47 protein-coding genes (2 of these 47 running past the window's edge) are annotated in these 57,671 nt (G+C 61.0%); 16 read left to right on the forward strand and 31 right to left on the reverse strand.

Features of this window, described 5'->3' with window-relative positions; genetic code table 11:
* The 8 genes from mnxG to IE038_RS03245 form a co-directional block, all read right to left on the reverse strand.
* Window positions 1-2,312, reverse strand: partial view of a manganese-oxidizing multicopper oxidase MnxG gene (gene mnxG, locus IE038_RS03210; protein ID WP_189395113.1) — the beginning only. The gene continues 3,487 nt to the left of window position 1, outside the view; only the first 2,312 of its 5,799 coding nucleotides appear in the window; it begins with the start codon at window positions 2,310-2,312; its stop codon lies off the left edge, out of view.
* Window positions 2,313-2,492: 180 nt separating this feature from the next.
* The gene (locus IE038_RS03215; RefSeq protein WP_163939629.1) at window positions 2,493-2,759 is read right to left on the reverse strand and encodes a DUF1652 domain-containing protein; all 267 of its coding nucleotides are present in this window, start codon (window positions 2,757-2,759) and stop codon (window positions 2,493-2,495) included.
* 218 nt (window positions 2,760-2,977) lie between these two features.
* On the reverse strand, window positions 2,978-3,604 hold the full coding sequence (gene ycaC / locus IE038_RS03220; protein ID WP_163939627.1) for an isochorismate family cysteine hydrolase YcaC: 627 nt from the start codon (window positions 3,602-3,604) through the stop codon (window positions 2,978-2,980).
* Between the two features lie 58 nt (window positions 3,605-3,662).
* Window positions 3,663-4,556 carry a pirin family protein gene (locus tag IE038_RS03225; protein WP_189395114.1) on the reverse strand — a complete coding sequence of 298 codons (894 nt, stop codon included), beginning with the start codon at window positions 4,554-4,556 and terminating at the stop codon, window positions 3,663-3,665.
* A gap of 86 nt (window positions 4,557-4,642) precedes the next feature.
* Window positions 4,643-5,536 carry an alpha/beta fold hydrolase gene (locus IE038_RS03230; protein WP_189395115.1) on the reverse strand — a complete coding sequence of 298 codons (894 nt, stop codon included), beginning with the start codon at window positions 5,534-5,536 and terminating at the stop codon, window positions 4,643-4,645.
* Between the two features lie 131 nt (window positions 5,537-5,667).
* Window positions 5,668-6,288 carry a LysE family translocator gene (locus IE038_RS03235; protein WP_163939350.1) on the reverse strand — a complete coding sequence of 207 codons (621 nt, stop codon included), beginning with the start codon at window positions 6,286-6,288 and terminating at the stop codon, window positions 5,668-5,670.
* Between the two features lie 129 nt (window positions 6,289-6,417).
* Window positions 6,418-7,716 carry an ATP-binding protein gene (locus IE038_RS03240; protein WP_163939348.1) on the reverse strand — a complete coding sequence of 433 codons (1,299 nt, stop codon included), beginning with the start codon at window positions 7,714-7,716 and terminating at the stop codon, window positions 6,418-6,420.
* A gap of 16 nt (window positions 7,717-7,732) precedes the next feature.
* Window positions 7,733-8,434 carry a response regulator gene (locus IE038_RS03245; RefSeq protein WP_163939346.1) on the reverse strand — a complete coding sequence of 234 codons (702 nt, stop codon included), beginning with the start codon at window positions 8,432-8,434 and terminating at the stop codon, window positions 7,733-7,735.
* 156 nt (window positions 8,435-8,590) lie between these two features.
* Between IE038_RS03245 and IE038_RS03250 the strand changes: the two genes are divergently transcribed.
* The 3 genes from IE038_RS03250 to mobA are packed head-to-tail and all read left to right on the forward strand — an operon-like array spanning window position 8,591 to window position 13,535.
* On the forward strand, window positions 8,591-9,769 hold the full coding sequence (locus IE038_RS03250) for an efflux RND transporter periplasmic adaptor subunit (RefSeq protein WP_163939344.1): 1,179 nt from the start codon (window positions 8,591-8,593) through the stop codon (window positions 9,767-9,769).
* A gap of 11 nt (window positions 9,770-9,780) precedes the next feature.
* Window positions 9,781-12,900, forward strand: coding sequence for a multidrug efflux RND transporter permease subunit (locus IE038_RS03255; protein WP_189395116.1), 3,120 nt, complete (start codon window positions 9,781-9,783; stop codon window positions 12,898-12,900).
* Window positions 12,901-12,959: 59 nt separating this feature from the next.
* Window positions 12,960-13,535 (forward strand): molybdenum cofactor guanylyltransferase MobA, encoded by a 576-nt coding sequence (gene mobA, locus IE038_RS03260; protein ID WP_163939342.1) that lies wholly within the window; start codon window positions 12,960-12,962, stop codon window positions 13,533-13,535.
* A gap of 3 nt (window positions 13,536-13,538) precedes the next feature.
* Here mobA and IE038_RS03265 read toward each other — a convergent pair whose 3' ends face one another.
* The 5 genes from IE038_RS03265 to lysA form a co-directional block, all read right to left on the reverse strand.
* The gene (locus IE038_RS03265; RefSeq protein ID WP_163939340.1) at window positions 13,539-13,967 is read right to left on the reverse strand and encodes a MarR family winged helix-turn-helix transcriptional regulator; all 429 of its coding nucleotides are present in this window, start codon (window positions 13,965-13,967) and stop codon (window positions 13,539-13,541) included.
* Window positions 13,968-14,090: 123 nt separating this feature from the next.
* Window positions 14,091-14,777, reverse strand: a complete 687-nt coding sequence (gene rpe, locus IE038_RS03270) for a ribulose-phosphate 3-epimerase (RefSeq protein WP_163939338.1) — start codon at window positions 14,775-14,777, stop codon at window positions 14,091-14,093.
* Between the two features lie 12 nt (window positions 14,778-14,789).
* Entirely contained in the window at window positions 14,790-15,716 is a 927-nt protein-coding gene (locus IE038_RS03275) for an alpha/beta hydrolase (RefSeq protein ID WP_163939336.1), read from the reverse strand.
* 55 nt (window positions 15,717-15,771) lie between these two features.
* Entirely contained in the window at window positions 15,772-17,349 is a 1,578-nt protein-coding gene (locus tag IE038_RS03280) for a class I adenylate-forming enzyme family protein (RefSeq protein ID WP_189395117.1), read from the reverse strand.
* Window positions 17,336-18,934, reverse strand: coding sequence for a diaminopimelate decarboxylase (gene lysA / locus IE038_RS03285; protein ID WP_163932377.1), 1,599 nt, complete (start codon window positions 18,932-18,934; stop codon window positions 17,336-17,338). Before lysA ends, IE038_RS03280 begins: the two co-directional genes overlap by 14 nt.
* A 404-nt stretch (window positions 18,935-19,338) precedes the next feature.
* Here lysA and ccoN point away from each other — a divergent pair, with 404 nt between their 5' ends.
* Window positions 19,339-20,766, forward strand: a complete 1,428-nt coding sequence (gene ccoN, locus IE038_RS03290) for a cytochrome-c oxidase, cbb3-type subunit I (protein ID WP_189395118.1) — start codon at window positions 19,339-19,341, stop codon at window positions 20,764-20,766.
* An 11-nt stretch (window positions 20,767-20,777) separates the two neighbouring features.
* Window positions 20,778-20,990 (forward strand): cbb3-type cytochrome c oxidase subunit 3, encoded by a 213-nt coding sequence (locus IE038_RS03295; protein ID WP_229775599.1) that lies wholly within the window; start codon window positions 20,778-20,780, stop codon window positions 20,988-20,990.
* Here IE038_RS03295 and IE038_RS03300 read toward each other — a convergent pair.
* Window positions 20,980-23,478: a UvrD-helicase domain-containing protein gene (locus IE038_RS03300; RefSeq protein ID WP_163939151.1), complete on the reverse strand. Its 2,499-nt coding sequence runs from the start codon at window positions 23,476-23,478 to the stop codon at window positions 20,980-20,982. The two genes, IE038_RS03295 and IE038_RS03300, sit on opposite strands and share 11 nt — an antisense overlap.
* Window positions 23,479-23,664: 186 nt before the next feature.
* Here IE038_RS03300 and IE038_RS03305 point away from each other — a divergent pair, with 186 nt between their 5' ends.
* On the forward strand, window positions 23,665-24,363 hold the full coding sequence (locus tag IE038_RS03305) for a pirin family protein (RefSeq protein WP_163939149.1): 699 nt from the start codon (window positions 23,665-23,667) through the stop codon (window positions 24,361-24,363).
* A gap of 42 nt (window positions 24,364-24,405) precedes the next feature.
* Here IE038_RS03305 and pgm read toward each other — a convergent pair whose 3' ends face one another.
* The 10 genes from pgm to ssuD all read right to left on the reverse strand — a co-directional run bounded on the left by pgm (window position 24,406) and on the right by ssuD (window position 38,862).
* Complete coding sequence (pgm, locus tag IE038_RS03310) at window positions 24,406-26,043, reverse strand: phosphoglucomutase (alpha-D-glucose-1,6-bisphosphate-dependent) (protein ID WP_163939147.1); 1,638 nt, start codon at window positions 26,041-26,043, stop codon at window positions 24,406-24,408.
* 95 nt (window positions 26,044-26,138) lie between these two features.
* A complete protein-coding gene (locus IE038_RS03315) occupies window positions 26,139-28,400 on the reverse strand; it encodes an ATP-dependent DNA helicase (RefSeq protein ID WP_163939145.1) in 2,262 nt (753 codons plus the stop codon).
* Window positions 28,397-30,049: a VRR-NUC domain-containing protein gene (locus IE038_RS03320; RefSeq protein WP_189395156.1), complete on the reverse strand. Its 1,653-nt coding sequence runs from the start codon at window positions 30,047-30,049 to the stop codon at window positions 28,397-28,399. The genes IE038_RS03315 and IE038_RS03320 overlap by 4 nt, the downstream gene beginning before the upstream one ends.
* Window positions 30,050-30,121: 72 nt before the next feature.
* Window positions 30,122-31,552, reverse strand: coding sequence for a hypothetical protein (locus IE038_RS03325; RefSeq protein ID WP_189395119.1), 1,431 nt, complete (start codon window positions 31,550-31,552; stop codon window positions 30,122-30,124).
* A 467-nt stretch (window positions 31,553-32,019) separates the two neighbouring features.
* Window positions 32,020-32,592 (reverse strand): histidine phosphatase family protein, encoded by a 573-nt coding sequence (locus IE038_RS03330; protein WP_163939850.1) that lies wholly within the window; start codon window positions 32,590-32,592, stop codon window positions 32,020-32,022.
* 37 nt (window positions 32,593-32,629) lie between these two features.
* Entirely contained in the window at window positions 32,630-33,583 is a 954-nt protein-coding gene (locus tag IE038_RS03335; RefSeq protein ID WP_229775601.1) for an FAD:protein FMN transferase, read from the reverse strand.
* On the reverse strand, window positions 33,567-35,786 hold the full coding sequence (locus IE038_RS03340) for a PepSY domain-containing protein (protein WP_189395120.1): 2,220 nt from the start codon (window positions 35,784-35,786) through the stop codon (window positions 33,567-33,569). The genes IE038_RS03335 and IE038_RS03340 overlap by 17 nt, the downstream gene beginning before the upstream one ends.
* Before the next feature lie 20 nt (window positions 35,787-35,806).
* Entirely contained in the window at window positions 35,807-36,277 is a 471-nt protein-coding gene (locus IE038_RS03345; protein ID WP_189395121.1) for a DUF2271 domain-containing protein, read from the reverse strand.
* Window positions 36,278-36,399: 122 nt separating this feature from the next.
* On the reverse strand, window positions 36,400-37,590 hold the full coding sequence (locus IE038_RS03350; protein ID WP_163939737.1) for an MFS transporter: 1,191 nt from the start codon (window positions 37,588-37,590) through the stop codon (window positions 36,400-36,402).
* Window positions 37,591-37,707: 117 nt separating this feature from the next.
* Window positions 37,708-38,862: an FMNH2-dependent alkanesulfonate monooxygenase gene (ssuD, locus tag IE038_RS03355; RefSeq protein WP_163939711.1), complete on the reverse strand. Its 1,155-nt coding sequence runs from the start codon at window positions 38,860-38,862 to the stop codon at window positions 37,708-37,710.
* 553 nt (window positions 38,863-39,415) lie between these two features.
* On the opposite strand from ssuD, the gene IE038_RS03360 reads away from it, so the two are divergent.
* On the forward strand, window positions 39,416-40,513 hold the full coding sequence (locus IE038_RS03360) for a sigma-54 interaction domain-containing protein (protein WP_163939713.1): 1,098 nt from the start codon (window positions 39,416-39,418) through the stop codon (window positions 40,511-40,513).
* An 80-nt stretch (window positions 40,514-40,593) separates the two neighbouring features.
* Here the strand turns inward: IE038_RS03360 and IE038_RS03365 are convergent, their stop codons facing one another.
* The 4 genes from IE038_RS03365 to IE038_RS03380 form a co-directional block, all read right to left on the reverse strand.
* Window positions 40,594-41,721 (reverse strand): methionine ABC transporter ATP-binding protein, encoded by a 1,128-nt coding sequence (locus tag IE038_RS03365; protein ID WP_163939715.1) that lies wholly within the window; start codon window positions 41,719-41,721, stop codon window positions 40,594-40,596.
* A gap of 38 nt (window positions 41,722-41,759) precedes the next feature.
* Window positions 41,760-42,530, reverse strand: a complete 771-nt coding sequence (locus tag IE038_RS03370) for a MetQ/NlpA family ABC transporter substrate-binding protein (protein ID WP_163939717.1) — start codon at window positions 42,528-42,530, stop codon at window positions 41,760-41,762.
* Between the two features lie 98 nt (window positions 42,531-42,628).
* Window positions 42,629-43,294 (reverse strand): methionine ABC transporter permease, encoded by a 666-nt coding sequence (locus IE038_RS03375; RefSeq protein ID WP_163939719.1) that lies wholly within the window; start codon window positions 43,292-43,294, stop codon window positions 42,629-42,631.
* Between the two features lie 26 nt (window positions 43,295-43,320).
* Window positions 43,321-44,544 (reverse strand): SfnB family sulfur acquisition oxidoreductase, encoded by a 1,224-nt coding sequence (locus IE038_RS03380; protein WP_189395122.1) that lies wholly within the window; start codon window positions 44,542-44,544, stop codon window positions 43,321-43,323.
* A 385-nt stretch (window positions 44,545-44,929) separates the two neighbouring features.
* Here IE038_RS03380 and IE038_RS03385 point away from each other — a divergent pair, with 385 nt between their 5' ends.
* From IE038_RS03385 to IE038_RS03395, 3 genes are all read left to right on the forward strand, one after another.
* Window positions 44,930-46,267, forward strand: a complete 1,338-nt coding sequence (locus IE038_RS03385; protein ID WP_163939721.1) for an MFS transporter — start codon at window positions 44,930-44,932, stop codon at window positions 46,265-46,267.
* A gap of 25 nt (window positions 46,268-46,292) precedes the next feature.
* Complete coding sequence (locus IE038_RS03390) at window positions 46,293-47,555, forward strand: gallate dioxygenase (RefSeq protein ID WP_163939723.1); 1,263 nt, start codon at window positions 46,293-46,295, stop codon at window positions 47,553-47,555.
* A 174-nt stretch (window positions 47,556-47,729) separates the two neighbouring features.
* The gene (locus IE038_RS03395) at window positions 47,730-48,977 is read left to right on the forward strand and encodes an OprD family porin (protein WP_163939726.1); all 1,248 of its coding nucleotides are present in this window, start codon (window positions 47,730-47,732) and stop codon (window positions 48,975-48,977) included.
* A 39-nt stretch (window positions 48,978-49,016) separates the two neighbouring features.
* On the opposite strand, the gene IE038_RS03400 is transcribed toward IE038_RS03395, so the two are convergent.
* On the reverse strand, window positions 49,017-50,225 hold the full coding sequence (locus tag IE038_RS03400; protein ID WP_163939727.1) for a LysR family transcriptional regulator: 1,209 nt from the start codon (window positions 50,223-50,225) through the stop codon (window positions 49,017-49,019).
* A 157-nt stretch (window positions 50,226-50,382) separates the two neighbouring features.
* Here IE038_RS03400 and galB point away from each other — a divergent pair, with 157 nt between their 5' ends.
* Genes galB through IE038_RS03415 form a run of 3 tightly spaced genes read left to right on the forward strand, consistent with a single transcriptional unit; the run spans window position 50,383 to window position 52,909 of the window.
* Window positions 50,383-51,117, forward strand: a complete 735-nt coding sequence (gene galB, locus IE038_RS03405; protein WP_163939729.1) for a 4-oxalmesaconate hydratase — start codon at window positions 50,383-50,385, stop codon at window positions 51,115-51,117.
* On the forward strand, window positions 51,114-51,830 hold the full coding sequence (locus IE038_RS03410; RefSeq protein WP_189395123.1) for a 4-carboxy-4-hydroxy-2-oxoadipate aldolase/oxaloacetate decarboxylase: 717 nt from the start codon (window positions 51,114-51,116) through the stop codon (window positions 51,828-51,830). The genes galB and IE038_RS03410 overlap by 4 nt, the downstream gene beginning before the upstream one ends.
* Before the next feature lie 2 nt (window positions 51,831-51,832).
* Window positions 51,833-52,909: a 4-oxalomesaconate tautomerase gene (locus IE038_RS03415; RefSeq protein ID WP_189395124.1), complete on the forward strand. Its 1,077-nt coding sequence runs from the start codon at window positions 51,833-51,835 to the stop codon at window positions 52,907-52,909.
* Between the two features lie 105 nt (window positions 52,910-53,014).
* Here the strand turns inward: IE038_RS03415 and IE038_RS03420 are convergent, their stop codons facing one another.
* Together IE038_RS03420 and IE038_RS03425 are read right to left on the reverse strand one after the other, a co-directional pair.
* Window positions 53,015-53,293 (reverse strand): DUF3303 domain-containing protein, encoded by a 279-nt coding sequence (locus tag IE038_RS03420; protein WP_163939731.1) that lies wholly within the window; start codon window positions 53,291-53,293, stop codon window positions 53,015-53,017.
* A gap of 213 nt (window positions 53,294-53,506) precedes the next feature.
* Window positions 53,507-53,962: a hypothetical protein gene (locus IE038_RS03425; protein ID WP_163939733.1), complete on the reverse strand. Its 456-nt coding sequence runs from the start codon at window positions 53,960-53,962 to the stop codon at window positions 53,507-53,509.
* 246 nt (window positions 53,963-54,208) lie between these two features.
* Here IE038_RS03425 and IE038_RS03430 point away from each other — a divergent pair, with 246 nt between their 5' ends.
* From IE038_RS03430 to IE038_RS03440, 3 genes are all read left to right on the forward strand, one after another.
* Window positions 54,209-54,715 carry a sigma-70 family RNA polymerase sigma factor gene (locus tag IE038_RS03430; RefSeq protein ID WP_189395125.1) on the forward strand — a complete coding sequence of 169 codons (507 nt, stop codon included), beginning with the start codon at window positions 54,209-54,211 and terminating at the stop codon, window positions 54,713-54,715.
* 65 nt (window positions 54,716-54,780) lie between these two features.
* On the forward strand, window positions 54,781-55,782 hold the full coding sequence (locus tag IE038_RS03435) for a FecR family protein (RefSeq protein WP_229775602.1): 1,002 nt from the start codon (window positions 54,781-54,783) through the stop codon (window positions 55,780-55,782).
* Window positions 55,783-55,976: 194 nt separating this feature from the next.
* On the forward strand, window positions 55,977-57,671 hold the 5' portion of the coding sequence (locus tag IE038_RS03440; RefSeq protein ID WP_189395126.1) for a TonB-dependent receptor plug domain-containing protein. 1,110 nt of this gene lie beyond the right edge of the window; 1,695 of the gene's 2,805 nt are visible here — the first part of the coding sequence; its start codon is at window positions 55,977-55,979; the stop codon falls past the right edge of the window.

Raw genomic sequence — 57,671 nt, forward strand, 5'->3', positions numbered from 1 at the left:
GCATGGTAGGCCATGGCCGCCTGCTCGACATCGGTCCCCTCTTCCGGCAGAAACACCGCCTTGGCACGGGTGACCTGCTTGGAGAAGTCCAGGGCCGTCGTCGTCGTCAGTGCTTGGCCGCCCGCGGCTACACCGTCCAGGGCATGCCGCGGCAAACCACCATCCCAACCACCGACCTGATCCGGGTCAAGGTTGCGCCACAGTGCATTGCCACTGTCGCGCAACTCGCGGGCCTTGGCGGGGTCAAGCATGTCCAGGGGCGGTGTCGGCGGGCGTTGCCCCACCGTGCTTTCCAGGCCTCCGATCCAGAAAGGATACCCAGGGTTTTTCAACGTGCCATCGGCGTTGCGGTTGGCTTCGCTGCGGTCAACCCATGCCAGCGATCCAATCGCACGCGGCCCCGCGTCCTGAGCATGACTGTCGTCACCCGCTTCATCGCCTTCATCGTCGTCCTGTGCCGCCACCAGGCTTTCGGCCAGTTTCGGAACGACCGCAACCCTGCCCGGCATCGGCGCCATCGCCTTGCCAGGCAGTGGCACCACGGCGGGAATCGGGGTACCCGCGACAATTTCGCCATCGGGCAATGCGCGCGCGCCAGTCGCTGGCTTGCCGCTACGCAATGCCCAAGGCTGATCATGGAAACCGGCCTGCCCCTGCTCGGAAACCGCCAGTCGCGTACCTTCCTCAAATACATCGTGTACCCGCCACATGCTCCACATGCCTTGGGCAAAGTGCGGGTAGAAGTGGCAATGGTAAATGGCATCGCCTGCAACGCGGTTGCGGTTGCCCGAGCCGCCATTGGCAATTTCATAGGTATAGCCGGCGCCGGGGCCGATGCCCTGGGCATCGACATAGTCGGAGTTGTCATCATTGGGGTTAAACAGCCACTGATGGCCATGCAGGTGGAAAATGTGCTGCTCATGCCCGTTGTGGGTATTGCGGAACTTGACGAAGTCACCGATGTAGCTGTGGTTGACGTTCGAGGGCTCGGCAGGATAAAGCGCCATGCTGGCCTTGACCCCGACATCCTTCGCATCCGGGATCTCACCGGGGCGGATGTTCTCCAGGCCGACGTTCGCCGGCACATCCACCAGCATCGCCACGTCACCCACGGTGTGGGCGCTCAGGAAAAACTCTTCATAGGCACACGACAGGCAGTCATGCATGGGCCCGACACCCAGCCGGTTGGCAATAACCTCAGCTCCCATGCCGCCTGAGCCGTAGTTGATCATGAACGAATCGCGTGTTGGCTCGAGCACATGGCCCATGACCGGGTCAGCCCAGTAACCTGGAAATGCCTGGGTGCCTGCCACCTCATCAGTGAACATCGAGGCAAAGTCACGGAACGGTTCAAGGCGATTGGGCAACGCCGGGTTGCGCTTGCCTATGCTCTCCAGCGGATAGGTCGAGGGTGGGAACGAGCCGTCGGGGTTAGACCCCATGACAATCGCATCGGTTTCGCTGGAAATGATCTCGTTACCGTCGACCATGGCAATGATCGGCATACCGGCCTTGCCTTCACTGAGCCAAGGCTCGCGCTGCGGGTAGCGGGCCTCATAGTCGACAATCGGCTGCCCGGTCGGGGCACGACCGGTAGTGCTCAGGCGCATTTCCTCTTCAGTCAGGGTATTGCGGTAGGTGCGCCCATTTTTGGGTACAACCACGACCTGGCCAAACAGACCATTGGACACGTTGCCCGCAGCGCCCTCACCGCCAAAGGTCGCGCCCTTGCTGGTGGCGGCAAACGCCCCTTCGCGCTCCGCATAAAGGGTGTAGGTGCGAGAGGCTCCGGGCGCCACAAGGAAGTTGGCGTTGCGTCCGGTGTTGGCGGCGATATCGCCAATACTGTTGACCGGTTGCAGGCCATTGACCTGAAACCCGACATGACGGTCAGTGACCTGATCATCCACCATCGGGTCATGCTGATCGTCCACCCGGTCCTTGTTCGGGTTGGCTTGATACGCCAGCAGGTTTTGCAGGTTGACCGTCAGGCAATCGCCCGCGGCTACCCGCAGTACGATGGGCCGTGGACGCTTGTCCGGACGCAGTGAAACCTTGCCCGGGACTGCCGCACCGCCTCGTGCCAGCGACACCTGATGATCATCGACCACATCGCCACGCAGGGCGAACATCATGCCATTGGCATTCTGCGCCCCAAGACGGTTGAACATCATGGGCTGGTCGAACGCGACGACATTGGCCACCCACGTCCGCTGACAACTGACGGCCGCTTGCGCGTGGCCGTGCATGCCCAGCATGGCAACGACAAGCAGTAACAGGGGGCTCAGGACATTGCCTTTGATCGTGATCATCGGGGCTTGCCTCGGGTTGCGTGTAAACGTCAAACCCTATTCAGCAAGCCCCATGCCACAAGATTTTCCCCATCCAATTCAATGCATTACCTTGGTCCAATGCAAAAAAGTGGGTGTGAAGGCCCTACATTCCCCACTTTTCCCGGGGAAGGTGGGTACTGGGCCTGGCCCCTGCGTGCATCAGGGACGAAGGGGCGGTACCTCTACCTGCGTGGTCGGATGTTGCCGCTCTGCCTGGACATGGGCGACCAGATCAGCCAAGGCCCGGCTGCTGGACAATTCATCGGCGCGAATACCGGCAACGGTCAACGCCGGACCGTAGCTGTCCTGCTCCAGGTGGATCGTCAGCGAGCCGTCATCCAAACAGGACACCACGCAGTGAGAGGGCAAAAAGGCCTGCTCGATGACCTGACGTAATTCCAGGCTGCAAATGCCGTGTAGTGACATGATCAACTCCTGCGAACAAGGTGGTTGAAAAGGCAGTAATCCCCCTGTTTTCCGCGCATTTCAAATTGATAAATACGATATCTCGCCGCGGCATCATGCACCGCCATTATTCTTGTACAGAACCCGCGTCGACTCGGTGTTTTGTATAGCCTTGTACAACCTGAACCCAGCCATACAACAGCGCTCGGGCGAACCCTGAGGCTCGCCCGGAGCGGAACTTACTTACCTGAGGTCAAGGTGGTGTAACTGGTGATCAGGTTGCGGTAGTCCGGGATATGGTTGGAGAACAAGGTGCCCAACCCTTCAATATCGTTGCGCCAGTCGCGGTGCAGCTCACAGGCGACACCGAACCAGGTCATCAGCTGCGCACCGGCAGCCGACATACGGTCCCAGGCCGACTGCCGGGTGATCTCGTTGAACGTACCGGACGCATCGGTCACCACGAACACCTCGAAACCTTCGGCAATCGCCGACAGTGCCGGGAACGCCACACACACCTCGGTCACGACACCGGCAATGATCAGTTGCTTCCTGCCGGTGGCCTTGACCGCCTTGACGAAGTCTTCGTTATCCCAGGCATTGATCTGCCCTGGCCGGGCGATGTAAGGCGCCTCGGGAAACTGGGCCTTGAGCTCCGGCACCAACGGGCCGTTGGGGCCGCTTTCAAAACTGGTGGTGAGGATGGTCGGCAGGTTGAAGTACTGTGCCAGGTCACCCAACGCCAACACATTGTTCTTGAACTTGTCCGGTTCGATGTCACGTACCAGCGACAGCAGCCCGGCCTGATGATCGACCAACAGGACCGCTGCATTGTTCTTGTCCAGACGGGTGTAAGGGACGCTCATGGTCCTGCTCCTTGTCGTTGAGGCGCCGCGTACGGGATTGCAACACGGATACTCCAGACTAGTCGGCGTTGTGACCGCTAGCCTTGCCTTTGGTCATATGACCAAAACGACCCGCATGAAAGTCGTCAAACGCCTCGGCAATCTCCGCCTCGCTGTTCATCACGAAGGGACCGTAGCCGACGATCGGCTCGTCAATCGGCTCGCCACTGAGCAGCAATACACTGGCATCCTGAGTCGCCTCCAACTGCACCTCATCGCCGTCACGCTCAAACAGCACCAGCTGCGCCGCGCCAACACGCGGTTCGCCGTTCACCCTGACCTCGCCGCGCAACACAACCAGTGCCGCGCTATGGCCCACAGTTAACGGCAGCGATAACGACGCCCCGGCTTTCAGACCGATGTCCCAGACGTTCATTGGCGTGAAGGTCCGGGCCGGGCCTTTATGGCCACGATACGCTCCGGCGATCACCCGCACGCTTCCCCCATCGTTCGCCAATGGCACACGCGGAATATCGTCATTGAGCAGGGTCTGGTAACCCGGTGGCGCGAGCTTGTCGCGTGCCGGCAGATTGACCCAAAGCTGCACCATTTCCAGGGTGCCGCCCGCAGCCGCAAACGCCGCAGCGTGAAACTCTTCGTGGAGAATGCCTTGGGCCGCTGTCATCCACTGCACATCTCCCGGGCCAATCAAGCCGCCCGCCCCCGTGGAATCGCGGTGCTCCAGCTCGCCCTGATAAACAATGGTCACCGTTTCAAACCCCCGGTGGGGATGCTGCCCCACCCCTCGCCGAGCATGGGTCGGGGTAAAGGTGTGCGGGCCGGCGTAGTCCAACAGCAAAAACGGGCTGATGTGCCGCGCCAGGTTGTCGTAGGTGAACAGGCTGCGAACCGGGAAGCCGTCACCCACCCAATGTGGCTGGGGGCTGCGATAGATGCCTTGAATCGTTTTCATGAGATGCCTCCTCTCGTGCATGCCGATCACAATACGTATGCAACGACAGTGGCGGTAGCCCTGCTAAAACGCCTTCAGCGTTCCATCTACAGAACAGTGCGAGTAGCGTCGTGCAAGAGAAAGGACTCGACGCGCCTGGCACTGTCAGCGGGGTGTTCCTGCATGAAGCAATGCCCACCGGGTACCACCGCCGAGGTAATGCTGCGGTTGATGCTCACCCAGCGTGCGACCGAGGGTGGCACGAAGGGATAGGTCTGCTCACCGTGCAACACGAGGCTTGGCGTCCTGACCTGCGCCAGCGACGCCCATAGCTGTCTCGGGAAGGAACTGAACAGTTCCATCTCGCGGCTGGGCCGACACTTCAACGCTACGCCCTCGCCACACTCCGTCAAGGCATGCTCCACATAGGCCTGCAACGCTGCATCGGTCCAGCCCTTGAAGGCTCCCCGCCCCTGCAGCCCTGCGCGGGCGGCGGCGCGGTCCGGCCAGTGACTGCGGCGCGTGGCCGCCTTGCGCGCCAGACTATGACGACGGTGCATGCCCACCATCGCCGCCACCCCAAACACAGCAATCATGGCGCGGCTGAACAGCACCGGATCAAGCAGCACCGCCCGTTGAAACAGCGCAGGTTCACGGGCAAGAATCAGACTGGTCAACACCCCGCCGAAACTGTGCCCCAAGGCAAAACAGGGTACGTTTGCATACGCCCCGCGCCCAGCCTCAAAGGCCTCCAGCGCCAACTCGGCAGTACGGTTCCAACCCAGAAATGCACCACCATGATCACTGTCGCCATGGCCCTGGACATCGCTGAGCCACAGATCGAAGGATTCACTGAGCACCTCCAGCATTGGCCGGTAGACCAGGCCGCAGAAGCCGGTACCGTGTAGAAAATGCAACAACGGCTTGCCAGTGGGCGGCGAGCACCAGCCACGCAAGGTGAAACCGGCAGAGGATGGGTAAGACCACGGAACGAGGCGCATGCAGGTCACTGAACACAGAGCGGCGAATAGCCAGGGGGACTGATTACAGCGTCGCCCCCCGGCAAGTTCAAGCACCTTGCGATTTAGTCGGTGTGTTTGTCAGAAATCGCCGGTTCAACGCCTCGGCACGCTTACTGAAAACTGTGCGAGGCAAACAACAGCGGGTACAGCGAAATCACCAGCAGTGCGGCCATCAACCAATTGAATGCCATCAACCAACGCGGGTTCTGCAAGACTTGGCGCAACGCACTGCCAAACATCACCCAGACGCAGACGCTGGGCAGGTTGACCAACGCGAACAGCGTGGCAATGACCATGACATTGGTCAGGTAACCCTGCGCCGGGGTGTAGGTAGTGATCGCACCTAGCGCCATGACCCAGGCCTTCGGGTTGACCCATTGGAACGCCGCAGCGCCCCAGAAACCCAGCGGTTTGGGCGTTTCCGAGCGGGCCGCCGAGAGCGGACCGGACGTCGCGATCTTCCAGGCCAGGTACAGCAGGTACGCGGCGCCAACGTAGCGCAACCCGGTGTAGAGGGGAGGAAATGCCTTGAACACCTCACCTAGCCCAAACCCTACCGCCAGCACCATGACCATGAACCCGACACTGATCCCCACCGCATGGGGAATCGAGCGGCGCACGCCAAAATTCACCCCGGAGGCCAGCAGCATGGTGTTGTTCGGCCCCGGCGTAATCGAGGACACAAAGGCAAAGAGCACAAACGCTAAAAGCAGATCGAGGGAGGCAAACATGGCTGCGGCATCCTTGGAGTAGTTGTGTCACGACACTAACGGAGCCCGCGGCTGCACCAGCCATACAGTTACCGGAAAAGATTGCACTACACCTGTTCTGTACCGCACCAGTTTGATGGCGTCTGCCGACTACCCACGAGGCAAGCGAATCCTGAACTGCGCCCCGCCCAGTACCGATTGCTCGACCGTCAGGCTTCCGCCCTGGCTCTCGATCGCCCGACGACTGATTGCCAGACCTAGCCCAAAACCGCCCGTGGCGCGATCGCGGCTGCGGTCCAGGCGGTAGAACGGCTGGAAAATACGTTGACGTTCTTCGGGTGGAATACCAATGCCGTCGTCTTCCACCGTCAGCAGGCAGGCACCCTGCTCGTCCATGTCCACACGCAACAGCAAACTGCGGTGGCAGTAACGCATGGCGTTGCGTATCAGGTTCTGTACCGCCCGCGCCGTAAGCCTCGGGTCAAGCACGAAACGCGGCAAGCCGGCTTCGGCCCGCACCGCCCACTCAATGCCACGGCCATCGAGTTCCTCGGCGAAACTGCCGAGGATACTGTCGACATACTCTGTCAACGACACCTCAACGCGTTCAGCCAGTTGCCCTGGCGTCTGCAAGCGGCTATAGGACAGTAGCTCCAGAACCAGTTCATCCAGCTCCCGCACATGGCCAACCAGTTCGAGCAAGCGCTTGCGACTGGCCGGCGGCACTTCATCGAACAGCAACACCAGCCCGAAGTCGAGCCGGGTCAGCGGCGTGCGCAGTTCATGGGAGACGGCATTGAGCAATTCGCGCTGTTGGGTCAACAGGCGCTCAATGTCCTGGGCCATGGTGTCGAAGACCGTGGCCAGGTCGCCGATGTCCGAGCGCGGCGAAATATGCGTGCGCTCCGACAACTGCCCCTGGCCCAGACGCTGAGCCGTCGCCTGCAAGCGCTTCAGGTCACGCCAATGCGGCCAGACCCAGAGCAACAGGCAACTGAGCAAGGCCGCGCCGATCAATACGGTGATCCCCCAGGACAACAGGTTGATCTCCAGTGGGTCGGGCGGGTTGCGCAACTCAACCAGCCACTGGTCATCCAGTGGGGCAATGGCGGTGCTGTAGTAACCCCATTCACCCACCCGAACGACAAATTGCCCGGCGCCCAGGCGGGCGCGCTCGGCGGGGCTCAGTTCGGTCTCGTCCTGGCGGCGCAATTGGACCTCCAGCGGCGCGAAGTCCGCCGCCAGCGCTTGCGCGACTTCAGGCCACTGGGCAGAAGGCACCTGCCGAAACTGCTTGAGCATCAAGCGTTGCACACCCTGAGCCTGGTCCAGGTTATAGGCTTCATAGCGCTCGTGGAACACGCTCAGGATCAGCTCGGGGATCAGGAATATCGCCCCGGCGTAGCTGACGATGGTGATCAGGTACAGGCGGACAAGGATTTTCAGCATGGTTCGGGCAGCGCCTTCAGCATTCCCATTCGACTCGGCTGAACAAGTAACCCTTGCCCCACACCGTCTTGATCTTGCGCGCCTCGCCGGCATTGTCATCAAACTTGCGGCGCAGCTTGGATATGGCGACATCCACCGAGCGGTCAGTACCATTGAACTCGATACCGCGCAGGTGCTGCAGGATGCAATCCCGGCTGAGCACCGTGCCGGCATTGCGCGCCAACACCACCAGCAGGTTGAACTCACCGCTGGACAACTCCACCGGTTGCGCCTCCCACTGCACACTTCGCTCGGTGAGGTCGATGCGCAGGCCACCGATCTGGATCAGGTCTGAAGCCACTTGAGGTTCGTTGACGCTGCTGCGCCGCAACAATGTGCGCACCCGCGCCAGCAGCACCCGAGGCTCACAGGGTTTACTGACATAGTCATCGGCGCCCATTTCCAGGCCCAGTACCTGATCATGACTGTCATCGCGGGCCGTCAGCATCAGGATGGGCAAGACCGCCGACTCGGCCCGCAGCACGCGACACACCTGCAAACCGTCCATGCCCGGGAGCATCAGGTCAAGGATCACCAGGTCGGGTTTGTTCCGCCGCGCTTCGTCAAGCACATGGTCGCCCCGGGCAATCACCCGGACGATAAAACCGTTGCGTTGCAGGTAGCTGGCGATCAGTTCCGACAGCGCGCTGTCGTCTTCGACCAAAAGGATATTTGTCATGGAAAGTGCGTTAACGCCAATGAGTCCGGCAGGATATCGAACCTCGCGCACGCGAGGCGGCAATCTTCACACTTTTTCACAGACCGCCTACAGAGCTTAACAGTTACCTCAGGGGCGCCTGCCTTAGCATGGCGGGGTCATTTTCGGAAGATCCGCATGCCCAGCCAACGCCCCTCCCGTCTACGCACCCTGCCCCTCCTTGCCCTGCTCACCCTTCCCCTGATGGCGTGTGACAAGCAGGCGCCGACCGAGGAAAACGCACCGCCAAGCCAGGTTACGGTGGAAACCGTGCGTGTCGAACCACTGGCCATCAGCAGCGAGCTGTCCGGGCGCATTCTGGCCCCGCGCACGGCAGAAGTACGCGCGCGCGTGGCTGGCGTGGTACTCAAGCGGGTTTACCGTGAAGGTAGCGATGTCAAACAGGGTGAGGTCTTGTTCCGCATCGACCCGGCACCGTTTCAGGCCGACTACGACAGCGCCCGCGCCGCCCTGGCCAAAGCCGAGGCCAACCAGTTCCAGGCGCGCCTGCAGGACCAACGCTACAGCGAGCTGATTGCCATCAATGCGATCAGCCGCCAGGACTACGACAACGCCCGCGCCGCTGCCCTCCAGGCCAATGCGGATGTTGCCGCCGCCAAGGCAGCACTTGAGCGTGCACGCTTGAACCTCGGGTACGCCACTGTCACCGCACCGATTTCCGGGCGCATCGGCCGTGCCCTGGTGACCGAGGGCGCACTGGTCGGGCAGAACGAGTCGACCCCATTGGCGACGATCCAGCAACTGGACCCGATCCACGCCGACCTGACGCAGTCCACCCGTGAGTTGAACGCCCTGCGTCGGGCACTGCGCGCCGGCGAACTGCAGCAGGTGGGCCAGGACCAGGCACGCGCCATCTTGATCCAGGATGACGGTAGCGCCTACCCGTTACCCGGCAAGTTGCTGTTCTCGGACATCAGTGTCGACCCGAGCACCGGGCAGATCACCCTGCGCAGCGAATTCCCCAACCCTGATCTTGACCTGTTGCCGGGCAGTTTTATCCGCGTTCGCCTGGAACAGGCCATCAAGCAACAGGCGATCAGCGTGCCGCAGCGCGCCATTCTGCGGGACAGCGCCGGCCAACCCCGGGTGCTGCTGGTGGATGCCGAGCAACGCATCAGCGAACGTCCGATCGTACTGGGCAGCGCGCAACAGGACCGCTGGATCGTCAGCGAAGGCCTGGTAGCAGGTGAGCGCGTCGTCATCGAAGGCCTGCAACACGTGCGCGTGGGTGATCAGGTGCAGGTCACCCCCACCGCCAAGGAAGCCGCTTCCGTCGTACAGACCACTGGCCAATGAGGGCCTGATCAATGCCGCAATTCTTCATTGACCGCCCGGTGTTTGCCTGGGTGGTCGCGCTGTTCATTTTGCTGGCCGGCGCGCTGGCCATCCCGCAATTGCCGGTGGCCCAATACCCTAACGTAGCGCCGCCACAGGTGGAGATCTATGCCGTCTACCCCGGTGCCTCTGCGCAGACCCTTGATGAAAGCGTCGTCAGCCTGATCGAGCAGGAGCTCAACGGTGCCGACCACCTGCTGTACTTTCAGTCGCAAAGCAGCCTGGGCAGCGCCACCATCACCGCCACCTTCGAGCCGGGTACCAACCCTGAACTGGCCCAGGTAGATGTGCAGAACCGCCTGAAGATCGTCGAGTCGCGTTTACCCCGCGCGGTCACCCAGCAAGGCTTGCAAGTGGAGAAAGTTTCCACCGGGTTCCTGATGCTGGTGACCCTGACCGCTGAAAACGAGTCGCTCGACGAAGTCGCCCTCAGCGACTTCCTGGCCCGCAACGTCATGAACGAGATCCGTCGCCTCAACGGTGTCGGCAAGGCGCAGCTATACGGCGCCGAGCGCGCCATGCGCATCTGGATCGACCCGCAGAAACTGATCGGCTTCAACCTGACCCCCGAAGACGTCAACCTGGCCATTGCCGCACAAAACACCCAGGTAGCCCCCGGCAGCATCGGTGAGCTGCCAGGCCGGGCGACTCAGGAAATCACCGCCAACGTGGTAGTCAAAGGCCAGCTGTCGACACCGGAGGCGTTCGCCGACATCGTCTTGCGGGCCAATCCGGACGGTTCGCGGGTGACTGTCGGCGACGTGGCGCGGGTAGAGATTGGCAGCCAGGAGTACCAGTTCGGTACACGCCTGAACGGCAAGCCGTCGACCGCCTTCAGCGTGCAATTGTCGCCGGGTGCCAACGCCATGCAGACGGCGACCCTGGTCCGCGCCAAGATGGATGAGTTGTCACGCTACTTTCCGGCCGGTGCACGCTACGACATCCCCTATGACACGTCACCGTTCGTGAAAGTCTCCATCGAGCAGGTAATCAACACCTTGCTCGAAGCGATGGTGCTGGTGTTTGCGGTGATGTTCCTGTTCCTGCAGAACATCCGCTACACCCTGATCCCGACCCTGGTGGTGCCCGTGGCACTGATGGGGACATTTGCAGTCATGCTCGGGATGGGGTTCTCGATCAACGTTCTGACATTGTTCGGCATGGTGCTGGCCATTGGCATTCTGGTCGACGATGCCATCGTGGTGGTGGAAAACGTCGAACGGATCATGGCCGAAGAAGGCCTTCCACCTCGTGAGGCAACCCGCAAGGCCATGGGCCAGATCAGTGGGGCCATCGTCGGGATTACCCTGGTGCTGGTCGCAGTGTTCCTGCCGATGGCCTTCATGCCCGGCTCGGTGGGGGTGATCTACCAGCAGTTTTCGTTGGCGATGGCGGTGTCGATCCTGTTCTCGGCCTTCCTTGCCCTGAGCCTGACACCGGCCCTGTGCGCCACCCTGCTCAAGCCCATCGAAACGGGTCATGGACAAAAGCGCGGCGTCTTTGGCGCATTCAACCGGCGCTTCGAACGCCTCACCGACGGCTACCAATGCTGGGTGAGCCATGCCCTCAAGCGCAGCGGACGCTACCTGCTGGTGTACGGCCTGCTGCTGGTCGGCCTGGGTTACCTGTTCAGCCAACTGCCCTCCTCGTTCCTGCCGACCGAAGACCAGGGCTACACCATTACCGACGTCCAGCTCCCGCCCGGTGCCAGCAAACCACGCACCGAGCAGGTCGCGGCACAGATCGAAGCGCACAACGCTGAAGAGCCTGGCGTCGGTAATACCACAGTGATCATGGGCTTCAGCTTTTCCGGCACCGGGCAGAACGCGGCGCTGGTCTTCACCACACTCAAGGATTGGTCCGAGCGAAGCGCCAAGGACAGCGCAGCGGCCATCGCCGAGCGCGCCACCGCGGCGTTCAGCCAGTTCAAGAACGCGATCGCCTACTCGGTACTGCCGCCTCCGGTCGACGGGCTTGGCACGTCCAGCGGCTTTGAATTCCGCCTGCAGGACCGTGGTGGCCTCGGCCACGCCAACCTGATGGCCGCGCGCGATCAGCTACTGGCCGCTGCCGAGAAAAGCCCGGTATTGATGAACGTACGTGAAAGCGCCCTGGCCGAAAGCCCACAGGTGCAACTGGAGATAGACCGCAAGCAGGCCAACGCCCTGGGGGTTTCCTTTGCCGACATCGGCACCGTGCTCAACACGGCCATCGGCTCGACCTACGTCAACGATTTTCCCAATCAGGGCCGGATGCAGCGGGTCGTCGTACAAGCCGAGGGCGACCGCCGCAGCCAGGTCGAAGACCTGATGAAAATCCATGTCCGCAACAGCAACGGCAAGATGGTGCCACTGTCGGCGTTCACCCGCGCCCACTGGGTCTCCGGCCCGGTGCAGTTGACGCGCTACAACGGTTACCCGGCGATCTCGGTGTCCGGCGAACCGGTACCGGGCCATAGCTCCGGTGAAGCCATGGCTGAGATCGAGCGCCTGGTCAGCCAGCTACCGCTGGGCATGGGCCTGGAGTGGACGGGCCTGTCGCTGCAGGAACGGCTGTCCGGCAGCCAGGCGCCCATGCTGATGGCCCTGTCGCTGCTGGTGGTGTTCCTGTGCCTGGCAGCCCTCTATGAAAGCTGGTCGATCCCGACTGCGGTGCTATTGGTGGTGCCCTTGGGCGTGCTGGGCGCGGTGCTGGCGGTCAGTCTGCGTGGCATGCCTAACGATGTGTTCTTCAAGGTCGGCCTGATCACCCTGATCGGCCTGTCGGCGAAGAACGCGATCCTGATCATCGAATTCGCCAAAAGCCTGGTGGACGAAGGTCACGACCTGGTCGAAGCGACGGTACACGCTGCCCGCCTGCGCCTGCGGCCCATTGTCATGACCTCGCTGGCATTCATCCTTGGGGTCGTCCCGCTGGCCATCGCCACGGGCGCCAGCTCGGCCAGCCAGCAAGCCATCGGTACCGGCGTGATCGGCGGAATGCTCAGCGCAACGCTGGCGGTGGTGTTCGTGCCGGTGTTCTTCGTGGTGGTCATGCGCCTGACCGGCACACGACGACGCCAGCCTGAGGCCAAGGTCAGCCTGGAAAGCTGATGGACAGCCACAGCCGCTCATGGGATCGTGAGCGGCTTTGACGCTACAGGTAAACCGTCATGACCCAGCTTCCGGCACCCTGCTCCATCCTCCTCTTGGCAGGCGGTCGCGGCCTGCGCATGGGCGGGCGCGACAAGGGCCTGGTTCCCTTGCACGGGCAACCACTGATTGCCCACGTCCAGGCCGTAGTACGGCCACTGACCGACGACCTGATCATTTCCTGCAACCGTAATGCCGAGCAGTACCGGCCCTATGCCGATCACTTGGTTGGAGATGAATCAAACGACTACCCGGGCCCGCTGGCGGGTGTTCTGAGCGGGTTGGCGCAAGCCCGTCACCCGTGGTTGCTGGTGCTCGCCTGTGATGCACCGTTGATCGACCGTCCACTGGTGCTTGATCTGCTAAGCCAGATGAACGATCAGGGGCGACCAGCCATGGTCCGTCAGGATGGCCATTGGCAACCCATGTTCTGCCTGCTGCCGTGCCGCCTGCTCGACGACCTTCGCCAGCGCTGGAACCAGGGTGAGCGTAGCTTGCTGCGGACCCTGCTGGCGCAGCCACTGCAAGCGCTGGACTATCCGCTGGACGATCCACGCCTGAGCAACTTCAATTCGCCGGAGCACCTGACGCCATGAGTATCAGCGCAAGCGTGAGCGAATGCGCTGGCACACCTTGACCACTTGCTCCACCTCGGTGTCCTGGAGGTCGATCTTGCAGGCCATGTTATTGAACACCTGAGCCGCTTCGGCCTTCAGTGCCCGCCCCTTGTCGGTGAGCAGCAGATTGCGCCGGCGACGATCATTCGGATCGAGGTACACCGTAATGAAACCGGCATTGGCCAAACGCTTGACGATGGGCGTGAGGGTGCCAAGGTCGAACAGGGTCAAGTCACTCAAGGCGCTGATGGACACGTCGTCCTGGCCCCACAACCCGGCCATGACCAGCAGTTGCGGGTAGGTTATCCCCCGCCGCTTGAGCGGCTCGGCATAGTCGCGGACCATGGCGTTGGCGGTCGAATACAGCGAAAAGCACAGCATCTTGTCAAAGTCGAAGGTTGGGTCAAGCATGCCGACCTCCCGCGTGTTCCAGCGGAACCGTCAGACACGCCAGGCATCGCAGGGTGCTGATAAGGATTTGAGTGCGCAAGGACAGGTAACTCATGGGGGTTCGCGAAAAATCGGTAGCGAGCCTCAGGCTGCGCGACCGGCTACAGCGTCGGCGATCCTGCCACGCAAGGCGTCAATAGTAGCGCGGTAATCATCTTCAGCAAAAATTGCCGTGCCGGCGACGAACATGTCTGCACCCGCAGCCGCGACCTGAGCAATGGTCTGCTGATTAACGCCACCATCGACTTCCAGACGAATACTGCGTCCACTGGCATCGATCAGCTTGCGAGCCGCTTCGATCTTCGGCAACACCGACGGCAGGAACTTCTGCCCGCCAAACCCCGGATTCACCGACATCAGCAGGATCAGGTCAAGCCTGTCCAGCACGTAATGGCATGCCTCAAGGCCGGTGGCCGGGTTGAACACCAACCCCGCTTTGCAACCCAGGTCTTTGATCAGCTGCAATGAGCGGTCCAGATGCAGGGTGGCCTCCGGGTGAATCGAAATATAGTCCGCACCCGCCTCGGCAAAGGCCTCAATCATCGAGTCCACCGGCGTGACCATCAGGTGAACATCAATCGGCGCGGTGATCCCATACCGGCGCAAGGCTTTGCAGAACTGCGGCCCCATGGTCAGGTTAGGCACATAGTGGTTATCCATGACATCGATATGGATGACATCGGCACCTGCTGCCAGCACCTGTTCGACTTCAGCACCGAGACAGGCAAAATCCGCTGCCAGAATCGAAGGGGCAATCCAGAAACTGTTCACACACGTACTCCATTACTGATTGGACAGGTATTGCAGCGCCCCATGCGCCCGCTGGAGCAACGCGGTATTGACCTGCTCGATCAATGCGGCGCTCAGCGATTCCAGGTGGAAATGGTGACCACCCTCGTGCCAGTGAACCCGAGTCGCCCAAGGCAATGCGCGCTTCCTCTTCTCATAGTTGCCGTTGGCGAACAGCCCTTGGCGACCGAGCATCACGTGCAAAGGGCAACTGATCTGCCGAAGGAAATCGCACGCCTGCTGCTCGGTCAGTTGCAGCGGCTCAGGCAGCACCAGGCGCGGGTCATGGCGCCAGCGATAGCCGTCACCGACGCTGATCAGGTCGCGCAATGCCAGGCAGCGCACGCTATCAGCTGACAAGCTGGCATCGATGCCATTGCGCCGTTCAAGCACTGCGGCCTCGACACTGCTGAACTGGGCATGCTCCGGGGCAGAAAAACCGTGCAGGCGCGTACGCACCGCCAGACGCATTAAACGGTGAGACCTTTTCACATGCTCGACCGTATCGGATTCGGCAATGGTGAACGGCGCCCCCATACCGTCGAGAAAGATCATGCTATCGATAGACTTGTTCATCGCCTCGAGGATCGAAGCGATACCCGTGCCCATGGAATGACCCAGCACGGAAAACCGTCGCCAGCCCAGGCACTCCACCAGCATGTTCATTTCACTGGCGTATTCCCAGAGGTAGTAACCGCTGTCGCTACGCCGATGCTCACTTCGGCCATGGCCAGCCAGGTCCGGTGCTACGACAAAACAACCCTTCAAGTGTGGCGCAATACGCTCGAACGATGCGGCATTATCCAGCCAGCCATGCAACGCCAATACCGGATGCCCGCCTTCGTCGCCCCAGATGCGTAGCGCTATCTGGTTGCCGTTAACGTCCAGCGACTGATCTCTGCCCATGCTGTCCAGGCTCATACAAACGCTCCCTGCGTTCCTCTGCATTTAAAAAGGGTGAAGAAACGCTCGCTATTCAACTGGCAACGGCCAACTGAGCGTGTTGTGCCTGCTGCTTGAGTTGCACAAGGTCAAACTTGCCGTTGGCAGTACGCGGCAATGCCGCCTCAATGCGAATGAACAGTGGCACCTTGTGTGGCTCCAGGCCCGCTCGACAGAACGCCATGACTTGCTGGGCATCCAGTGTGACGCCACTGCCCAGGGTGACAAAGGCATACAGCCCTTCACCGACCGAGGCATGCTCGACACCCACGACGGCAGCCGCTTCGACACCCTCGATCGCGTACAGAAAGCTCTCCACCTCGCTCGGGCTGACCTTCATCCCGCGGGATTTGATGACATGATCCATGCGCCCGTGGAAGTACAGGTAGCCATCTTCATCAAGGCTGCAGTAGTCGCCGGTGTGAAGCACGCTTTCGCCTGGATAAGGGCCAGGCTTGAGCTTCTCGGCGGTGGCCTTCGGGTTGCGCCAGTAACCCACCATCACCGTCGAGCCACGGATGACCAATTGCCCGACCTGATGCGGCTGATCGATTCGCTGCCCCTCATCGTCAATCAGCCATAATTCGGTATTGGGAATGGCAATACCAACACTGCCAGGCTTGCTGTCGATGTCTTCTGGCGGCAGGTAGGTGCAACGCTTGCATTCGGTCAGGCCGTACATCGAGAAAATCTGGGCATTGGGGAACAACGCTTTCATCTGGGCGATATGTCGTTCCTTGAGCGCCGCGCCGGTGTTGGTCACCATGCGCACCTGAGCAAACAGCGCTGCGCGCTTGTCCGCGCACTCATGCAAGAGCATCAGCATGGTGGGTACGACGGGGACGATGGTTACCTGGTATTGGCGAATTTTCTTGATGAGGAAAATCGGCCAGGTAAATTCTTTCTCCAACACCAGCGTGGCCCCAGTGCTCAAGGCCATGATCATCTGGTACAAGCCATAGTCGAACGATAACGGCAGCGAACACAGCACCGTATCGCTTTCCCGGTAACCCAGGTAAGTGTTCAACGAAGCCAGTGCCGCGAGCATATTGCCGTGGCTCAGCATGACCCCTTTTGGAGCGCCCGTGGAGCCTGAGGTATAGATGATCGTTGCCAGATCCAGGTCCAGGTTCATGCTGGAGGTTGACGTCGTGGTCCCTTGGTTGAGCAGGCTTTCAAAGGTCTTGGTGACTGCAGAGCCAGGTTCACCATCCAGCAGGATGCACGCACGCAGGTGCGGCAAGCTGACCGTGTTGGCTGGCAGGTTGGCGAATGTCTCGGAGGTCGTGATCAGCATCGATGCTTCAGCATCGCGAATGATGTAGTCGAGGCTCTCACTGGACGTTTCCAGGCCAACGTTGACCAGCACCCCGCCGGCCTTGAGCACACCCCAGAAAGCACAGACCGTCTCGACCCGATTACCCAGGCACACCACCACCCGCTCCTGGCGCTGCAGGCCAATGGCTTGCAGACCGCAAGCCAATCGCGAACCGGCATCATCCAGTTGGGCGTACGTGTAGGTTTCCTCGGCATAGATCACTGCCGGCTTATCAGGATGCAGCTCGCTGCGCGCTTCCAGCACCGACTGCAGCAATGCCTTAGAGGCTTTCATGTTGCACCTTCAGCAGGTCGGTGAATTGCCGAACGGGTTGACGGTTTGCCTCGATGTACTGCGCCAGGCTGGCAACCGTATTGAAATGGCCCGGGGTGATCGTGTCTGGATTGACGAAGAAACCCTCGATCTCATCCTCCAGGCTGACCAGCAACTCCATGGAGGTAAGGGAGTCCAGACCCAATTGATTGCGCAAGTGCGAATCTGGCACGACAAGCAGTGTTTCCGGCAGATTGAGCACCCGGCGCAAAATGCCGACAAGCTGTTGCTGGGTTGAGGCCAGGGCATTATCCGGACGAGCTTGAGTGGCAGGTGCACAATCCAGCATCTCGGCGAGGTCGACATCGGCGTGACTGTCGACGATCTCTTCGACGCGCTGGCGTTGCCGGGCCAGGAACAACTTGCCGTGGCTGGCAATGACCTCGGCGGGATAACCATGGCTGTGAAACAGCGTGGGTGATGCTGTCGGGCCGTACGCACCAGACGCCGTCACGGCCAGCAGATCACCTTCCTTGAGCGTTTCGATCTGCACGTCGCGGCCGAGCAAATCATCAGGACTGCAGAGTGGTCCGGAAATATGGTACTCACGCCGCTCCGTGTCACGACTGCCAGCGGCATGCACAATACGAAAATTGCGCTTGAGCACCTGCCCACTGCCGACTGCGGCGCCATGGCAGTTGGTGCCACCGTCGGTGACGGCGAAGGTCTTGCCGTGGTTCTCCTTGATATTGTCGACCGTTACCAGCAACGCCCCGCACTTGCCTGCAATAAACCGCCCCGACTCAAGGATGATCCGCGCCTGTGGGTACTGGCGGTGGAAGCCTTCGAACAACGGCATCAACAGCTGCTTGAGCTGGGCAACATCCAGCTCCTTTTCGTTGTCGTAGTATTTGATACCGAGACCGCCCCCCACATCGACCATGCTCAGGTTCAGCGAGTAGCGCCGAGACAGGTTGCGGAACAGGTCAAGGATGTAGCATGCATTGTCGTAGACCGACTGGGCATCGAGGATCTTCGTGCCGTTATATACGTGAATCCCCTTTACCTGAATGTTCGGCATCGCCACGTATTCGCCGAAATTGGCCACGGCCGTATCTTCTTGAATACCGAAATGCGTTGGCCGCCCGCCCATCTTCCACGGCGAACCCGACGCCGAGAAATTCGGATTGATGCGGATCGCTACCGGCGCGACGCGGTTCAGCTGCCCCGCCAGCTCGGACAACTTGCGCAACTCGCTTTCAGACTCGACGACAATGGCATACACACCAACCTCAAGCGCCCTGCGATGTTCTTCGGCTTTTTTGTACGGACCGAGGAAAATAATGTCTTGAGGGGCAACCCCCGCTTTCAGGGCAATTTCCAGCTCACCCATCGAGCACACCTCGGTATTGCCGCCATAGGAGCGAATCAGCTTTACCAGAGAGAGGTTCGGGTTGACTTTCAGGGCATAGAAAATGTCTACGCAGTCGGGCAGTACCTGGCGCAACTCATTGAAACTGCTGCGCAACACCGCTTCATCGTACAGGTAGGTGGGCGTGCCGAAGGTCGCTTTGGCTTGAAGGACCAGTTCCTTGGAAAGCTGCATCTGTTGCTCCCTTCATTATTGTTTGGCCGCGGCTACGCGCCCCGATCGTCTGCGGCGGGCCAGCCCCTGACGGACCGACTCGGCAGCGCCCTTGCGGTTAAACTTTGCGCGCAAAGTTTAACGAAGTCTGAACCGTCTTTCAGCGTGATGTCAAGATGACTTCAGCGCATTTCAGCTGCGACCCACAGCCGCTTCGTGACTGAAATAGACGTCGAGAACAGCCCCTCTTGCTGTCAGTATTTACAGATCAGATAGCGCTGAGCCCAATGAATACTGGGGTTTCATCTGATCTGTATATCTGCCATGTTTCTGAGTCTGTTTTGTAGGCTCATAGCTTCCTAGAGTCTGCGCCCGTGCCCTGCCCGACGGTAGGGCGAGCCTTACAGGAACAGTGGGAATCAGCCATGTCTACACAACAACAGGCGCAGGCCTACAACTACAAGGTGGTTCGGCAATTCGTCATCATGACCGTGGTCTGGGGCGTAATCGGCATGGCCATGGGCGTCTGGATCGCCTCGCAATTGGTCTGGCCTGATCTGAACCTGGATCTGCCCTGGACAACATTCGGTCGCTTGCGGCCACTACACACCAGCCTGGTGATCTTCGGTTTTGCCGGCAGTGCCCAGTTCGCCGCCAGCTATTACGCGGTACAACGGACCTGCCAGGTCAGGCTGTACAGCGACACCCTGGCCGCCTTCACCTTCTGGGGCTGGCAGGCGACCATCGTGATCATGCTGATCAGCTTGCCGCTGGGGCTGACCACCACCAAGGAGTACGCCGAGATCGAGTTCACCGGCGCGGTATGGATGGCCATTGTCTGGGTCGCCTACGGCATCGTCTTCTTTGCCACACTCATGCGCCGCAAGGGTAAGCATATCTATGTGGGCAACTGGTTCTTCGGCGCCTTCATTGTGGTGATTGCCATGCTGCATGTGGTCAATCACCTGTCGATCCCGGTCAGCTGGTTCAAATCCTACCCGGTCTATGCCGGCGCCACCGACGCCATGGTCCAGTGGTGGTACGGGCACAATGCCGTGGGGTTCTTCCTGACGACGGGCTTCCTCGGGATGATGTACTACTTCGTGCCCAAGCAAGTCGGCAAGCCGGTGTACTCCTACCGCCTGTCCATCGTGCATTTCTGGGCACTGATCACCCTGTACATCTGGGCCGGCCCGCATCACCTGCACTACACCGCGCTGCCCGACTGGGCGCAATCGCTGGGGATGGCGATGTCGTTGATCCTGCTGGCGCCCAGCTGGGGCGGCATGATCAACGGCATGATGACCCTCTCCGGGGCCTGGCATAAGCTGCGCGACGACCCGATCCTGCGCTTTCTGGTGCTCTCGCTGGCGTTCTACGGCATGTCGACCTTTGAAGGGCCGATGATGGCAATCAAGACCGTCAATGCCCTGTCCCACTACACCGACTGGACCATTGGGCATGTGCACGCCGGTGCCCTGGGCTGGGTCGCCATGATCACCTTCGGCGCGTTGTACCACATGATTCCCAAGGTCTTCGGCCGCGAGCGGATGTACAGCACCGGGCTGATCAACCTGCATTTCTGGCTGGCCACCATCGGCACCGTGCTCTACATCGCCTCGATGTGGGTCAATGGCATCACGCAGGGCCTGATGTGGCGTGCCACCAACGATGATGGAACCCTGACCTACTCCTTCGTCGAGGCGCTGGTCGCCAGCCACCCAGGCTTCATCGTGCGTTTTGCCGGTGGTGTATGTTTCCTGACCGGCATGCTGTTGATGGCCTGGAACACCTGGCGCACGGTACGTGTTGCCAACCCTGGGCTGGCCCTCAACACTGCACAGATCGCCTGAGGAGACCCATCATGAACGATTGGGGGTATGCCGTGTCCTGCCTGAGCGCACTGCTGTTCTTCTATTGGGTGACTACCGCCTGCCTGCGACGGCACACCCATGACGTGGACGATCAGGCCAGCCTGATACCGTTTGCCGACGACCCGGCCGTGGCCCGACGGGTCGAGCAGGCCATCGGCAAAACGGTGCCAGCGACAGCACCGCCGGCCGCATTCAAGGCCTGAGGTCGTCGAAGAACGCTTTGCTGCCATCGACCTGAGACGATGCCCGGGGCAGGTTCTGCGCCTCCCCGGTCGGCGTCTCGACATGCCAGTAACAATGCCTGACGGCGCGCGTGACGGCGACATAGGCCAGGCGCAAGACTTCGTCCTTCTGCGCATTGTCGTAGGCTTCAGGGTCACCGCTACGGCCAAGCCCGGCTTGGCGATACACCTGATTCTTGTACGGCGAACGCGTCACATGCTGGCAATCGCCAAGCATGAACACCGCATCGGCCTGCAGCCCCTTGGCGCTGTGGTAGGTCAGCTGACGGAACCGGCGTTGCCCTGGCGCAAGGCCCTTCTCATGGTTGATAAGCGGCTGTAAATACTCTGAAATCAATGACTTATCGCTGCTTTTTCGATACAACATCATCACCGAATCCCCCTGCCGATAATGCGTCATCAACTGCTGGGCAAGCGCCGCCTCATCACGCGGCTGCACCGTGACCGGCACGGCGTCCTCGGCCGCCAGACCACAGGCTTTGGCTTTCTTGCCGTTGATCGCCGGAGCCGGCTTAACAATGTGCTCGGCTGCATCAATGATGTGCTGGTGGCTGCGGTAGTTGTCGCTAAGCATCACCCGCGTGCTGGACGGCGAGACGAATTCCTTGGCGAACTCCATGAAGTACTTGGGTGAGCTACCCCGCCAGCCGTAGATCGATTGCCAGTCATCGCCCACGCACAGCAGCGACGAATGCTGGGCGGTGCGCCCCACATGCAATGCTGGCCCGCGCCGGCGGATTTCACGCAGACAGGCCCGTAGCCAGGAAACGATCTGCGGCGAGACATCCTGGAACTCGTCGATCATCAGGTGCGCCAAAGGCCTGAGCAAGGCATCGGGCAACAAGCGCAGGTTCTCGGGGGTGTTCTCCGCGAACAGGGCGAACATTCGGTTATAGCTCATGATCGGCGGCGACTGCGCCAACAGGTGGTTCTCCAGCGCCCGCCAGTACAGACTCAAGGCTTCAAAGAACAGTGCATCGCTGTCACCCGCTGGAAAGCTCATGCGCCCGACTGCTGCGCAAACGTCCAGGCCAAGGTTCTCGATGAACCCGGCAGCACTGACGAAGGCGTCCAGGAGCGGCACCGACGAGAGCTCGCCCTTGACCTTGTAGTCAAAGCCCGGCCCGGCCACGGCATCCGTTGCAAGGGAGGCGGTCAAGCGCTTGGCTGCCGAATAGTTTTCAAGCCATATCAATGGCTTATCGCAGAAAGCTTGAAACAACGTGCGTTTGATAACCCACTCGGCCCACACCGGTAACTTGGCACTCGGGCGCTTGTAGTCCTTGTTTTCCCCAGGATCGAAACCCAATACGACCCAGGCATCGAGTTCGGCAATGTAGCCATGGAAATGAAAACGGCTGCCATTGATTTCCACGGTTTCCCGGCTTGGCTCGATGCCCCTGATCGGCCATGCGCCCGCCCTGAACCAGAGGTCTTCAATCGTGTCGCACAACTCCTCGTCGCGCTCGGCAGACAGTTGCGTCACCGCAGCGCGTTTCTGCACGTCGGGATGATCGCGGTCCAACGCCTTGAGCTGCAAGGCCTGGCGCCGCAGGGTCGTGATCAACTCGGCAAAGCGAGGGCTACCCTGCATCAGGTCGCGGTAGCACAGGTTCAACTGCTGACGCTGGGCATCATTGATACGCAGGTCAAAGGGGTTGGTCTCGGCATTCGACTCGCTGCCACCCGGTAGCTCACTGCCCAGCGTCTCAAAGGCCCGCAGCTGGCTGAAACCCGGCAGGCTGCGCACCAGTGGCAGAATCCACGAATGGAAGGTACGCACCAACTCGCGGGCCTCTACCGGGGTCAGGTTGAGGTCCCATAAGGCAAACACCTGGGTCAGTCGTACGATGAAGTCCTTGCGCGACTCCCGCGTGAACGTAACCACGGTCATGGCATCCAGCTCATAGCCCAGGTAGTGGCGCAACAGCAGAATACGCAGCACCAGGGACGTGGACTTGCCAGCACCGGCACCCGCAATCACGCAGGTCGAGGGCGTGTCACTGAAGATCATTTTCCATTGCGCGGCGCTGGGCTGTGCCTGCGCGGGCAGGCGCTGCGCAACGTCGGCCTTGAAGCGTTTTTTCAGCTCGGCACTGAGCGGCAGACGCCAATCGTCGAACAGGCTGTCGTCCTGTCCTGGCACGACATGCGCATCGGGGCGGGTATCACGAATCACCAGAACCTGGCGGCCGGCCTCGAAACCGTCGACACGGCCCTCCTCATAGCCCTCGCGCAAGCCCTCGGCATGGCCGGTACGTTGGCCGCTGGCATGCCCCTGAAACCACGAGTCGCGGTGCTGTGCCTGCAACCGGCTCAGGCCTCGACCAAGGACACGGGCCAACAACCGCCTGACCCAGGGTAACTGGGCCGGCGGGGTTAATTCCGGGGGGTGCTTGGGGCGCTCGTGTGACACACCGACTCCAACTGAAAAGGGCTCTGTCGCCATGTTCGCTCCATTGACCGCAAAGCACCAGCCGATTGCTTGTAGATCAGGTAATTAGGCGATGAAGTGAATCCATCACTGCACCTTTTACATCTAATAATCAGATCAATATAAGCCGAAATTTACGCTTAATTTCGATCATTAAGTGCGCGATCATCATTTCCATAAACCTTGCCGAGGAGATGACTCATGTTGCAACTGCGCCCTTTCGCCACCCTTGGCCATGCCAACCACGGCTGGCTGGATGCCCATCATCACTTTTCATTCGCCGAATACTACGACCCCGAGCGCATGCACTGGGGCACCCTGCGGGTCTGGAACGATGACCTGATCGCTGCAGGCAGCGGTTTCCCACCGCACCCGCACCGTGACATGGAAATCATTACCTATGTCCGCGAAGGGGCAATCAGTCACCAGGACAACCTGGGCAACAAAGGCCGTACGGAAGCGGGCGATGTGCAAGTGATGAGCGCCGGGACCGGAATCGTCCACAGTGAGTACAACCTGGAGAAGGTTGATACGCGCATCTTCCAGATCTGGATCATTCCAGAGCGCAGCGGCGAAGCACCCTCGTGGGGCACCCGTCCGTTTCCCAAAGGTGAGCGCGGCGAAGGCTTCGTGACCCTGGCCAGTGGCCGTGAAGGTGACGAGCAAAGCTTGCGCATCCGGTCTGACGCACGGCTGGTCGCGGCGACACTGAAAGCCGGAGAAAGCGCCGAGTACGTGCTGGACAGCGGACGTCGCGGCTATCTGGTGCCGGCCAAAGGGCTGATCGAGGTCAACGGTGTGCGCGCCGCTGCCCGTGACGGCCTGGCGATCGAAGACGAATCGTTGCTGCGAGTGACGGCGCTGGAGGACAGCGAAATCGTTCTGGTCGATGTTGCCTGACCGGCACCCGCCCCGCTAACGGGGCGGGTGCGCGACCAAAGATCAGGAAATGGCGTTATCGACCAATTCCTGGGCTTCGCTTACCAGGCGCTGCAGGTGTGCATCGTCGATAAAGCTCTCGGCGTAGATCTTGTAGATGTCCTCGGTACCCGACGGACGCGCCGCAAACCAGCCGTTGGCGGTCATCACTTTCAAACCGCCGATGGCCTGGCCATTGCCCGGCGCATGACTGAGGATCTGCTGAATTGGCTCACCGGCCAGTTCAGTGGACTTCACCTGCTCCGGCGCCAGCTTGCTCAACAGGGCTTTCTGTTGCGGGTTGGCCTTGGCCTCGACACGCGTCGCGAAGGGTTCACCCAGCTCGGCGGTCAATGCGGCATACGCCTGGCTCGGGTTACGCCCGGTACGCGCGGTGATTTCCGCCGCCAGCAACGCCGGGATCAAGCCGTCCTTGTCGGTGGCCCACACACTGCCATCCTTGCGCAGGAACGAAGCACCGGCACTCTCTTCGCCACCAAAACCGAGCGAGCCGTCGAACAGCCCTTCGGCAAAGAACTTGAAACCAACCGGCACTTCGTAGAGACGACGCCCCAAACGTGCCGTCACCCGGTCGATCAGGCCACTGCTGACCACGGTCTTGCCAACGGCCGCATCGGCGCGCCACTGCGGACGGTTCTGGAACAGGTAGTCGATGGCAACCGCCAGGTAGTTGTTCGGAGCCAGCAGGCCGTTTGGCGTGACGATGCCGTGACGGTCATGGTCGGGGTCGCAGGCAAAGGCAACGTCAAAACGCTCACGCAGGCCGATCAGGCCCTGCATGGCATAAGGCGAGGACGGGTCCATACGGATCTGGCCGTCCCAGTCCACGCTCATGAAGCGGAAGGTCGGGTCGACCTCGGTGTTGACCACGTCCAGGTTCAGGCGATAGTGATCGGCAATGGCCGACCAGTAGCGCACACCGGCACCGCCCAGCGGGTCAACGCCAAGGCGCAGGTTGGCACCACGAATAGCATCGAAATCAATCACATTGACCAGATCGCTGACGTAATTGCCCAGGTAGTCATGACGATGGGTCGTGCTGGCCTTGAGCGCCTGCTCATAGTCCATGCGCTTCACGTCTTTCAGGCCATCGGCCAGCAGTTCGTTGGCCTTGGCCTCGATCCACTTGGTCACGTCGCTGTCGGCCGGGCCGCCATTGGGCGGGTTGTACTTGAAGCCGCCGCTCTGTGGTGGGTTGTGCGACGGGGTGATGACCACACCATCGGCCAGACCGCGGCTGCGACCACGGTTGTAACAAAGAATGGCGTGGGACACTGCCGGCGTTGGCGTGTACTCATCGTCCTTTGCCAGCATCACTTCGACGCCATTGGCGGCCAGTACCTGCAATGCGGTGGCTGCTGCCGGCGTGGACAGTGCGTGGGTATCGATACCGACGAACAGCGGGCCATCAATGCCTTTGACCTTGCGGTACAGGCAAATGGCCTGGCTGATAGCCAGTACATGGTCTTCGTTGAAACTCAACTCCAGAGAACTGCCGCGATGCCCTGAAGTACCGAACGCTACCCGTTGGGTGGCGATGCCGGCATCCGGCCGGCCAGAGTAGTAGGCGGTCAGCAGTCGAGGGATATCGACCAGAATCGACGCAGGTGCCGGTTTGCCCGCCAGGGGACTGAGCTTCATGCAAAACCTCAAGAATGGGTGTTCAGGGTAATGAAAGGTCACAGTTTACTGGCAGTTTGACCTTAAGGCGACGTGGAAGCTCCCTGCCCTGACGACTATTTTTTTTGCGGAGCCCACCACGCTGGAAACATCTGCTGTACCTTCGGCTCGGCAAACCGGTCATCGATCAGCATCACCACACCCCGATCCTCGGGGCCACGAATAACGCGCCCAGCGGCCTGGATGACCTTGCGCACCCCTGGGTACAGGTAGGTGTAATCAAAGCCTGCGCCAAACCGCTCGGCCATGCGGTGCTTGATCTGTTCATTGACCGGGTTGACTTGCGGCAGGCCCAGGGTCGCGACGAACGCACCGATCAGGCGGGTTCCCGGCAGATCGACCCCTTCGGCGAACGCCCCGCCCAACACCGCGAAACCGATCCCTTGTCCACCGTCGACAAAGCGTTCAAGAAACGCCTGCCGTGCCTCCTCAGCCATCCCTTGCGACTGACGCCATTGGTGAATGGCCGGGTACCGCGTTGCCAGCATTTCGGCCACGTGCTGCAGGTACTCGAAACTGCTGAAGAACGCCAGGTAGTTGCCCGGTTGCCGGGCATACTGCTCGGCAATCAGTTCGCTGATGGGAGCGATAGATGCCTGACGGTGCTGGTAGCGCGTCGAAATATCGCTGACCACACGCACCTGCAACTGCTCGGCGACAAAGGGCGAAGCCACCTCCAGCCAGGCGGTGTCGCCTGGCATGCCCAGCAGGTCGGCATAGAACTGCCGAGGCCCAAGTGTGGCGGAGAACAGCACAACGCTGCGTGCCGCCGTCATTCTCGGCGCTATCAACGGCGCTGGCAGTACGTTGCGCAGGCACAGGGTCGACAGGCTGCGCCGCCCCTGGCCCTCACGCTTGCTGATGTCGAACAGGAAGTTTGCGTCAAAGACTTCGCTCAACCGGCTGAATTGCAACCCACGGAAGTAAAAGTCCATCAATGCCGGGTCCAGCCCCGACGGAGCCTGATTCATCTGTTCCTGAATCAGCGTCAGGCAGCGCTGCAAGGCCTTGAGAAAGGCTGTCGGCAACTCGACGCTGGCCCTGTAGGGCGCCACCTGCTCATTGTGCAGCGCATTCCACTGACGATTGAGTTGCTGCAATGCACTGGTCATACCGACAGGCTTGCTGCGTCGCAGGCTCTGCAACGACCACTGATCGAGGCTCGCGCTGTACATCTGGCGGGCGCGTTCGACCAGGTTATGCGCCTCGTCCACCAACACCGCCACACGCCATTGATTGAGCTGGGCCAGGCCATGCAGCAAGGCGCTTTGGTCAAAGTAATAGTTGTAGTCAGCAACCACGACATCGACCCAGCGCGCCATCTCCTGGCTCAAGTAATAAGGACAGACCTGATGCCTCAGCGCCACCTCGCGCAACGCGGCCTTATCCAGCAGTGCGACCTGCCGCGCCGCCTGCCGCGCCGCCGGCAAACGGTCATAAAACCCCTTGGCCAACGGGCAGGACTCGCCATGGCAGGCGTTCTGCGGATACTCACAGGCCTTGTCCCTGGCCACCAGTTCGAGGCTGCGTAGCGCAAGCGTGGGCGCGCTGGTCATGACCTGGCGCACTGCGTCCAGTGCCAAGGCCCGCCCCGGGGTCTTGGCGGTCAGAAAGATCACTTTGTCCAGTTGTTGCGGCACGACAGCCTTGAGCATCGGGAACAATGTGCCCAGGGTCTTGCCAATGCCCGTGGTGGCCTGGGCCATCAGACAACGGCCCGTGCTGACCGCCTTGTACACCGTTTCGGCCAGATCGCGCTGGCCGCTGCGCATGTGCGCGTAAGGAAAACTCAGCGCCTGCAGCCCGCTGTTGCGCTCGGTCAACCGCTGCATCTGGGGAACGGCCCACGCCAGAAAGGCCGTACATTGCTGCTTGAAGTACTGCTCCAGAGCCTCGGCCGGGTAGTGCTGCTCGATACGGGTCTCGCGGTCACTGTCGACATCCAGGTAGACCAGTGCCAGGTGGATCTCGCTCAGGTGCCGCGTGCTGCACAGCAGCCAGCCATAAATGCGCGCCTGTGCCCAATGCAACGCACGATGATTGTCCGGTTGATTGGCGAGGTCACCGCGGTAAGTCTTGATCTCCTCCAGCCGGTTGGCCGAGGGCTCATAGCCATCAGCGCGACCACGCACCCGAAGGTGCTCGTAACTGCCCTCCAGCGTGACTTCAGCCTCATAGTCCGAACCGCGCCGAGCGACCACCCGGCGATGCCCGGCGATCCCCTCCTGAGCCGTAGGCGATGGTGTGAAGCGCAGGTCCAGGTCGCCCTGCTTTGCAGTAAATTCACATAACGCACGTACAGCGACCACATACGTCATGAAGCCTGCGGCTCCCATTGCACATGGCAAACCTCGACTGGCAGGCCATGTTCATTGCAGAACTCGATCCAGCGCAGCTGATTGTCCTGAAGGCGGTCACCGGGGCCTTTGACCTCGATCATCCGGTAGCGCCGCGCCTCAGGCCACAGTTGAATCAGGTCGGGCATGCCGGCGCGGTTGTGCTTGATATCTTCCAGCAGGCGCCGGAAACACTGGCTCAGATGCTCGGCGGGCACACAGGCCAGGGCCTGTTCCAACAGTGTTTCGTCAAGCACGTCCCAAACCACGAAAGGCGACTGCAGGCCCTGTTTCGCCGCATGGTTGGCGCGGATCGTCTGGCGATAGCGACCATCCTCCAACTGTGCCAGGCAGTCACCGAACAGCACCTCACGACGCGCCTGGAAACCGGGGTCATGCAGGTCTTGGGGGCCACGTTGGAACGGGTGGAAGAACGCCCCCGGCAGCGGCGCGAAAATCGCGTCCCAGCAAAGCAGGCCAAACAGGCCGTTGAACAGGCAGTTCTCGACATAGAACACCTGCCCGCCCTCTTCCTGAAGATACTGCTGGACTGCCCGCTCGACACCCTGCACCGCATGCTCGCGAGGCAGGCACAGGTCGATCCGATGCACCTCAGGTGCCGGGCGCCTCGGCTGCACAGGGCCACCCAGCTTGCGCCGCAGGCGCGGCAGCACTCTGGCCAACGCCTGCGCTTGCAGCGCATTGAGCGGCTGTTCACTGACCGCCTCGGCCAGATGCAGCGCCGCCGCCCACTGTTCGCCGCGCTCCAGCACCCGTATGTGACGTAATGGCGCCTGCGGGTGCGCGCTGAGCGGATAGACCTGCTGGGCCAATGCCCAGTTACCCTCCCGCTCACAGTGCTGGCCCAGGTGGAACAGCAAGCGGGCCCGGCGACGTTCCAGCCAGGGATTGGCGCTGCGCAAGTGCTCGGCGCGCGCCAGTACCTGTTCGACGGCAGCGCCCGCAGCAAGTTGCTCGGCACACTCATGCAAGGCCAGGGCAACCTCCACATCTTCGCGCTGGCGCATCGCCCGGGAATCAATGCTGAACGCCACCTGTTCGTAACGCAGCACACCCAGGTCAGCCAATACGAATTCGGACCAGTCCTGATGCAGATTGCCAAAAAACAGCAGACGCAGGCGGTCGCACAAGGCTTGCAAACGCCACTCATAAACAGCTTCGGCAAAGCCCGGATACCACTCGGACAAACGACGTGGCTCGGGGTACAACGGCACCAATTGCTCGAAAAGATCGGGTTTTGCCGCCCGAGGGCGTGTCAAAGCCGTGGAAAAACAGGCAACGATTTCATCCTTGCGCAGCATCTGGAACAGCTGCTCCAGGCTCAGCACGCCATCATCATCGACCCAGGCCAACGCCACCAACGGCGCCAAGGCCTCGGCCGATGGGCCAATCTCGGGGTAGATCAACTTGCTGGCACGAAACAACTGGCCCTTGCGCATCACCATGCGTACCAGCATTGCCTGGGCCGCACGTGGTTGCTGGCCGAACAGGCGAACAAACTCGTGCTCCTGCTCCGTAAGCAGGTCCGCATAACGCAGCTGCAACCAGTCCAGTACCTGCTGGAAGTTGTGGAGGTAGTAAAACGGATCAGAAACAGGGTGAGCGATCACAGCAAGCATGCAACCAGAATGTGCGAGCACTGGTTATACATACAGACCGGCAATCTTGGCAACTTCCCGTGATCAGCGGTGTGCCGCAGCCCTGCCAAAACACTGACCGTGAGTCGGGTGATTGAGCGACGGACTCAACGCCTCTGCTTCAAGCCGGTACAACGCCTGCAAGGTCGACAGCGGCAAGCCGCCGATACTCACCAGCCACTGGACAACCGGCTCCGGTGCCCGTTGCTCACGCAGCGCCTTGTGCATGTACGGTAGCGCAACCAGCATGCCTGGGTGACACCGGCGTAAAAACTGCTCCAGCCGCTTGCCGCCTTCGACAAAGGGCGCAAAGAGCAGGCAGATCAACTGCGCCTCACTCAAGCCATAGGCCTGGGCAGCAAGATCGCGAGCCCGCTGGCGACGCTGTGCCAATTGATCGGCCCCTTGCCATGCGGCCAGGGCCTCGCGTTGCAATGACGGCGACATCTGCTTGCGTTGCATCCGAACACGGGCACGCTTGAGGTAGTCGTTCACGCCGGCCACATAGGGCTGCCCATGCACATGCTCGCTGCGCAGGCCCCACAGGTGGGCACTTAGCAGTGGCGTGGCGCAATCCGACTCGCTGAGCACAAAGGAATGCTCATCGTAGTGGAAGCCCAGAAACGCATTCAGCACGTCGCACGGCTCGTCAAACGGCTGGTGAACCAGATCATCGATCGCAATGAACCGCAACGGGCGCTGGCTTCCCGCGAAAGGCTGGGCCTGCAAAGGCTGGCCCAACCACTGCTGCACCTGTTGACGCCGCACCGCGCCCAGCGCATCGATCATGGCCCTGGGGAATGTCGCGACCTGGGCACTCAGCCCAACCCCCGCGCGTCGAAGCACCCGGCGCCCCCAGGCCAGGTAGCGCTTGCGCTCGGGCAAGGGGTCGGCGCTGATGACCGCATCCACACCGCCATCCCATGCCATTGCGTGCCGATACAGATCAGCCAGGCCCGGGTAACAACATCCGCAGAACGCCGGGCAAGCTGCCCCCAGTGTCAAATGCCCGGACAGCAACAGGTCGTTGCGGTCCGCCTGACATTGGTCCGGCGTGGCTGTCTGACCGCTGTCGAACGGCTGCAACACCCCGCCATCGAGCACCAACGCCTCGACGCGCGGGTCATCATGGACAAACAGTGCCGAATAACCACGCTCGATGTTCGCCATGACATCAGCGGTCATGCCTGCGTGCCGGGCCGTCGCAATACGCAGGTGAAAGGTCGAGGTAGAGCGCGCCGCGATGCTCAACTGCGCGGCACGCAGGAAAGCCAGGGCCTGGACGCTGTCTTTGCCACCGCCATGGGCATACATCACCTTGAAGCCCGCGACGCGTTCGTAACCGCCCGCGGCAACAATCACGCGCTGAATCAAGAGTTGCAAGGAGGCACGCTGGGCCTGGGAAAAGTGCTCCATCAGCCGCTGAAGCACTTGTCGATAAACATGCTGCATGGCTTGATCATGAACGCTACTCATGGTGATTACCTGCTCTACCGAAAAGGGTGACGACCGTTTGCGCCAGCGAGGACAGAGACACCGTGGCCCGAACAACAACGCGTGCAGGTCGGAGGGGAAGAATGAGAATGGCCATGGATGCTTCCTACAGAGCCGTAGGATTTCTAGAAAACAAACGCGCAAGAGCAACGCCTATCCAAGGCCATTTCGTGAATCCAGAGAGGTCGCCTTTGATCAGTCGATCAATCATTTCTCGCTCCGTGAGAGGACAGTGAATGGAGGTATCCAGTTAACGTGTCAGACAAGCCGCAGTACTTTTTCCTATGCATTCAACAGTAAGCCAATACACGCTCATCCGTTTCAGCAAACTGAGTAGGAAATTTCCGAAGCTCTCTCGGAGCGCCAAGAGCGGAGCGCTCTTGGCCTGACCTATCGCGAACACGTCGGCCTCAACAGCCGTATCGCCATGTTCGGGTTGGCGTCGATGCTCAGCGGGTCAGCAGGTCTACGGTAAAACAACCTGAGCGGTATACTTCACGTGACTGCATGCCCTGTTTTTGCAGGGCCTTTCTGACTGTCCGGAGAAACAGGCCATGGGACACCACCGCCGTACGCCCGCCCGTGGTTACCCATGACTGGTACAGCTCGTCAGCGACGCCCTGCGCCCGCCGGGTTTCGTCTCGGCGGGAAGCCGCCCCCAACGAAACACCCAGCAACCACAGTACCCGGAACAACGCAAACCACTGCTTGAGGCCTATCCGCAGGAACGGGAGGCGACTCAAGCGCAGGTCATACTCATGCAAGCGGTTGTCGGTTTGAACACGCGTAGCGCCAAACAATCTGCAGGCAGTAACGTAGGCTCTATTGACCGGCGAGGACAGCACCCGCACCTCTGCCGACAACAACGGCTGACTCAGCGGCAATTGCTGAAGAAAACCTTCGATTTCGCGCAGATCGATCTGTGTGGTCTGGTTGTACTCATCCAGAAGGCGCTTGGCCGTCGCTGCATCGCAGCGGCCGTAACAGAGCACAGGCGTAGCATGACGTATCAAGTAAATCACAGTGGTTAGAACTCCATTTCAATGCCAGGGTGTGCGCCTATTGTACCTGGCCATCAAACACAGCGATCTGTTTGAATCCATCACCGTCACGCAGCAAAAACACGGCATCCATACCCCGCTGCTGCGCCAAGGCAACGCCCTCGTCCGGGCCCAGCACCATCAACGCGGTGGCCCAGGCATCCGCGTACATGCAACTGGTGGCGACCACCGATACTGCCGCCAGCGGCGAGTGCAGTGCGCGGCCACGGGCCGGGTCCATGGTGTGCGAGTACAGTACGCCGTCGCGCTCGACCCAATGCCGGTAATCACCGGAGGTTGCGATAGACGCATCGCTGAGTTCCATGACCCCCATCACCTCTCGCAGGCCACGCAGCGGCTTTTCGATCGCGATGTTCCAGGGGTCGCCCGAGGGTTTGTGCCCGGCTGCACGCATCTCGCCGTCGATGCCGACCAGGTAATGCTTAATGCCCGCCTGTTCCAGGCAGTGGGCCAGTTGGTCGACGCCAAAGCCTTTGGCGATACCGTTCAGGTCCAGGGTAATGGGCAGGCGTTTACGTACGCGTTGAGTGCTGAAGTCGATTTCAAGGGCTGCCGAGGCGCGGTGTCGCGTCTGCCCCCCGTTCGCCGCCAGTACTTCAGCCGATTGACCGCCCGCACCAAACCCCCAGGCGTTGACCAGGTCACCCACGCCGATGTCGAAGGCCCCCTGTGACTCGTGCTCAATACGCAGCGCTGTCGACAAGACCCACAGCAAGGCATCGGGAATCTCCATCCACTCGCCGACTGGCAAGGCGTTCAACCGCATCAACGCCGAGTCGGGTTTCCAGGTGGACATCTGCTGGTCCACGGCATCGACCGCCTGAAACAACCGTGCATGCAGCACCGAGGTGTCCTGCCCCACTGGCGCATAGAAGACCGCGCTGTAGCGCGTTCCCATGGTTTCGCCATTGAGGCTGTAGCGCGCAAGCGCTGACTCAGAAAACGTCTTCACGGTATCGCCCCTGTACGTTGAGGGCCTCGACGTTGAGGCAAATGGGTGCCAACAGCCCGTCAAACACCTGCCTGACGCTTTCTGCCATTTCACGTCCTCCGCACACCAACACTTGCGCCCCGCTCTGGATCAACGCCTGCAGCTTCAGCGCATCGGCGCGAATGCGGTCTTGAACGTAGGCGCGCTCTGCTCCGCGAGAGAACGCCGTGCTCAGGTGGTTGAGCCGCCCGTCCTCCAGGTAAGTACCCAGTTCGTCCTCATAGAGGAAGTCTGTCGCGGCAGAGCGCCCACCCCAATACAGGTTGATCGGACGCGCGCGGTGGTTCTTGCGAATAAAGCCTACCAACGGACCGATCCCGGTACCCGCGCCCACCAGAATGACCGGAGCCTGCCCGGCACTCGGCCGGAAATGCGGGTGTTGCTGAACGAACGCCTCGATGCGACCGCCAAGCGGCAACGTATGCAGGTATCCCGAGCACAGCCCCTGCACGTGTCGACGCACACAAATCTCAACCACCCCGTCGCTACGGCTGGTGGCAATGGAGTAAAGCCTTGCCTCTTGCCCGTTGCCTGGCACGACACCCAGCAAGTCCCCTGGTTCGAACGCAGGCAAACGGTCTTTGCGCAGCAGCCAGGACAGCAGGTTACGCCCAGGGCGGGGTACGGGCGCAAAACGCATGACGGCGGTGCTGGTCTCGGCTGTATCACCGTAAACCACCCGCTCGATCAATTCGAGGCTGCGTGTCGGCATGGAAACACGCACTGGTTGCAGGTGCAGCGCCACACCCAATTGCTCGGCAAGGTCGTCCCCCCACTTACTGAAGGCTTCGGCATCGCCACGATCAACCGTAGCCAGGGGCAACAACGTTGAACAACCAGCGTCCGACAAGGCGTCCTGCACCCGTTGGGCATAGGCGCAAAACTGTTTGAAACGTGAATCACCAAAGCCCAGTACTGCAACCGCCACCTCAGGCCCCAACTGGGCGTGTTGCAAGCGTGCCAGGAAGGCACTGGCAGAGTCCGGCGCATGCCCATCACCGTAGGTCGAGGTCAGCACCAGCAGGCGCTTGGCCTGACGATAGCGCGGTTGCAGGCTGTTCATCGTGGCGGTATGCACGGCATGACCGGCATTCGTCAGGGCATCGTGCACGGCGCTGGCAAACGCCCAGGTGTTCGCCGACTGACTGCCTACCAGCACCACGGTATCCGCCTGTTGCGCGCCGACGTTGCCACGCAGTGTTGGCGTCAGCGTGCGCCGTTGCCACCAGATCAACGTGCCGGTAATGGCCAACAACGGCACTATCGACACACACAGGCCACACAGCAGGCTCAACCACCAGTAGCCTTCGCCAGTGTGCAACTGATAGACCGTCTCATAGACCTGACGCGCCAACGTGTGGGCCTGATAGCCCAGCCATTCGCCTGACGCCTGGTCGACGTAGCCATCGCCAGACGCGGTTCTCAGGGTAATGACGCCGTTGCTGTCCTCGGGCTTGGGAAACTCCAGTTCACGCAGGTCGGCGATGTCAACGGCCTTGAGGGCCTTCAGGTCAGCCACGGCGGCATGCGGGCCTTGTGTCACCTGGCTGGGATAGGCCGGCTCAAGCGCCATGCCATCATCGATCAGGCCAAAGGTGACGCCGGACATGTACAGGCCTGTCACCGACAACAGTATCAGCCCTGGCACGCTCAGGCGGCCAGCGGCCGAGTGCCAGCGCTGAGAACGGTCACCCGTTGAGCGGGCCAACAGCTTGCGCCACCCACCCATTTTTCGGGCCAACAACACCACGCCGGACAGTGACAGCAGCGCCATCACCAGGGCCACGACACCACTGACACCGCGCCCCATGTCACCCGAGAAGAACGAACGGTGCAGGTCCCGCATCCAGGTCATGAAGGCGCCTGGCGCATAGGCGCCCAGTACTGCCCCGGTACGCGGATCGACACGCAGGGTGTCGCCACCGTGCTTCGCGTCGACCGTTACCCGTACCTCGCCTGAAGGTGCCCGCTCGATCAGCTCGACGCCGGCAACCTGCTGAGTGATCCGTGAGGCAACGGTAGCGGCGCTGACGCCCTGCAGCGGGCTACCCACCTCCAGGCGCGTGAGTGTCGGTTGCAGCGCCAGGGTCGCCCCGCTCAGGGCTACGACCATGACCAGCACACTCAGCGCCACACCTGGCCACGAATGAAGTTTGCGCAACATGAGCCTGTACCTCACCGGCATCAAAGGTCGTAACGGAAGCTATCGACGTAGCCATTGCCCGAGGTTGCCTTACCCGAGCCCTCGCGGGTCAGCGGCACCTGAACCTCGGCGCTGTTTTCGCGTTTGTCTTCCACCGCGGTGTCGATGCGGATCTGATAGCCGGCGTCGATCAATGCATCGGCAATGTCCACCGACACTTTCAGCGTTTCGCCACTGCCGACACTGGCACCACTGATGCCGTCGAATTCGGCAGCGTTCAGGCCGCTGCCACGAGCCCAGTCGCGCAGGTGCTTGTAGTACTTGGCCTTCTTGCCAGCCACCCACAGGGTACGTTCATACTTGCCCTGGGCATCGGTCAGGTAAATGGCAACATAGGCACCGTTGCCACGATAGGATTGCAAGGTGCTGGTGAGGGTGACCTCCCGAGCGTGTGCAAATGCCGGGGCTGCGGCGACACCCGCAAGGGCAAGGGAAAAGACAGCCTTTTTCATCGAGAAGCCCTCAGGTAGAGGAAAAGATGGCTTCACGATAACCGCCATTACTTAATGGAAGCTGAACGCGCTTTTATCGGGACTTAAGGGTTCCTTAAGGTGCTTGTGCGGTACGGGCGAGGTCAATTGGCACGCGCTCTGCCGAACAGCAGGAGCAATGACAGCGCCGAAAAAACTGCACCTGCGTAAAATGCCATCGCAGCGCCATAGGCTTGCCAAAGCCAGCCGGCAATCACACTGGCCAGCAACAAGGCCAGCCCACCGACCAGGTTGAACACCCCAAATGCCGTGCCTTTCAGATCGGCGGGCGTGGTATCGGCGACCAGTGTGGCCAGCGTGCCTTGGCTGAAGCCCATATGCAGCCCCCACAGCGCAACGCCGGCCATCATCGCCCAGGTGCCTTGGGCATACGCCAGGACAAGGTCAGCCAGTATCAGCAACACCAGGCTCATGGACAACAGTGCCGTACGGCTGACCCGGTCCGACCACTTACCGACCGGGTAGGCCGACACCATGTAGAAACCTGCCATCACCACCATGACCAGAGGCACCCAGGTGGCCGCGAAACCTGCCTGCTGCGCACGCAGAATCAGAAACGCTTCACTGAAGCGCGCCAGTGAAAACGCTGCGCCAATGGCCACGACCCACAAGTACGCCGAGGAAAACTGCCTCAACGAGGCCATCCGCAGCGGCGCACGGAAGTGTCGCTCGCCCCCTTCGTGAGCAGGCTCGCGGATCCCCACCAGCAACAGCCCAACGGCCAGCGCAGCAGGAATCACGGCAAACCACAGTACCGACGAGATCGCCCCGGCAAACACCGTCATCAGCAGAATGGCCAGCAGTGGCCCGAGAAATGCGCCCACAGTGTCCATCGCCTGGCGCAAGCCAAAGCAGGCTCCGCGAATGGCAGCGGGCGCCACATCGGCGACCAGCGCATCGCGTGGTGCCCCCCGTATACCTTTGCCGATCCGATCCAGAATACGTGCAGTGAACACCACGCCTGCCGAACTCGCCAACGGGAACAATGGCTTGGTCAGGGCCGCAAGCCCGTAACCGAGCAACAATAATTCCTTGCGCCGCCCGATAAAGTCGCTGAGCGCGCCGGAAAACACCTTCACGATCAGCGCAGTGGCCTCCGCCACGCCCTCGATGATACCCACCGCCAGGATACTGATGCCGAGCTCACTGACCAGATACAGCGGCAACAGGCTATGCACCAGCTCGGACGACAGGTCCATGAACAGGCTGACAAAACCCAACGTCCAGACCGTTCGCGGAATAACGGGAAGCGCACGATCTGCCCCCATGCTCATCGAGTACCCCTCTGGCAATGACCTTGGTCGGCCGGACATGCCCCGCCGCTCATGCACGCAGGAGCATAGACGATTGCCCTTCCCGGCTCCTGCGCCTTGCCTTGGTCATGCTTGGGATTACGCGAGAACCTCAGGCTCGCTCACGACGGGTCTTACCGCCGCACGCGCGTCAAAAGCGCCACCCGTCAGGACTTGATCGGCAAGCGTCACCGGCTTTTTCCCAGGCAGCAGCGGGAACACCAGCTCGGCAAAGCGAATCGCTTCTTCCAAATGCGGGTAGCCCGACAACACGAAGCTGTCGACACCCAGCTCGGCGTACTCCTGCAAACGCGCGGCAACCGTCTGTGGATCACCCACCAAGGCCGTACCGGCACCACCCCGTACCAGGCCAACACCCGCCCACAGGTTCGGGCTGACTTCCAGTTGGTCACGGCGCCCGCCATGCAGGGCAGCCATGCGTCGTTGGCCTTCGGAGTCCATGCGGGCGTAGTTGGCCTGGGCGCTGGCAATGGTGTCGTCGTCCAGGTGGCTGATCAGCCGCTCGGCGGCAGCCCAGGCTTGCTCGGTCGTTTCGCGCACGATCACATGCAGACGCACACCAAAACGTACGGTACGCCCGTATTTCGCCGCACGTTCGCGCACATCGGCAATTTTCTCGGCCACCGCAGCCGGCGGCTCGCCCCAGGTCAGGTAAGCATCCACATGCTTGGCCGCCAGCTCATGGCCGGCTGCCGAGGAGCCGCCGAAATACAGCGGTGGATAGGGTGTCTGCACCGGTGCAAAGACGTTTGAAGCCTGTTTGACGTTGACGTGCTTGCCTTGGAAATCCAGGGTCTTGCCTGCCAGCAGTTGGCGCCAAACGGTGAGAAATTCGTCTGCCGCTTCGTAACGCTGGTCGTGATCGAGGTAGACGCCCTCTGCCGCCAGCTCGGTGGCATCGCCGCCGGGTACAACGTTGAGCAGCAGTCGGCCGTTCAGCGCCTGATCGAGCGTGGCCGCTTGCCGTGCGGCCACCGTCGGGCCGCTCACCGAGGTGCGCAACGCCACCAGCAGTTTGATCCGCTGGGTTACCGGCACCAGGCTCGCAGCGGTGACCCAGGGGTCCAGGCAACTGCTGCCGGTGGGTATCAACAAACCGTCATAGCCGAGGCTTTCTGCAGTCACTGCAATCTGGCGCATATAGGCATTGGTCGCCGGGCGACCGGACGACGACTTGCCCAGATAGCGGGTGTCACCGGAGGTGGGAAGAAACCAGAAAATCTCCAAGCTCATAGGTACAGGCCTCAAAAAGGAATGCGCGGCTGACAAGGCAACCCGTTCTGGCGCAAGGCGTGCGGCATCCGTGCCGTCGGCATTTTGGCAAGCGCTCTGCGGCGCCCTGATCAGCAGCGAGGCTGGATAGACCAGGAGATGAGCAAGAGCTGTACCAGTTACGGCTGAACTGCGCTCCAGGCCCATAGGGCCGGGAAACGCCACTCAAGGAGTTGCCGCCACTCAGCCACTGGCGGCCCGGCAACTATTGCTCGATCAACAGCACTGTTGATCCACTGTTGCCCTGCAAACACTGCCCCACCTGACGCCTCAGTCCATTCAATTCCCCTCGATCCAGAGCCTTTCGACCCACTTCGGCAACGCCTTAAGCTAATAACTAAAATGTCTTTATTTAATGGTTGTTAGATCAATTACATTCAACACCGCACGCACCGATACTGTTGTGCCTTACGCAGCTCAGCAGTGTTGCCAGCCCAACAGCCCGTCAAAGACTGAACGGCTGGGCGCCAAACGGGGCGCTACAAACACCGTCTTTTTACTCATAGGCCCGACCATGCAACTACTCACGCTGCCGCCCTCACCCGCACTGGCCACGTCGATCCGCGCCACCGCGCAGGTTTTCGAGGACCCTAAATCGCAAGCGCTGCTGGCGCACCTGCAACAAATCGCGCCCAGTGACGCCAGTGTCTTGATCATTGGTGAAACCGGTACCGGCAAAGAGTTGGTCGCACGTCATCTGCACAACCTGAGCGCACGGCGCAACAAGCCGTTCATTGCAGTCAACTGCGGGGCATTTTCCGAAACGCTGGTAGAAGCCGAATTGTTCGGCCACGAAAAAGGCGCCTTCACCGGTGCCCTGAGCGCCAAGGCGGGCTGGTTTGAAGAAGCCAACGGCGGCACGCTGTTCCTTGACGAGATCGGCGACCTGCCAATGCCTATCCAGGTCAAACTGTTGCGTGTGCTACAGGAGCGGGAAGTGGTGCGCCTGGGTTCTCGCAAGAGCATCCCGATCAATGTGCGGGTATTGGCCGCCACCAACGTGCAACTGGAAAAGGCAATCAATGCCGGGCACTTCCGCGAGGACCTCTACTACCGCCTGAACGTCGTCAGCCTGGAGCTCAACCCGTTGCGTGAACGACCAGGCGATATCCTGCCGTTGATTCGCCACTTCATTGCCGAGTACAGCCGACGCCTGGGCTATGGCGAGATCGCGCTGGATGCCGAGGCTCAACAAAAGCTGGTGAGCTACTCCTGGCCAGGCAACATTCGCGAACTGGAAAACGTCATTCACCACACCTTGCTGATCTGCCGTGACAACCTGATACGTGCGCAGGACCTGCACCTGTCCAATCTACGTATCGAGCGCCAGGAGAGCAGCAACCACAACGACAGCGCCGAAGTATTGCTGGAACAGGCTTTCCAGAAACTGTTTGAAGAGGAAAGTGGTGCGCTGCATGAACGGGTCGAGGCGCTGCTGCTGCGAGCGGCCTACCGTTTCTCCCACTACAACCAGGTACACACCGCCAACCTGCTCGGCCTGAGCCGCAACATCACCCGGGCAATGCTGATCAAAAGCGGCGAGCTTGTGGTCAATAAACGCCAACCTGCGCCGCGCGAGACCGGCGCCAGGGCCTTCAACCTGTCGATCTGAATACCCGTGGTCGATAAAAGAAGCCCGGGGCTATCCCATCGATAGCCCCGGGCTTTTTCGCGTCAACAGTACAGGCCTCCTCAGCGTGGCGTGAGGTACCCCACCAACTGCACGCGGTCGGCCAGCGTCGACGCTTTCGCGAGCAACGCCTCGGCGTCTCCCTGCACCGGCACGCTCACGAGCAAGCGGCCTTGAGCGCGCCCCTGAATGCGCTCGACGCCGCCGTGCAGCAAACGGGTCTGGGGGCCCAAGGCCCTGGCAATCGCCAGCAGGTCCACCTCATGCTGATGGCCGCTGAACTGCAGGCTCAACAGCCGCTCATCCGTCACAGCCCCCGGCCCAGCGTGCAATCGCTGCTGCAAGTCGACAGGCACGTCATTGAGCTGATTGCCCAGCAGGGTGCGGGTGACCTCATGCTGTGGGTCACCAAACAATTGCCAGACCTCGCCCTGCTCCACGACCTGACCGCGCTCCAGCACGACCACCCGGTCGCAGATCGCCCGGATGACTTCCATTTCGTGGGTGATCAATACAATGGTCAAACCCAGACGGCGGTTGATGTCACGCAACAGTGCCAGGATAGCCTGGGTGCTTTCCGGGTCGAGGGCCGAGGTAGCCTCGTCACAAAGCAGGATCTGCGGCTGATGCACCAAGGCACGGGCAATGCCGACGCGCTGCTTCTGCCCCCCGGACAGCTGCGCCGGGTAGGCCTGGTGTTTGTCCTGCAACCCCACCAATGCCAGCACCTCACCAACCTTGCTGGCGATCTGCGCCTTGTCTGCACCGGCCATGCGCAAGGGCAGCGCCACGTTGTCCCAGACGGTTTTCGCCGACATCAGGTTGAAGTGTTGAAAAATCATCCCGACCCGTCGCCGCAATTGCACCAGTTGCGCGGCGTTGTACAAGCCAATGTCCTGATCATCGATGAACACCCGGCCGCTGCTCGGTTGCTCAAGGCGATTGAGGGTGCGAATCAGCGACGACTTGCCGGCTCCGCTACGACCGATAATGCCGAACACCTCCCCGTGACGAATTGCCAGGTTGAGGTCGCTCAATGCCGGCTGGGGATTACCCGGGTAGTGCTTGCCTAACCCCTGTAGACGAATGTGTGCTGGCTCGCGCAGGCTGCTCACCGCCGCACCGCTTCGGGCTGAAGGCACCTGGGCCAGATCATCAGGTACAACCTTGAGTGCAGTGTGCTGGGTCATCTGAATAGGCTTCCTGACAGCCACGATGCCGACGGGGCTTAGAAGCCCGGGGCAATCTGGCCTTTGTAACGGGCAAGGATGAATTCGCGCACGTGTGGCGAGTTCAGCTCTTTGGCCAATTTCTGCAGGGCCGGGCTCTGCAGGTTGTCCGGACGGGCGACCAGGTATTCAACATAGAGGTCCTTGCCCTTTTCGACGATCAGCGCACTGCTGGTGTCGATACCGGCTTCAAGGGCATAGTTGGCGAACACGAAAGCCAGATCGACCTGGTTCACCGATCGCGCCAACAGTGCGCCTTCCAGTTCACGAATCTTCAATTTTTTCGGGTTCTCGGCGATATCGCGCTGGGTCGCCAAGGTATTGCTTGGGTCTTTCAGCGTGATCAGGCCAGCTTCATGCAGCAAGACCAACGCCCGGCCCGTGTTGACCGGGTCGTTGGGAATCGCCACCGAGGCGCCGTCCTTCAGTTCCGACAGGTGCTTGATCTTGGTTGAATAAGCGCCAAAGGGCTCGATATGTACACCGACCACTGGCACCAGGTTGGTATGACGGGTCTTGTTGAATTCGTCGAGGAACGGTCGGTACTGGTAGTAGTTGGCGTCGAGGTTCTTTTCTGCGAGTTGCAGGTTGGGCTGGATGAAGTCGGTGAACACTTTGATGTCCAGATCGACACCTTCCTTGGCCAGTGCCGGTTTTACGAATTCGAGAATTTCCGCATGTGGAACCGGGGTGGCACCCACCACCAGTTTTTCACCCGCCTGAGCGCTGAACGCGACCACGGCAGCCAGTATGGCAATAGCCTTTTTCATCACAGTGACTCCTTGAACAGTAGAGGATTGGCCGTCGTGGGGTGGACGTGGGGCCACAGTTGGCAGCACTACCCGGCTGCCACTCGGGAAAGCATTTTTCAGCGCCGGCTGTAGCGCACCACCAGCCGGTCACCACTGACCTGCAGGGCCTGCACCAGGACAATCAACAGGAGCACGGTGACGACCATCACATCGGTCTGGAAACGCTGATAACCAAAGCGAATGGCCAGATCGCCCAAACCGCCGCCACCGATCACGCCGGCCATGGCGGTGTAATCCACCAGGACAATGGCGGTGACGGTCACCGCAGCGATCAGCCCGGTACGGGCTTCAGGCAGCAAGGTGTGCCAGATGATCTGCCAGGTGCTGCCGCCCATTGATTGGGTTGCCTCGACCAGGCCACGGTCGACCTCGCGCAGGGCGGTTTCCACCAGACGGGCGAAGAACGGCGTGCAGCCCACCACCAGCGGCGGAATGGCGCCCGCCACCCCCAGTGAAGTACCCGTCAACAGGGTGGTTACCGGTACCAGAACAATCAGCAGGATAATGAACGGCAACGAACGCAAGGTGTTCACCAGCACCGACAGGCTGCGGTACACACCCGGGGTTTCGTGCAGTTGCTGTTTGCCGGTGAGGTACAACCACACACCCAACGGCAGGCCCAGCAGCACGGTAAAACTCAGCGCTGCGCCGAGCATGGTCAAGGTATCGAGGCAGGCCTGAGCGATTTCCCCACCATTGAGATTGGCGAACAGTTCGTTCATCCCTTCACTCCTCAGTGCAGTCCAGCCTACGACCAGTCATGGCGTGGCGGTTTAACCCCATTGAGCAACCAGTTGCCCACCACGTGGTACTTCCAGCGCACCGGGTCGTGCAAGGTATGCACGCGGGCGTTGCGCCAATGCCGGTCATGGTTGTGCACGGCCAGCGAGGAACGCGTGCCGCCCAACTCGAACAGACGGTTGCTGGCTTCCAGGGCAATTTCCGTGGTCAGCACCTTGGCCTTGGCGACCGCCACCGAAGCCAGCGCCACCCCCTCTTCGTCCGGGGCCGCCCGCACGCTGTCCATAACCTTGCCGGCGCGCTCCAGCAACGCTTCAGCGGCCTCCAGGCGAATGCTCAGGTTGCCGACCTGCACGATGGTCAGCGGATCTTCGCTGGCCTTGGCCAGCCCGGCATCGATCCAGGGCCGTGCATGTTCACGCACAAAGCGCACGGTGTCGCGCAGCGCAGCCTGGGCGATCCCGGCATCGATGGCGGCGGTCGTGATTTGTGCAAACGGCCCGGCCAGGGTCGGGCTCTCGTACGAGCGATAGGTCTGGAACACATTGAACGCCGGTACCCGCAGGTTCTGCGCCAATACCGTACCGCTGGCGGTATTGCGCTGCCCGATACTGGCCCAATCGTCGACCACGGTCAGCCCAGCCGTGTGGCGAGGCGCAAACGCCAGGTGCGCCCTGCCCTCGGCATCCAGCGCCAGCACGCCCAGCCAGTGAGCGTAGAGCGAACCGGTGCAGTAACCCTTGCGCCCATTGATGACGATGGACTCGCCATCGCGGGTAAAGTGCGTCTGGATGTCCTGTACCGTCTTGCCGCCGGTTTCCGACAGTGCGTTGGCGAAGCGATTGCCTTTGAGCGCCAGGCCAAAGAAAAAGCGTTTCTGCGCTTCACTGCCCTGCAGACGGATGTCTTCGAGCAAGCAATAGTGGTTTTGTGGAATCTGCCCCAGCGAAGCATCGGCAGCGGAAATAATGGCAATCACTTCGGCCAGGGTGGCATAGGACACCTCCGCGCCGCCGAAAGCCTTGGGCACGGTAATCCCCCACAGGCCACTGTTGGAAAACACGTCCACCACCTCAGCGGGTACCTGGCGCTGACGGTCTCGCTCAGCGTCGCCCTCCAGCAGGAATGCCGCAACCTTATGCGCAACGGCAATGGCTTCGGCATCACTGCGAATGACATGCGCATCCGGTTCAGAAAGCGGGTAATGGGCGCTGGTCAGGTTGTTTGACATAGGTTCCTCACGGCTTACTCATCGTCGGCCACCACCCTCGGCGGCCTTTCAATGCGTCAGTGCAGGAGCCGTGCCAGTATTTTTATCCTTATATTTCAGCAGCTTATAAATATTGTTGAAATCGATACAGCGCAAAAACCAGCAAAGTGTTGGACACCTGTTGCCTGGCGAACAGGTGGCCGGGCATCACAACCCTGTTGCGTGGCAGCCGCACGGCGATAAACAAAAACGATACCCGCTTAAAGATTTCCAAGAGGCCGCCCCACGGCCTGCGGCCGTAGACTCACCCCACTCCGCGATGCGGTCAGGTGATTCCTGCCGGTCATCACTGTTTTCGAATGCCCGGCGGAATTTTCACCACTACAAAAACAAAAGGTGAATGCGCATGCTTAATCAAACTGTCGATGTGAAAGCGTGGATCGACAACCGGCCCGTGACACGCTACCAGTGGCTTATCCTTGGTTTGTGCTTCCTCATCGTCCTGTTCGACGGCTTCGACGTCGCGGTCATGGGCTTCATCGCCCCTTCACTGATGCAAGAATGGGGACTGTCCCGTGCGGCTTTCGGCCCGGTGATGAGTGCGGGCATGGTGGGCCTGGCAATAGGGGCCCTGACCGCCGGCCCCTACGCCGACCGCTTCGGGCGCAAGCGCGTACTGGTTTTCGCCGTGACCGGCTTCAGTCTCCTGAGCCTGGGCTGTGCATTTGCTCGCAACCCTTATGAGCTGGCGACCTTGCGCCTGCTGATCGGTATCGCGCTGGGCGCGGCATTGCCAAACACCACGACCCTGCTCTCGGAATACCTCCCCGAGCGCAACCGTTCACTGCTCATCACCCTCATGTTCACCGGGTTCAACCTGGGCTCGGGTGCCGGTGGCCTACTGGCGGCCTGGCTCATCCCTTTGCATGGCTGGCAATCGGTACTGATGGCTGGCGGTATTCTGCCCTTGCTGCTCCTGCCCGGTCTTTGGTTCCTGCTGCCGGAGTCGGCGCGCTTCCTGGCGGCACGCAATGCGCCCGCAAGCCAGATTGCCAAGGTCTTGAACCGGCTGGGCGGTACCTTCGATGCGAACACCTGCTTTACCGTTGCCGAACCCAAGGCGCAGCATAAAGCACCTGTACGCATGCTGTTCAGTGAGCGCTATCGCCTCGGTACCCTGGCCCTCTGGATGACCTACTTCATGGGCCTGCTGGTGATCTACCTGACCATGGGCTGGCTGCCAACGCTACTGCGTGACAGCGGCCTGAGCATCGAGCGAGCAGCCACCCTTACCGGGTTGTTCCAGATCGGCGGCACCGTCGGTGCGATCGTCGTCGGCTGGATCATGGACCGTCGCAACCCGAACGGCGTTATCGCCACATCCTATGCCTTGGGGGGCACCTTCATCCTCTTGCTTGGGGCCTTGAGCCTGGAGTCGAACGTGCTGGCCGTGGGCGTGATCGCCGCCGGCTTCTTCATGAGCGGCGCACAAACCGGTCTGAATGCCTTCGCACCCAACTACTACCCAACGGATTTTCGCGCCACCGGCGTCAGTTGGATGCTCGGCATCGGCCGCTTCGGGGCGATTTTTGGCTCGCTGATCGGTGGCGTGATTCTAAGCTTGGGGCTAGGCCTGCCTACCCTGTTCACCCTCCTTGGCCTGCCGGCCTTCATCGCGGCCCTGGCGATTCTGGCCAACGGTCAGGCAAGGCGCCGCGCCAACCAGACGTTGATCGCGCAATGATCCGCTTCGTTTAAAGGAAACTCTCATGGCACGTATTATTGGTGGTCTTGCGGTCTCGCACACCCCAACCATCGGCTTCGCAGTCGATCACGATAAACAGGACGAGGCGGCCTGGGCGCCAATTTTCCAAGGCTTCGAACCGATCAAAGCCTGGCTGAAAGAGCAGCAGCCCGATGTGTTGTTCTACATCTTCAATGACCATGTCACATCGTTCTTCTTTGACCACTACGGTGCCTTCACCCTGGGTGTGGACGAGCGCTATGACGTGGCCGATGAAGGTGGCAACCCGCGTGCACTGCCGCCCATTGGTGGCCATGCGGCACTGTCACGGCACATCGGCGAAAGCCTGATGAGCGATGAGTTCGACATGGGCTTTTTCCGCGACAAACCCCTGGATCACGGTTTCTTCTCACCGATGTCGGCCCTGCTGCCCTGTGAGCCCGACTGGCCGGTGGAAATCGTCCCCCTTCAGGTCGGCGTCCTGCAGTTTCCAGTTCCCAGCGCAGCGCGGTGCTACAAACTGGGCCAGGCCCTGCGCCGTGCCATCGAGAGCTACCCGCAAGACCTCAAGGTTGCGATCGTGGCGACTGGCGGTGTGTCGCATCAGGTGCATGGCGAGCGCTGCGGCTTCAACAACCCACAGTGGGACGCCCAGTTCATCGACCTGTTCGTCAACGACCCGGTGCGCCTGACCGAAATGACCCTGGCCGAGTACGCTACACTCGGCGGCATGGAGGGTGCCGAAGTGATCACCTGGCTGATCATGCGCGGCGCGCTGTCCTCGACGGTGAAGCAACTGCACTACGACTACTACCTGCCATCCATGACTGGCATCGCCACGCTGCTGCTGGAAAACCAGGCGCGTCCGGTACCGGCCGAATTGAATGCACGTCATCTGCAACACATGGGCCGTCAGTTGGCGGGTATCGAGAAGCTGGAAGGCACTTACCCGTTCACACTGGAACGCAGTGCCAAAGGCTATCGCCTGAACAAGTTCCTGCACCGCATGATTGAGCCCAACTGGCGCCAGCGCTTTCTGGACGAGCCCGAAACCCTGTTCAAGGAAGCCGGGCTGAGCGAAGAAGAGTGTGAACTGGTGCGCCGACGTGATTGGCGGGGACTGATTCACTACGGCGCGATCTTCTTCGTCCTGGAGAAGCTCGCCGCCGTACTCGGCATCGCCAACCTGCACGTCTATGCAGCGATGCGCGGCCAAAGCCTGGAAGACTTCATGAAAACCCGCAACCAACAAGTGCTGTATTCGGTGGCAGGTAAAACCGCACGCTGATCGACGGACGGGGCCTGAGCCAAAAAGCGAAGGCCCCGCTCCGCACCCTCCACCCCCTGCACCAGCACCAGCACCAGCACCAGCACCTGCCCAGGCTCATCCAGCCACAGCCCCATTCGACCTGCCCTGCAACTGGGCAGCGGCCACGCTTTGCTCAAAAAACGGAGAACAACAATGAAAACAACCGTCACCCCGCGCCTGCTCTGTACCCTGGCGATGGCATCCGCACTGCCACTGGAGGGGTTCGCTGAGGGTTTCAGTGATGACGCCAGTGCGACACTGACCCTGCGGAATTTTTATCTGAATCGAAACTTCGTCGATCAGACCAGACAGGGCAAGGCCGAAGAATGGACGCAGAGTTTCATTCTCGACGCCAAGTCTGGCTTCACCCAGGGCACCGTCGGCTTTGGCCTGGATGTACTCGGCCTGTACAGCCTCAAGCTCGATGGCGGCAAAGGCACCACCAACACCCAGTTACTGCCAGTACATGACGACGGTCGGCCAGCAGACGACTATGCTCGCCTGGCCCTCGCAGCCAAGACCCGCGTATCGAAAACCGAACTGAAAGTTGGCGAGTGGATGCCCGTGTTGCCGATTCTGCGCGCCGATGACGCACGGTCGTTGCCGCAGACCTTCCAGGGCGCCCAGATCAGCTCACGGGAAATCGACCACCTGGCACTCTATGGCGGGCAACTCCGCGGCAACAGCCCACGCAACGACGCCAGCATGGAAGACCTGTCACTGTTCAACCGTAGCGCCTACACCTCTGACCGGTTCACCTTCGCGGGCGGCGAGTACCGCCTGAATCAGGACCGCACATTGATTGGCGTGTGGAATGCCGAACTCAAGGACATCTACCAGCAACACTACCTGCAACTGCAGCACTCTCAACCGCTGGGGCGCTGGGTGCTAGGCGCAAACCTCGGCTATTTCTGGGGTAAGGAAGACGGCAGTGCACGTGCTGGCGAACTGGACAACCGCACCGCGTCCGGGTTGTTCTCCGCCAAGTACGGCGCCAGTACCGTCTACCTCGGGCTGCAGAAAGTCATGGGCAAGGACGAGTGGTTTCGTGTCAACGGCACCAGCGGTGGCGTGCTGGCCAACGACAGCTTCAACTCCAGCTATGAAAACGCCAGGGAGCGCTCCTGGCAGTTGCGCTACGACCACGATTTCGCCGGTTTCGGCGTCCCGGGCCTGACCTTCATGACCCGCTACATTCATGGCACCGACGTGCATAACAGCAGCACCACCGACGGCACCGAATGGGGCCGCGAGAGCGAACTGACCTATACCGTGCAAAGTGGCAGCTTCAGGGCCCTCAATGTCAAATGGCGCAACTCCAGCATCCGCCGCGACTGGGGCAGCACCAACAGCTTCGATGAGAACCGTCTGATCATCAGCTACCCACTCAGCCTGCTCTGACCCACCACCAACAGGCTGGCCGAAAGTCCGGTCGGCCTGTTATCCATCCACCTGCTCGCGAATCGCCTGGCGAATGATCGTCATCATGACCTGCGCGGCGGGCGAATGCAGGCAACCATTGCGGTAGGTCAGGCCAATGGCACGGGTGGTCTGCTTCAACTGCACCGGCAGGATGCACAATGCCCCGGAGGCAATCTCCTGTTCCAGTTGGTGGGCAGACACGATGGCCAGCATGTCCGAGCACAGCAACAGCCCGCGAATGATTGCCAGGTCGCCACTTTCGACCACAGGCCAGGGCACGGCCAGGCCCGAGTCAGTGAACCAGGCGTCCAGCAATTGCCGCGCCGGCGAACCGGCCCGTGGCAATACCCAATGCGCCTCACTGAGCGCTTCGCGTCCAACCGGCACGCCGCACAGCGGGTGGTCACGGCGCGCCAGTATGACCATTTCCTCAGTCAGCAAAGCCTCGCCGACCAGGTCCGACGCATAGTCAGCCGAACGCAAGGCCCCCAGGATGAAATCGACATCGCCGGCTCGCAGCTCCGTAGCCAACAGGTCGAACGGGCTCTCATTGGTGATCACCCGAATGCCGGGGTGCGCGGCTGTGAGCCGAACGATGGCGTCCGGCAGTATGCGGGTGCGGCCCAGCGGCAGCGCGCCGACATGCACCACGCCCTGCAATGTGCCCCGCATTGCAGTGATATCGGCCTGGATATGCCGCAGTTCGTTCAGCGCACGGCGAATCGGAAAGACCATCTCGTGGCTGGCCCGCGTCGGTTGCAAGCCCCGTGGCGTTCGCTCGAACAGCGATTGCCCACAACCACCCTCCAGCACCTTGAGCGCTGCGCTGACGGCAGGTTGGCTCAAGCCAAAATGGCGCGCCACCGTCTGCATGTGACAGGTCTCGCAGAGCTTGACGAACACCTGCAAGCGCCGGGCCTGGAACAGGTAGAGCGGTTCGACCGCTTTGCCAACGGCACCCTCCAACAGGCGCGGCACGCTCTCCAGCTCCGCCAGAACACGTCGTGCCCGAGGCAGCGCCCGGGCGCCATAGTCGGTCAGGCGCATGCCGTTGACATGCCGCTCAAACAACGGCACCTCCAGGCGCGCCTCCAGCTCAGCGATTGCCCGGGTTACCACGGACTGCGCCCGGTAAACAGCCTCGGAGGCCTTCGACACACTGCCCAGTTCCGCCACCCGAACGAACGCTCGCACCTGCATCAGGTTTGGAAGCTCATCAGCCAACATTCGCGCTCATACCTTCTGAAAGTCTCATGCCGACGGAACTATGCCCCGGCACCCCGAGGACATCAATAAGAAAAACGCATACCTCGAACAACTGAACGCATTATTCGCCTGTGGCGGTGAATGACATGCTTTTCAAAAAGCAGGAGGACACCTCGCCATGATCGATGTACAGAAAACCGCCCTGATCGTCAGCGCACATTCCGCCGATTTCGTCTGGCGCGCAGGCGGCGCCATCGCCCTGCATGCCGCACACGGCTATGCGGTGCATATCGTCTGCCTGTCGATGGGTGAACGCGGTGAGTCTGCCAAGCTGTGGCGCAAGGGCGACATGACCGAGGAGCGGGTCAAGGCCGTGCGCCGTGACGAAGCCCTGGCCGCAGCAGAGGTATTGGGTGCCAGCGTCGAGTTCTTCGACATTGGCGACTACCCGATGCGGGCCGACAACGACACGCTGTTCCGCCTGGCGGATGTGTTTCGTCGACTGCAACCCGCGTTTGTCCTCAGTCATTCGCTGAAAGACCCCTACAACTATGATCACCCCCTGGCCATGAACCTGACTCAGGAGGCCCGTATCATCGCCCAGGCCGAAGGCTACAACCCCGGCGAAAAAATCCTCGGGGCGCCGCCGGTCTACAGCTTCGAGCCGCACCAACCAGAGCAATGCGAGTGGCGCCCGGATGTGTTCCTCGACATCACGGAGGTGTGGGACAAGAAATACGCGGCGATCCAGTGCATGGCCGGCCAGGAACACCTCTGGGAGTACTACACCCGTGTGGCCTTGCAGCGGGGCGTACAGGCCAAACGCAATGTCGGCATCACCTCCAGCCGCAACATCGTCTACGCCGAAGGTTACCAGAGCCTCTTTCCGCGGGTTACGGAGCACCTGGCATGAGCACGCTGATCGGAAAAACCGGGATTGTCGTGCGCAATGCACCACGTGCCGACGCCACGTTGATCGACGAACTGGGACGCTTCGGCGTGGCCACGGTGCATGAAGCACAGGGGCGCAAGGGGCTGCTCGGCGCTTCGCTGCGGCCCATCCAGCAAGGGGTGTCGGTCAGCGGCTCGGCCGTCACGGTGCTGGTGGCACCGGGCGACAACTGGATGTTTCATGTCGCCGTCGAACAGTGCCGACCAGGCGATGTTCTGGTCGTGGCGCCCAGCTCACCCTGCACGGACGGCTATTTCGGCGACTTGCTGGCCACCTCGCTCAAGGCGCGTGGTGTACGCGCACTGGTGATCGATGCCGGCATCCGTGACAGCCACACACTGCGGCAGATGGGTTTCCCGGTCTGGTCCAGCGCCATCAACGCTCAGGGTACGGTGAAAGAAGTGCTGGGTTCGGTCAACCTGCCGCTCGTCTGCGCCGGCCAGTTGATCAACCCGGGGGATGTCCTGGTGGGCGACGACGATGGTGTCGTGGTCGTACGCCATAACGATGTGCATCAGGTCGTAGAGGCCACACGCAAACGCGCTGATCTGGAGGAGCAAAAGCGTGTCCGCCTGGCCAATGGCGAACTCGGCCTGGACCTCTACAACATGCGTCAGCGCTTGGCCGAAAAGGGCCTGCGCTACGTCGATAGCCTGGACGAACTGGAGGGCTGAGCATGAGCCAGGTACGTATACCTTGCCTGCTGATGCGCGGCGGCACCTCCAAGGGTGCCTACTTCCTGGCCAGCGACCTTCCCAGCCAGCCGACACAGCGCGATCGCCTGTTGCTTGCGGTCATGGGCTCACCGGACAAACGCCAGATCGATGGCATTGGCGGCAGCGACCCGCTCACCAGCAAGGTCGCCATCATCAAGCCGTCTGAGCGAGCCGATGCCGACGTTGACTACCTGTTTGCCCAGGTGCTGGTGGATGAACCCCGGGTGGATTACGGCCAGAACTGCGGCAACATCCTTGCGGGTGTCGGCCCGTTCGCCATCGAAAAGGGTCTGGTCGCGATTCACGCAGCCATCACACCGGTACGGATCTTCATGGAAAACACGGGGCAAATCGCGGTCGCGCAGGTGCCGACACCGAACGGTGCCATCTGCTACGCCGGCGACACCCGGATTGACGGCGTACCCGGTCAGGCCGCGCCCGTACTTATCGAGTTCTCGGATGTCGCCGGCTCCAGTTGCGGCGCCTTGCTGCCGACCGGCAATGCGTGTGATGTGTTCGACGGTGTCGAAGTGACCTGCATCGACAACGGCATGCCGGTGGTGCTGGTACGTGCCGCAGACCTGGGTTGCAGCGGCGAGGAAAGCCCAGAACAACTGGAGGCCAACACGACGCTGAAGGCCCGCCTTGAGTCGATCCGCCTGCACGCAGGGCCGCGCATGAACCTGGGTGACGTGAGCACGCGCAATGTGCCGAAAATGTGCCTGATCGCACCGGCGCAGTCGGGGGGCGCTATCAACACCCGCTCGTTCATCCCCCACCGCTGCCACAGCGCTATCGGCGTGTTCGGCGCCGTGAGTGCGGCCACCGCCTGCCTGATCGAAGGTTCTGTCGCACACTCGATCGCGCACATACCGGACGGCGAGGTAAAACGGATATCGGTGGAGCACCCAAGCGGCGAATTCAGCGTCGAAATCCGTCTGCACGACGGCCAGATCGCCGGCTGCGGCCTGATTCGTACCGCCAGGCTATTGTTCGAGGGAAGGGTCTGTGTACCGGAATCGCTGTCGCGGCAGTGAGCATGGACGATGGGGTTGCACGGTGGTGGCGGGCCAGCTGACAAAGGGAGCGCTTGGTTTCATACCCAACGGTGACTTTGCCAGCGGCATCGCGCCCATCACAGGCTATTTGGCGATCACTGCGGCGAGTAACGGCGCCGCCTGCTCATCGGTCAGTGCGGGGTGAATATCCATGGTCATGAGGTCGGTCCATTCGAGCGCCCATTTCTGCATGAGCGCGGCATCGTTGGCCTCCGCGATGCCGACACCGGTCATGCGTCCGATGGCATGCCAGCGTCCCAGCATGGTCACACCTGCGGGTGGCGCCCCTCCCGTCTTGAGAAACCGTTCGATTGCCGCGTTACGACGTTCCGACGAAATTGACCAACTGACAATGAATAACATCGGCCACCTCCTGCCAGGCATTGGCACCTGTTTCTTGGTCGCGTACCGAGTGTGCGTCACCACCCGGATGCGCTGCGGTTTGCACATTCAACCCTGAATGAACGGAAGCACTGCTCCCTTTTGAAGGCATAGCAGCCGCAAGTCCTTTGCGTACGACCACTGATCCTCTTTGCGCAGCCCCGCGCGCCAGTTCAAACCCGTAATGCTTCAGGTTCACGGCGTCACTTGGTAGCCGCGTTGCTGCATGCATGTGCTGTAGGCAGAGGATGTGCTTGTCTGGTCTGCAGTGCGCCGGTCTTGACGCCGCTCCTGACGCTGCCGTGATCCACCTACCGCCATCCCGGCTACTGCGGCATTCTTGGCCTGGTTCTGCCGGTAGTCTTGCTTGATGTCATCGTCTACCCGGTCATACACCTCGTCATGCTGACGCATACGCGCCCCGGCAACCGCCGCCCCCGCGACCGCGCCGGTAGCGGCACCACGGGCGCGGCCACCCGATTGCGTAGTGTTGGTGCTGCTGGTGCTGCCAGCCTGTGCCTGACAGGCGCTGATGTCCTGCTGGACAGTCTCCGGAGACTGGCCCTTGAGCGGTGTGACGGTCTCGGCCGTGGCGCCAAGAGAAAACAGCGAGAGGAGCACTGCGACATAGGGAACACGAGAAACATTCATGAGGACCCCACTGCTGATCAACATGGTTCGAGTCTTTAAGTCTAACCTCACGACTCACCCATGCTGGCCATGCCAGACACGCGGTGATGATCCGGGTACAACGGGATTCAGCCCACCACTGACAAGCCTGCCCAGCCACTGAATCAGCGAGTTAAATAAGTATTAATATCAATTGATAATACGTATCAATAGAATTAATATCGCCGCGCTTGCTGGTCGTCATCGTGTTTAACGAGCGTGGTCGTTGTGTCAGAACACCGTCAAAAACTTGAGCTCTACCTCTCACACCGCAAGGCGCTGGTGGAGTATGCGTCGCCGATCGTCGGCTGCCGGTCCAAGGCCGAAGACGTGGTTCAAGAGGCCTGGCTGCGTTTCAGTGACATCAATGCCGATCGAACACCTTTGGTTCAACCCGTGGGTTACCTCTACCGTATTGTGCGTAATCTCGCCATTGACCTGAACCGGCGCCTCACCCGGGAAAACCCTCACCCCGCCAGCGAGGACGAACTCGAAGGGTTGCCTTCCGAGAATCCTTCGCCAGAATGTGAAGCCCTCTACAACGATGAGTTGCAGCAGCTTCAAAATGCCCTGGCCCAGTTACCCGAACGATCTCGCCAGGCATTTGTCATGCACCGGTTGCACGGCATGACGTTCAAGGACATCGCACAACACCTGGGCATTTCCTTGAGCCTTGCCCATCAACTCGTTCGGGACGCCCTCACCTACTGCGCGGAGCAATTGAGTGATGACTGACAACACACCACCGGCACACCTGCATCCGAATGCAACAGGTGCCGCCCTCACGCGCTCCAATCCCCGTGCTTGAGCCGCGCACCGAAGCACCCGCAGTGGTGTGCGATCGCCCCAAGGATCCGGTCTGGGAAATGGCCCTGGACTGGCTGCTGCGCATGCAGGAACAACCCGGTGACCCGGTTCTGCACCGTCGGCTGCATACCTGGCTCGAGGCATCCCCAGCGCATCTGCGGGCCTATCGCAAAGCTGAGAAAGTCTGGCGGATGAGCGGGCAACTGATGAACAGCCCACTGCTCGACTGTTCCCTGCCTGCGCCGGCTAACCCGCCACGCGCGCGACGCCACTGGCTGCGCCGGAGGGTCGTCAGTAGCGCTGTGGCCGCCTGCGCAATGCTGCTGGTACTACCCGACTGGCAAGGCATCACGGCCGATTACAGCAGCCCTGTCGGCGAGCACCGCCAAGTCACCCTGGCCGATGGCAGCGTAGTGGAACTGGACAGCGGCAGCGCTATCGATGTCCAGTTCAGCGCTGATAAACGCCAGGTAACCTTGCTGCGCGGGCATGCGTTCTTCTCCGTCCAGCCCCAGCCTCAGCGCGTGTTTCAGGTAGCCGCCGAAGCAATAACCGTTACCGTCACAGGCACCGCCTTTGCGGTGGAACTGTCGCCCGATACCGTTGATGTGAGTGTGGCAAACGGCTCAGTCAACGTTGCCGACCAACGTCGCCACGACGCAACACTGGAACCGCTCAAACCCGGTCAGCGCATCAGCTTCTTGCGTCAGGGCGAGGGTGTTCAACGAGCGCCCATCCCGGTGGATCAGATTGCCGCCTGGCGCCAGTGGCAGCTAGTGGTGATCGACCAGCCCGTGAGTGACATCGTTGCGCGCTTGCGTGCATATCAACCCGGGCTGATCGTGCTCAACGACGACGCGCTGGGCAAACGCCGGATAACCGCTGCACTCGACTTGCGCTCGCCACAGCAAGCGCTACGAGCAGCCATTGCGCCGCTGGGTGGCCAGGTGAAGACCTTAAGCCCCTATGTATTAAGGGTGTCCGGCGCCGACTGAGCCGGCGCACTCCCCTACAGCTCCAGCGCAGCCTCCACTGACCTGCTATCCGCTATCCAGCAATCGCCGTTTCATCGATTCGGCGATTTTTTTGTTTATTTCTGGAAATTTCGAAAGACCGAGCGTCGTTAACCTGAATGCCACTGATAAGGATTCGCATTGGCGAGTCCGAATTTCACGTCACAGGTGCATGAATGTCTCGCTCGAAGCGTTTTGCCTACTCCGCGTCGCCGTCTCTCTTGCCAAGGTCCAGCCTGCTAACCCTGCTGATGGCGATGCCATGCCTGGCGCAGAGTGCGCCTACAGAAACCACTTCGCACCTGCTGGCGCCTTCGGCACAACGCGCCTACTCGTTCGACATACCTGCTGGCTCACTGAGCAACGCGCTCATGCTGTTTGCCCGGCAGTCCGGCGTACAAGTCAGTGTCGAGAGTGCATTGCTGCACGGGCTTTCCTCACGGCCTGTCCATGGTCAGATCGACCTGGAACACGCGCTGGAGCAACTGCTCGCCGGCAGTAACCTTGCCTGGCAACACAGCACCGACAACGCACTCTCTATCCACCGGCGCGAAGCGGTCGATGTGCTGCAGTTGGACAGCACCCGCGTCGATAGCCAGGCCGCTGAGTACCAGGCTGATCGGACCATCGACCGGCGGACCATCACATCACTGCCCAGCGGCAACGGTGACATCACCAGCCTGTTGCGAACCAACCCCAGCGTGCAGTTCGACGACGGCCAGCTCACGGGCAAGGCCCCCGGGGAGATCGGCCCGGCCAACGTCAGTATCAATGGAGCCCGTTACTGGCAGAACCTGTTTGTGGTCGATGGCATGAGCATAAACAACGATATCGATCCTGGTTCGACAACCAACAATTATGACCAGGTTGAGGGCCGCAGCCAGGGCCTGGCACTGGACACCGATCTACTGGAAGAGATCAAGGTGTATGACAGCAACGTGCCGGCTGCCTACGGCGGTTTCAATGGAGGGGTGATTGAGGCCAATACCCGTACCCCCAGCAAAGAACTGCATGGCAAAGTGTCGACCCAAATGAGCCGCTCATCCTGGACCCGCTATCACCTGGACAAGGACGATCCGGCCCTGGATGAGTTCGAGGCTGGATACGGTACTGGCAATCAACCTGAGTTCGACAAAGTCATCACCCGCGCCACGCTAGAAGGTCACCTGACCGACACGTTTGGCTTGATGGGCAGTTTTTCGCGCAAGGATTCCACCATTCCGACCCGTACCTTTGCCCTGAGCCACCATTCGGCGCAAGCCAACGAGGAGCACGAACAGACCCGCCGGATCGACAACTACTTCCTCAAATCGGTCTGGCAGATCAACGATGACTGGGGCCTGGACGTCAGCCTGACCCATGCGCCGGAAACCGCGCACACCTATGGCAACAATGCGTTGTATTCGGCCAGGGACACCACGGCCGGCGGCAACAGCATCGCCGCACGGTTGGTGTGGAACGCACCGCTGGCCAGGGTCGAACAGAACCTGAGCTGGAGCCAACTGGAAAACTCCCGCTCATCCGAGTCTGATTACCTCATCGCCTGGCGCTCTTCGACCACCAAGAACTGGAGCAACTCGACCACCGCCAGTGAAGGTGGCCTGGGAGACATCGAGCAGGAACAGAACAACCTGAGCTACAAGCTCAAGGCGGACTGGAACAGCTTCCGCACCTTTAGCCTTGAGCACACGTTGCAAACCGGCCTGGAGCTGTCACACAGCTCAACAGCCTACGACCGCTCATCGCCCTATACCAGCTACAGCGTCTCGGGGATGACCAAGACGTCTACCTGTGTTGGCGACGATCCGTTGTGCTCGATCGGCAAGACCGTCAACGGCTGGGACGGACAATATGCACGAACCAAAACCGTC

The sequence above is a fragment of the Pseudomonas laurentiana genome (assembly GCF_014648275.1).
Taxonomy (GTDB): Bacteria; Pseudomonadota; Gammaproteobacteria; order Pseudomonadales; family Pseudomonadaceae; genus Aquipseudomonas; species Aquipseudomonas laurentiana.

Coding starts and splice junctions, on each gene's coding strand:
- IE038_RS03420 (WP_163939731.1), bottom strand. CDS start 53,293: ATGTTATTCATTGTCAGTTGGTCAATTTCGTCGGAACGTCGTAACGCG.
- IE038_RS03415 (WP_189395124.1), top strand. CDS start 51,833: ATGAGCCAGGTACGTATACCTTGCCTGCTGATGCGCGGCGGCACCTCC.
- IE038_RS03295 (WP_229775599.1), top strand. CDS start 20,778: ATGAACGATTGGGGGTATGCCGTGTCCTGCCTGAGCGCACTGCTGTTC.
- IE038_RS03255 (WP_189395116.1), top strand. CDS start 9,781: ATGCCGCAATTCTTCATTGACCGCCCGGTGTTTGCCTGGGTGGTCGCG.
- ycaC (WP_163939627.1), bottom strand. CDS start 3,604: ATGAGCGTCCCTTACACCCGTCTGGACAAGAACAATGCAGCGGTCCTG.
- IE038_RS03380 (WP_189395122.1), bottom strand. CDS start 44,544: ATGTCAAACAACCTGACCAGCGCCCATTACCCGCTTTCTGAACCGGAT.
- IE038_RS03375 (WP_163939719.1), bottom strand. CDS start 43,294: ATGAACGAACTGTTCGCCAATCTCAATGGTGGGGAAATCGCTCAGGCC.
- mobA (WP_163939342.1), top strand. CDS start 12,960: ATGACCCAGCTTCCGGCACCCTGCTCCATCCTCCTCTTGGCAGGCGGT.
- IE038_RS03215 (WP_163939629.1), bottom strand. CDS start 2,759: ATGTCACTACACGGCATTTGCAGCCTGGAATTACGTCAGGTCATCGAG.
- IE038_RS03345 (WP_189395121.1), bottom strand. CDS start 36,277: ATGAAAAAGGCTGTCTTTTCCCTTGCCCTTGCGGGTGTCGCCGCAGCC.
- IE038_RS03235 (WP_163939350.1), bottom strand. CDS start 6,288: ATGTTTGCCTCCCTCGATCTGCTTTTAGCGTTTGTGCTCTTTGCCTTT.
- IE038_RS03385 (WP_163939721.1), top strand. CDS start 44,930: ATGCTTAATCAAACTGTCGATGTGAAAGCGTGGATCGACAACCGGCCC.
- IE038_RS03340 (WP_189395120.1), bottom strand. CDS start 35,786: ATGTTGCGCAAACTTCATTCGTGGCCAGGTGTGGCGCTGAGTGTGCTG.
- lysA (WP_163932377.1), bottom strand. CDS start 18,934: ATGCAGCTTTCCAAGGAACTGGTCCTTCAAGCCAAAGCGACCTTCGGC.
- IE038_RS03325 (WP_189395119.1), bottom strand. CDS start 31,552: ATGAGTAGCGTTCATGATCAAGCCATGCAGCATGTTTATCGACAAGTG.
- IE038_RS03410 (WP_189395123.1), top strand. CDS start 51,114: ATGAGCACGCTGATCGGAAAAACCGGGATTGTCGTGCGCAATGCACCA.
- IE038_RS03300 (WP_163939151.1), bottom strand. CDS start 23,478: ATGGCGACAGAGCCCTTTTCAGTTGGAGTCGGTGTGTCACACGAGCGC.
- IE038_RS03350 (WP_163939737.1), bottom strand. CDS start 37,590: ATGAGCATGGGGGCAGATCGTGCGCTTCCCGTTATTCCGCGAACGGTC.
- IE038_RS03390 (WP_163939723.1), top strand. CDS start 46,293: ATGGCACGTATTATTGGTGGTCTTGCGGTCTCGCACACCCCAACCATC.
- IE038_RS03365 (WP_163939715.1), bottom strand. CDS start 41,721: ATGACCCAGCACACTGCACTCAAGGTTGTACCTGATGATCTGGCCCAG.
- IE038_RS03240 (WP_163939348.1), bottom strand. CDS start 7,716: ATGCTGAAAATCCTTGTCCGCCTGTACCTGATCACCATCGTCAGCTAC.
- ccoN (WP_189395118.1), top strand. CDS start 19,339: ATGTCTACACAACAACAGGCGCAGGCCTACAACTACAAGGTGGTTCGG.
- IE038_RS03395 (WP_163939726.1), top strand. CDS start 47,730: ATGAAAACAACCGTCACCCCGCGCCTGCTCTGTACCCTGGCGATGGCA.
- ssuD (WP_163939711.1), bottom strand. CDS start 38,862: ATGAGCTTGGAGATTTTCTGGTTTCTTCCCACCTCCGGTGACACCCGC.
- IE038_RS03280 (WP_189395117.1), bottom strand. CDS start 17,349: ATGAAAGCCTCTAAGGCATTGCTGCAGTCGGTGCTGGAAGCGCGCAGC.
- IE038_RS03265 (WP_163939340.1), bottom strand. CDS start 13,967: ATGCTTGACCCAACCTTCGACTTTGACAAGATGCTGTGCTTTTCGCTG.
- IE038_RS03360 (WP_163939713.1), top strand. CDS start 39,416: ATGCAACTACTCACGCTGCCGCCCTCACCCGCACTGGCCACGTCGATC.
- IE038_RS03230 (WP_189395115.1), bottom strand. CDS start 5,536: ATGCGCCTCGTTCCGTGGTCTTACCCATCCTCTGCCGGTTTCACCTTG.
- IE038_RS03305 (WP_163939149.1), top strand. CDS start 23,665: ATGTTGCAACTGCGCCCTTTCGCCACCCTTGGCCATGCCAACCACGGC.
- IE038_RS03225 (WP_189395114.1), bottom strand. CDS start 4,556: ATGAAAACGATTCAAGGCATCTATCGCAGCCCCCAGCCACATTGGGTG.
- galB (WP_163939729.1), top strand. CDS start 50,383: ATGATCGATGTACAGAAAACCGCCCTGATCGTCAGCGCACATTCCGCC.
- IE038_RS03425 (WP_163939733.1), bottom strand. CDS start 53,962: ATGAATGTTTCTCGTGTTCCCTATGTCGCAGTGCTCCTCTCGCTGTTT.
- IE038_RS03400 (WP_163939727.1), bottom strand. CDS start 50,225: ATGTTGGCTGATGAGCTTCCAAACCTGATGCAGGTGCGAGCGTTCGTT.
- IE038_RS03250 (WP_163939344.1), top strand. CDS start 8,591: ATGCCCAGCCAACGCCCCTCCCGTCTACGCACCCTGCCCCTCCTTGCC.
- IE038_RS03275 (WP_163939336.1), bottom strand. CDS start 15,716: ATGAGCCTGGACAGCATGGGCAGAGATCAGTCGCTGGACGTTAACGGC.
- IE038_RS03370 (WP_163939717.1), bottom strand. CDS start 42,530: ATGAAAAAGGCTATTGCCATACTGGCTGCCGTGGTCGCGTTCAGCGCT.
- IE038_RS03245 (WP_163939346.1), bottom strand. CDS start 8,434: ATGACAAATATCCTTTTGGTCGAAGACGACAGCGCGCTGTCGGAACTG.
- pgm (WP_163939147.1), bottom strand. CDS start 26,043: ATGAAGCTCAGTCCCCTGGCGGGCAAACCGGCACCTGCGTCGATTCTG.
- IE038_RS03315 (WP_163939145.1), bottom strand. CDS start 28,400: ATGACGTATGTGGTCGCTGTACGTGCGTTATGTGAATTTACTGCAAAG.